This window comes from Chromobacterium amazonense (assembly GCF_001855565.1).
Classification (GTDB): domain Bacteria; phylum Pseudomonadota; class Gammaproteobacteria; order Burkholderiales; family Chromobacteriaceae; genus Chromobacterium; species Chromobacterium amazonense.
In genome coordinates, this window is the sequence record NZ_MKCR01000032.1 from 224,781 (window position 1) to 279,821 (window position 55,041).

Consider the following 55,041-nt stretch of genomic DNA (forward strand, 5'->3'; position numbering starts at 1 on the left):
TTTGCGCGCCATATCGTTTCCATTGTTTTCTTTGTGCGGAGCATTGTGCTGGAAAATAATTAATCATGCATGACTGATTAAATGATAAAATCGCGTTTTCTCATGCTTCTTGTCTGTTATGACGAACGTAAATACCCGCGATCTAGACACGTTGGCCGTCTCCAAGCTGTTCTGGCGTTACGCCATTCCATCGGTCGCCGGCATGCTGGTGACCGGACTGTACGCCGTGATCGATGGCGTGTTTGTCGGCCACTATGTCGGTAGCCATGGCTTGGCAGCGATCAACCTGGTCTATCCGATGGTGATGCTGCAGGTGGGGTTGGGGGCGATGATCAGCATGGGCGTGGCCACGCGCATCGCGATCCGCCAAGGGGCGGGAGATATGGCGGGCGCGCGCGGCGCGTTGCTGGCCGCCTTGCTGCTGCTGGCGCTGTTTGGCGCGCTGATTCCGCTATTTGGCCTGTCCAATATCGATGCGCTGTTGGGATGGCTGCGCGCGGATGGGCAGGCGGAGGTGAGAGAGCAGGCCTATCCGTATCTGTGGTGGATGCTCAGCGGAGCAGTTCTGACCATGGGGCAGATGCTCGTCACCTATCTGGTGCGCAATGACGGCCGGCCTGGCCTGGCCACGGTATTGACCACGCTGGGCGCCTTGCTGAACATTTTGCTGGATTACGTGCTGGTTGGCCTGATGGCGATGGGGCTGGAAGGCGCGGCTATCGGCACCTTGATCGCCGAAGGCGTGGTGCTGAGCCTGGGATTGGCTTATTTCTTTACGCGCCATGCCGGATTGAGTCTGCGCTTGCGCGCGTTGACCCCGGACTGGCGCGCCTTATGGCCGGTGATTGCGCTGGGCGCGCCTAGCCTGTTGATGGAGCTGAATCTGGCCGTGCTGCTGTACGCGCATAATTATCAGCTGCTGCAATGGGGCAATGATCTGAGCGTGGCGGCCTATGCGGTGGCGGGGTATACCGAGTCCCTGTTCGTGCTGGTGATCCATGGCCTGGCGGTGGGCATGCAGCCTTTGCTGGGCCATGCCACTGGGGCCGGGCAGCCGGAGCGCGTTCGTGCCGCCCTGCTGCACGGTTTGAAAGTGTGCATGGCGATTGGCCTGGCTGCGCTGGCCGCGGTGCAGGCTTTTCCGGCCGCCATCGCCGGCTGGTACAGCGATGGCAGCGCCGAGCTGATCGAAGCGGGCAGCCGCGCGCTGCAACTGCATCTGCTGGCCATGCCGCTGGATGGCTTGGTGGTGGTGGGATGCACCGCCCTGCAGGCGATGGCGATGACGCGGCTGGCCTTGGGCATCACGGTAAGCAAGACCATTTTGTTATTGCCGTCGCTGGGCCTGCTGCCCTTGCTGATGGGTCTGGACGGCGTCTGGCTGGCGATGCCCTTGGTCAATCTGCTGCTGGGCATGCTGGTGATGGCAATCATGTGGCGCGAGTTGCGCCGGCTGCTGCCCGCGGGCCAGCGGATGCAGGCCGGCGCGTAAGCCGGCGCGCTTGTCCTGCGCGGCACGATTCACCTGCCGCATTCGGCGGCAAACCAAAGGCCCCATCCAAATAGATGGGGCCTTTTCGATTGGCGTGTCGGATTCAGGCGGTTTTGGCGCCGATTGGAATCTCAATCAGCGTTTTTCGGCTCTCGTGCGGCGGATAATCAACATGCACCACCTGCATCATCGCCATGTCCTTCAGGCGCTTGCGCATGGGGTGGGTTTCCGCTGCATCCTCATCGCCATCAAATGCCTCATTGCTGGACATTTGCTGCTTGGCTTTGAGTTGTTGTTTCTCAAAGCCGGTCAAGGGACGTTGCAGAATGCATTCCAGTGGTTCATCCAGTTCCAGTTTGCTGTCAAGCATGGCACTCACCTTTACGAAAAGGGGTCTCCGCCTGTCCTGGTAGGCATGGGCGGGCTGAACTTCGCCATTGCATGATATCCGTCCTCGGGGCGCTTGTTTATAAGTAAGAACCGCTAATCCTGTGCAAAAGTGCTGATTTAACAGCAGCTTATCCGGGAGTTTTGATTCGTGTTAGATCGAAGGAGGCGGAACGGGTATCTGGCGTTTATGCTGATAAAAACCCGTATAAGGATGAGCGTTTCATGTTGATTCGTCTCTTGTCAGGCCTGGCCCTGCTCTGGGCGATGGCGCCCGCCCGCGCCTTGGAGCCTTTGTCCATTTATACCGATGAGTGGCCACCCATCAGTTTTGAAGACGGCGGCGAAGTGAAGGGGATGGCGGTGGATCTGGTCAACCAGATTCAGCATCGCCTGCATCAGGAGCAGCCGGTGAAATTGCTGCCATGGGCGCGCGCCTATAACTTCTTGCTGACGCGGCCCAATGTGCTGCTGTTTGTGCTGGGCCGTACGGCCGAGCGCGAAAAACTGATGACCATGATCGGCCCGGTGGCGGCGTCGGAGATCAACCTCTATTGCCGCAAGGGCGAGGCGGAGGCGCTGCGGCGCCTGGGCGACAAGCTGCAGGTGCAGCCGGTGACGGCATTTCGCAGCAGCATTTTCCTGGCGGTGGCCAAGCAGCATGGATTCAAGAACATCGTGGAGAGCGCCGATCCGGTGCAATCCGCGTTGCTGTTGCATGCCAACCGCGTGTCGATGTGGTCGGAGGGCGACAGCGTGGTTGATAACGTGATGCGCAAAGCCGGGCTGCCGGCGGAGGAAATCGAGCTGTTGCAGCCTTTGGAGAAAATTGATCTCTACCTGGCTTTTTCCCGAGGCACCGACCGCGCCACCATTCTGGCTTGGGAGCAGGCGCTGCGCGATCTCAAGCGCGACGGCAACTTTCGCAAGCTGTATCAGCGCTGGCTGCCAGGCGCGACCGCGCCCATGCAGGTGGAGCGCGTTGGCGTGGAGCCCTGAGCGCGGCATGGAGCGGGACGACGCGCTGTGGTATATTTGACGGTTTTGGCGCGCGCCGCGGTGGAAAAACCGCAAATCGCCCCTATCTGTGAGCGGATGGGGCCCAATGGCCCGCAACAAGAGCAAGGTAAGCCGCATGACAACCATCGTGGCCGTACGCAAGGGCAATCAGATCGCTATTGCCGCAGAGAGCCAGACGACTTTCGGCGACGACCAGAAACTGCTGGCGCCGTACGATTGTTTCCATGACAAGATCTTCCAGCATGGCGACAGCTATCTGGCGGTGTCCGGCTCCGCCGCGCACGACCTGGTGCTGAAGCGGGCGCTGGCCGATCTGAAAAAGAAGGACCTGAGCAGCCGCCAGGGCATCTTCGAAACCTTCCGCAAGCTGCATCCCAAATTGAAGGACGCCTTCTACCTGCGGCCGGAAGAGGACGAGGAAGATCCGTACGAGTCCAGCCAGATGATGGTGGTGATCGCAAATCGGCACGGCATTTTCGGCGTTTATCCGATGCGCGAGATCTATGAATTCTCCCGCGTCTGGGCCATAGGCTCCGGCCGCAAGTTCGCCATGGGGGCGATGTATGCGGTGTACGACCAGGACCTGACGGCCAAGGAAATCGCCGAGATCGGCGTGCGCGCCGGCTGCGAATTCGACGTCAGCTCCTCGCTGCCGATGACCGTCTATACCGTTGAGCTGGCCGCCGCCGCGGCCAAGGAAGCATGAGCATGAACCAACACGACAAACTGCAACGATTCCTGTTTGACGGCGCGCCGGTCCGCGGCGCGCTGGTGAGGCTGGACGGCGCCTGGCAACAGGTGCTGAGCCGCCGTTCCTATCCGCCGGTTTTGAAAACCGTGCTGGGCGAGATGATGGCTGCCTCGGTGCTGATGGCCGCCAATCTGAAATTCGATGGCACGCTGATCCTGCAAATCCACGGCAGCGGCGCATTGAAGCTGGCGGTGGTGGAGTGCAACAACGACCGCACCGTGCGCGCCACGGCCAAGTGGGACGGCGAGCTGGCCGACAAGCCGCTGAGCGAACTCTTGGGCGAGGGCGGCAAATTTGTGCTGACTCTGGAGCCGCGCCTGGACAAAAACCAGACCTGGCAAGGCATTGTGGCGCTTGAGGGAGACTCCGTCGGCCAGATGCTGGAAAACTACATGCTGCGTTCGGAGCAGCTGGACACCGCCCTGGTGTTGGCCAGCGACGACAGCACCGCCGCCGGCATGCTGCTGCAGCGCCTGCCGGAAGGCCATGGTGAAGCCGAGGGCTGGAACCGCATCCAGACGCTGGGACGGACGCTGAAGGCGGATGAATTGCTAGGCTTGGGCGCCGAGGACATCCTGCACCGCCTGTTCCATGAGGAAGAGGTGCGCGTGTTCGAGCAGGAAGGCGTCAGCTTCAGCTGCAATTGCTCGCGCGAGCGCGTCAGCAATATGCTGACCATGCTGGGCGGCCAGGAAGTGGGCGAAGTGGTGGTGGAGCAGGGCAGCGTGGAAATCGTCTGCGATTACTGCAACCAGCATTACGTGTTCGACGAAGAAGACGTCAACCAGCTGTTTGATTACGACGTGGTGGCGGCAGTGCGCGAAGCGCGTCACTGATCTCAGCCGTCCTCCGCAAAAAAGCCGCGTAAAGCGGCTTTTTTCATTCTTTGTCCGCATCAGGCTTTGCGGACCAGCACCTTGAGCGCCGGCGTGCGGGACAGCGTCCACATGCTGACCGCCACCAGGATCAATAGCAGCGGCAGCTTGGCGGCTTCCCAGACGATGAAAACCACGCTCGGAGTGCCGATCACCGCCGCTAAGTACATGAGCAGGCAGTAGATGCCCAGCGCATTGGGTGCTTGTTTCCCCGGGCAAGCAACGGTCTCGTGAAAATTAACGCTTTCATTTCTTTGTTTAAGATTAAAACCTGACCTTAAACACAATATTCAATATTCATTCAATCCATTATGATTTTAGTTGCGAATAGCATTAGCTATCGTCATTTTGTCAAAATGGATGAGTCAATGAAAATCAATCAATCTCCCCGCCGGTATCGGGCCTTGGGGCTTTCCGTGATCGCAGTCGCCTTGTCCGCTTGCGTCGCTACTGATGGCGGCCAGCAGCGTTCGTCCAGCCAGCCGGCGCCGCAGGCCAATCAGCCTGCAGCGCGCTATTCCTCCCACTCCCCCGCCTTGTCGGAAAAGCCTGACTATCCGCACGGCCTGCCGCCGGCGGCTCCGGCGGAGGGCAGCGCCCAGCCGCCCGCTCGGGTTCAAGGTCCGCAAGGCCAGTCGGCGCGGGCGGCAGCCCGCGGCAAGCTGCTTGCGCCGCAGTATGCCAACTGCGATGAAGCCAAGTTCGGCCAGCTTGCCGGCCTGGACTTGGTGCGCTACGTGGCCAGCGTGGATGGCACTTGCGTGAACCGTCTGTTCCAGGCGGACGCGCTGAGCTACCGCGCGGTATCGCCGGCTAATATGAAGCTGGCGGCGGCCGAAGCGCGAACGCGCGCGGCCAATTGGGATGGCCAAAACGCCAATGGCTTGTGGCCGCTGGCGGTGTTCCTCAAGGCCGGCTATTTCCTGCAATACAGCCATGCCCAGGAGGTCGGCGATTACGGTCCGGCGGTGGATAGGCCGGTAATGCAGGTGGTGGAGGCGATGGCGGCCAATGCCGCGCTGTGGAATGTCAAGGCGCTGGATGGCAGCGGCGATGCCGATGACTGGTATCGCGAGCGCGACGCGCGGCAGAGCGTGGCGGAAACCATGATCCTGGCCGACTCGGTGCGCAAGGCCGATTACGCGCTGCCGCTGCTGGGCCGTTTCTTCGGCCGTTACAACGCGGCAGTTAAGGACAATTGGGCCCGTTTCGCGTTGCACCCGATGCAGACACTGCTGTTCAATATGAACTACCAGCCGGACTTTGCGCAGAAGGTTGAGCAGGGGCAGCTGGATGGCCTGGCGGCGAGCCTGGCAGGGCTGACGCGCGCCGGGCAAGCGGCCTTTGCCGACGAGCAGATGTTCCTGAACACCCTGCGCGAAACCGGCCGTTTCATGCAGTATCCCCGCACTGCGCCGCAGGCCGAGACGGCGGTGGCGCAGCATCTGAAGGGGGAGAAGTTCGGCGCGGCCTGGGCCGAGGCGGTGTATGCCCTGAAGAAGATGGGCAAGACGCCCTGCGAGCGCTACGGCATCTGCCAGGCCGAGCAAGAGCTGCGCGCGCATCTGTTCCCCAATCGTTGGAGCTTCGATAACGGCAATCTGGTATTTGAAACGCCGCTGAGCCTGGCTGATGTCGAGCCGCTGTATTACGCCATGAAACAGGTGCAGACCCAGCTATTCCGCGTGGCTGGCACGCGCAATCCGGTACCGGGCGACAGCAATGCCAAACTGCGCATGGTGATCTACGGCACCAAGACCGACTACCAACGCTTCCAGGGCCTGTTGAATGAGCTGTCCACCGATAATGGCGGCATCTACATCGAAAATGACGGTACCTTCTACACCTTCCAGCGCGAAGTGCCGAAGGAAAGCTATCTGACGCTGGAAGAGCTGGTGCGCCACGAGTATGTGCACTATCTGTCCGGACGTTTCATCCAGCCTGGCATGTGGGGCACGTCAGAGTTCTACCGCGACGATCGCCGCATGCCGTGGTATGACGAAGGCTTTGCCGAGTTCATGGCCTGGAGCACCTCGCGCGACGGCATCAAGGTGCGCGGCCATGTGGTGGACGTGGTGGCCGGCGGCTGGCCGAACAGCTTCCTGGAGCCGTCCCGCATCATGCGCTCCAGTTACAGCGATGGCTGGGACTTCTACAGCCATTCCGCGCTGTGGTTCTATTACCTGAATCAGCAGCAGCCCGGCAAGATCGCCGATATCTTGGCCGCGCTGCGCGCAGACGATGTCAAGCGCTTCGACGCGCTGGTGCGCGACATGGGCGGCGATGCCGCCTTGGTGTCCGGTTTCCGCAGCTATGTCGACCAGCAAGTGAAGTTGGCTCAGGCCGGGCAACTGGGCAATACCTCCACCACGGAAGGCGTGGACTGGCTCGCTGCCGATAAATGGCAAACCGGCGACGCCGCCGCCGTAGAGGCGGCGATGCGGCGCTCGCTGCCGGTGGCATGCCAAGTGTGGGCGGACGGCAAAGATAGCGCGTTGCGCCGTTTCGAGTGCACGGGGTCGCTGCCGCTGAGCGCGGTCAATACCACCCAGGCGCGGCAGGAGCTGGACCGCGTGCTGGACGGCGCCTTGCAGAGCCTGGTGAAAACCGGCGGCCTGAATAATCTGCTTGCCGCCAATTGCGCCGCCACCGACTACGACTTCAAGCGCAAGACCGCCGCCTTGCGTTGCGAAGGTCCGCTGGGTCCGGCGGGTGACGCCAAGCCGCAGCCGCCGCAACCGGGGGAGCTGGGATTGGCCAAAACCGTTTATGGCAGCCCGGTGCGCTGCCTGCGCGGCCAGCTGCAGGGCGTGGGCGGGGTAGAGCGCTATCAGATGGTGCAAGGCCCGCAATTGGGCCGCGCCCAGGTAGCGGACTGGGGCGCCTTCAACTACCGCCGAGATGCCGATCAACCCGGAGTGGGCGACAAGATGACGGTGCGCGTCAGCAAGGGCGCGCAGTCCCGCGATGTGGTGGTGGAGCTGAATGCCACGCCGCGCAATGTGCCGGAGGATCAGTGCTGGGCGCAAGCGGGCTGACGCCGGCTCGTTCCTGAGATCAGCCAAAGCCGGGTTCGCCCGGCTTTTTTGCCGCCTGCCATAATCTTTTGTCATTCCTCGCGCGCGCATAAGCGTTATGCGGAGATAAGAACAGCAAGGAGAAATGGGAATGAAATCTTGGAGCCGCCTGCGCGGGGTTGATATTGTGGTGCTGGTCTTGTGGATATATGCACTGAGCTGAGAGGTGCAGACCGAGCATGATAGACATTTGTGCGCGCGCGCCATTGGCGTGGGCGCTATCTTGGCTTATACGCTGCAATGGCTAAGCTGCATGGTTGGCCATCTGTGGCGCGACTGGCGTCAAACGAGGCCGAAATGAAGGACGTAGGCGGTTTGGTCAGAGCAGCCGGGCATGCCCGGCTGCTACTTGTTTACAAAGGTTGAACCGTAATGGTGGCCGGCTTCTCCAGCCACTCCAGAAACGCGTCGCCCAGGCGTTGGCTCTCCGCGGTGGCGGCGCGCCAGTGTTGGCGGCGCAACTCGTCCCGGCCCAAATAGCGGCGAAAATCCTTGCGATCCGGCAGCCTGCGGCCGGGCAGGGCAGCCAGGTATTTCCGCGATGGCGCCAGCAGCACGGTGTTGGCGTGGTTGGCCGCGCTGGGTTTGCGCCAAGGCATGGTCTTGTCGAACCAGCCCGGCACGATGCGGTCGGTGAAGTGCGGATACAGCGCGATCTCGTCGCCGTGGGCGAAGGGGAAATCGATGTGGTAATCGGTCAGCCCGCCGTCGCGGTAAATGGCTGGCGGCGCGTCCGGCAGCTGAACGCCTTGCAGCACGCCCGGGATGGCCACGGTGCCCATCAGCGCGGCTTCCAGATTGTCTGCATGCAAGGCATGCAGGCGGGTGGGGATGGCGTCCTGCGGCTGGAAACGCAGGCTGCTGCGCGCGTCATGACAGATCACCCGGTGGAAGCTGTGACGGATCAATGGGCGGGACAGCGCGTTCAACGCCGCCGCCATGGCCAGCCCGGCGAACAGCGCGGCCTTGTCCTCGCGATTGGCCAGTCCGTGCGATTGCACCAGCAGCAGGCTGAGCCGGTAGCGGGGATGGTTCAGGATATTCTCCATTCCACCCTCGCCCAGGATATCCCGCAGCATCTTCCGGGTTTGCGCGGTGATCTGGGCGGTGGTGACGCCTGGATGGTAGCTTTCCTCGGTGTAGCGCTGCGCCAGCCGGGCCAGCGCGGCTGCCGGGTCTGGCTGCATGGCGCAGGCAAAGCGCCAGCCGCCGATCGACGCGCCCACCAGATCGCGCTCGCGCGGCGCCTGTTCCAGCCAGCGGAACACCGCCTGATCCAGCCCGGTCATGCCCACCGCTTTGGGGCCGCCGGCTGCGCCGGGCAGGATGGCAACTTGATCCGGCCGCAGGCCGTCTTGCAGTAATTGCCGGGCGCGGCGGCCGGCTTTGATGATGAGCGCGGGTTGGCGGATATGAATGGCGGTCATTACGATATAAAGTGGCGAAATGGCGAAGCGTGGTCGGGTTTGTTATCCTGTTGCGTTTCGCAATTCAAGCGCGTTGCACGACGCGCCGCAGCACAGGAGCGCCCTTGATGATACCCGCAAGCCAGTTGACCGACTATCTGCGCGAACAAGCCCTGAAACTCGATGTCACGGAACTGCAGATCGCGGTGATGACGTTGCAGGCGGTGATTGCCGTCAACAAGCCGGCACCGCGCCGCGATCTGTATCGCTATCAGGTGCCCAAGCTGGGCGAGGGCGGCAGCTGCTCGCTGATCGACGAGCTGGATGAAACGCCATACGACCTGCGCGTGATTTTGGGCGCGGAAACCGCCGACACGACCGCCGCGCTGGTCAATCTGCATGCGCTGCTGGATTCGGTCAACAACAAGATAGGCGCCGACTGGCTGGGCATCTACCGCAAGATTGGTGCCGGCAACAACGCCGTGCTGGTCAAGCTGGCTTATCAAGGCCTGGAAAGCCGGGCGGAATTTCCGCTGACCGAGGCATTTGCCGAGCACAGCAACAACAGCCGCGTCGGCCTGACCGGCTGGGCTGTATTGGTGGACGATGTGGCGCAGTGGCGCGCCGAAGGTGGCGGCTACTACGAGTGCGACCCCAAGGTGAAGAGCGAAGTCTGCCTGCCGGTGCTGGGCAGCGACGACAATGTGCTGGGCATCATCGACGCCGAATCCTTCCAGACCGGCCACTTCACGCCGGAGCGCTTGGTATGGCTGGCCGCGTTGGCCGTGGTGCTGCCGCAGCTGCTGGTCAAGCTGCCGCCGCTTGAAAATGAGGAATCGCTCCCCAACTAAAGTCCATTCAGGCCGCCTAGCCGGCCTTTTTCCGTTGCGCCCCTCAGTGTTGGAGAAGTCATGTCGTCGCATCCGCAGTCCGTTCCTGAGCCAGTCATCCGTTATATCGCCAGCTGCCAGCTGCCCACGCCGTGGGGCGAGTTCGCCATGCATGGCTTCGAGGAAGAAAGCGGCCAGGAGCATGTGGCGTTGACCTTGGGCGAGGTGGCCGATGGCCGGCCGGTGCTGGCGCGGCTGCATTCGGAATGCCTGACCGGCGACGCGCTGTTCTCTCTGCGTTGCGATTGCGGCTTCCAGCTCGAAGCGGCGATGGAGGCCATCAGCAAGGCCGGGCGCGGCGCGTTGCTGTACCTGCGCCAGGAAGGCCGCGGCATCGGTCTGATCAACAAGATCCGCGCTTACAAGCTGCAGGATGGCGGCGCCGATACCGTGGAGGCCAACGAACAGCTGGGTTTCCCGGCCGACATGCGCGATTTCCGTATCACCCGCCACATGCTGGAGCATCTGGGCATAGGCAGCGTCCGGGTGATGACCAACAATCCGCGCAAACTGGCAACGCTGCAGGCGGCCGGCATCAGCGTGGTGGAGCATGTGCCCTTGCAGGTGGGGCGCAATCCGTACAACGACCGTTACCTGGACACCAAGGCCGCCAAGCTGGGGCATATGCTGTTCAAATAAGGTGAGTGGGCGAGCCATGCAAAGGCTCGCCAAGCGATGATAGTTGTAATATAATAAGCATTCCTATCTGGGGGCGACCTGGTTTCGACGGGGGTTGCGAAGCAGATGAGGGCATACCGGGATTTCAGTCACCCCGTAAAACGCTGAATTTATATAGTCGCAAACGACGAAACTTACGCTCTGGCAGCCTAACGGCCGGCCAGACACTACAACGGTTCGCAGATGGGCCGGGGGCGTCAAAACCCTGTAGTGTCACTCTACATCTGCTAGTGCTGTGCCGGGTTACTTGGCTCAGTGCGAAACAATAGGTAACTCGCCAAAGTCCAGCCTGTCCGTCGGCGTGGCAGCGGTTAAATCCCAAAAGACACGACTAAGTATGTAGAACTCACTGTAGAGGATTTCCGGACGCGGGTTCGATTCCCGCCGCCTCCACCAGAATATCTAGCAAAATCAATTGCTTACGAAAAATAGCCCTGCTCCTGCAGGGCTTTTTTTTGGGCTTTTGAGGGTGGTTTGGTCAGCATTTTGGTCAGCTTTTTTTGGGGGGCCTTTTCTTGTTTTCGTAGGGCTTGTTTTATACCCGTAGCTAACCTCCTGCCGTGTATCACATGTAGGTTGTAAGTGCTGGCCTACTGTTTTATCTTGAAAATGTACAATTTCAAGAAGGGCAATGTCATGACACGACTATATGGTATCGAGAATCTGGCGGATGAGCTGAACCATGCATTGAATATGATCAGGAGAGGTCGGTTAACAGTGTCGGAGGCTCAGCAGTTGACGCGTAGCATGCATGAGGTATCGATCACGGAAGATCTGTTTCCCAACGAGACCCCGATTGCCGATAAAGTGGCCGCCCAGTTGCTCATCATCCAGCAGTTGGAGAGGGAGTTCGATCTTGCTTGCGAGCGGGGAGCCTTGCCGGAAGACAAGCTTGGCGAAATCCCGTGCCTAGATGTGGCGCTGCAGCGCGCCTTGGACGAGAGCGTGGCGCCATTGCATGGGTCTTCCAGGTAAGTTTTGCCCTGCTGTACCTGTACTTAAGTGTAGGTTTGTCAGATTTTTGACGAGACCAGCTTGTTGACGCTTACATAGCATCATAAAATTCTTATCCCCTTTTAGTTCAATGACATGCCCTCGCTATGAGGGTATTTTTATTTGGGAATCGGATGGATTTGAACGCACTGCTGGCCAGTTTCGCCTCCGCCTTTGGCCAAGATCGACGGGTATTGACTTTGCGGCTGGGCACCGGGCAGATCGCCGCCGAGCAGTTGCTGCCGCTGAGCCTGCAGGCCGAAGAGGGTCTGTCCCAACCGTACCGCTACACACTGACCTGCCTGTCGCCGGACACCCATATCGAACTGAAGTCGCTGCTGGGCCAGCCGGCGCGCATCGGCATCGAGGATGCTGCGGGCGGCGAGTCCATCCGCTGCGGTGTGGTGAGCGAGGCCAGGCTGGCCGGCGCCGATGGCGGCTTCGCCAAGTACGAGCTGACGATCGAACCGCCGTTCGCGCTGCTGCGTCACCGCCGGACTTCTCGCGTGTTCCAGGACCTGTCGGTGCCGGACATCATCCAGCAGATCCTGTCCGAACATCAGCAGAGCAACCCGGCCTTCGCCCGGGTGCAGACGCTGTCCATCCAGGTACAGCCGACCCAGCCGCGCAGCTACTGCCTGCAATACCGCGAGAGCGATTACGAATTCATCGTGCGCCTGATGCATGAGGAAGGCTTCAGCTGGCGCTTCCTGCATCAAGACGATGATGGCCCGCAGGTGCAACTGGCGGTGTTTGACGATCCGCACAGCCTGCCGGCCGCCACCTTGAGCCGCGTGCGCTTCCACCGCGCTGACGCCACCGAAGACGAAGACGGCCTGACCGAATGGCAGGCCACCCGCCAGATCGTGCCCAGCAGTGTGGCGCTGGCCAGCTACGACTACAAGCCGGTCTCCACTCAGCACAGCGAAGACGGCAGCCGCATCGAACAAGGCCAGGCCGGCCAGTCGCTGCAGAGCAGCCTGACCCACTACGACGCGCCGGGCCTGTACTACGCCGGCGACGATGAACAGCTGGGCCGCTATGCCCAGCTGCGCCAGCAGGCGCATGACCTGCAGGCCAAATCCTTCACTGCCAGCGGCACCGTGCGCGGCCTGCAGCCGGGCGAATGGTTCCGCCTGGACGACCATCCGGCGCATGAGGCCGACAGCCCGCAACACCGCGAATTCGTGGTCACCGGCCAAACCTTCCAGGTTCGCAACAACCTGCCCAAGGATCTGGCCCAGCACGTCGGCGCCCCCAGCGACGCCGCGCCGTTCACCACCACGCTGCAGACCCAGCGCCGCGGCATCCCGCTGACCCCGGCCTATGCCGACACACCGCTGGCCAAGCCCAAATTGCGCGGCGTGCAAACGGCCACCGTGGTCGGCCCGGCCGAGCCGACAGACCAAGTGGCTGACGAGATCTACACCGACGGCCAAGGCCGCATCAAGGTGCAGTTCCACTGGCAACGGCCAGAGGAACACACCCAATTCGGCGCCAATCTCGACGACAAATCCAGCTGCTGGCTGCGCGTGGCCATGCCCAGCGCCGGCGCCGGTTTCGGCCACCAGTTCATCCCGCGCATCGGCCAGGAAGTGCTGGTCAGCTTCATCGAAGGCGACATCGACCGCCCCGTCATAACAGGGGTCCTGTACAACGGCAGCCACCCGACGCCCGACTTCAGCGGCGCCGGCGCGCTGCCCGCCAACAAGACGCTGTCCGGCATCAAGAGCAAAGAACACTAGGGCGGTGGCTACAACGAACTGCTGTTCGACGACACCCCCGGCGAAGTGCGCGCCAAGCTCAGCTCCGAATCCGGCAAGACCCAGCTCAACCAGGGCTTCCTCACCCACCCGCGCAGCAACGGCAAAGCCCAGCCGCGTGGCGAAGGCTTCGAGCTGCGCACCGACCAGCACGGCGCCATCCGCGCCGCGCACGGCCTGCTGCTGTCCACCGAAGCGCAAAATGGCGCTGGCGGCAAACAGCTGGCGCGCGAACACGCTCAATCCCAGCTCGACGCGGCGCTATCGCTCAGCCAAGCCCTGGCTGAAACCGCCACCGGCCAACTCGCCGACACCATGGAAACCGGGCCCGAGGAAATCGGCCCGGACAACGCCAAAGCCGGCAAAAAGCCGGACGGCCACCTGCAGCACCACGTCGACGCGCTCAAGGCCTGGGAAGCCGGCAGCAATACCGACAAAGACGGCAAAACCGCGAAAGAGCAAGCTGGCCAACAACCGCTGCTGGTGCTGTCCGGCCCGTCCGGCATCGCCAGCCTGACCGAACAAAGCCAGACCCTCAGCGCCGGCACCAACCTCAACCTCGTCGCCCAGCGCGACGCCAACCACACGACAGGTAGGCGCTGGCTGCACAACGTGGGCCAGCACATCAGCCTGTTTGTGGCGGGAGTGAAAGACAAGGTGGCGGTGAAGCTGATCGCAGCTAAGGGCAAGGTACAAGTTCAGGCTCAGAGCGACGCGATGGAAATCACGGCGGACAAGGATGTGACCATTACATCCTGCAAGGACAGCATCACCATTGCGGCCAAGGAAGAAATTCTGCTCAACGTGGGCGGCGGCGCTTATATCCGCATCGCCGGCGGCAATATCGAGTTGCACTGCCCCGGCACCGTCAGCGTGAAGGGTGCGAGCCACAACCTGAGCGGTCCAGATCAAATGAAGTACAAATTTCCTACGCCGGAAACCTTTGGCGAACGAATGGATTACAGCCAGCAACTTGATATAAAGGGATTTTTAAAAGATCAGCCAGATTTAAAGATCAAGAAATATTCCATTGTTAATTCTGAAAATAAGCAACTTGCATCGGGATCTTTGGAGGATGGTCTATCTGAGCGGTTCTTTTCAAAAGAGAAAGATATTGCATCAATCATCCTGTCTGTAAATCCAAAATGGATAGTTGACCAAAAAGAAGTTAAATAAAGAGCGATAAAATGGAAGATGGATACATAGTAATTTCTGTAGTTGATCCAATAAATTATCTTCCCGCAAAGGGAATTAAATACACTTTCACATGTGGGCCTGCCTCTGGAGCAGGGGTTTCCTCTGGTCAAGGCAAAATTACTATTGATCATGGATGCAAAGGTCAAAGCCTTGAGATGTCGCTTCAAAATATAATTTCAGGAGAATTGGAAAAGCTACCAAGCATTCCAATTAAGTTTGACAAAGCAAGCATTCAGATCGTTGCCCCATATAAAAAATATGATTTTCCTACCAAGAAGCACAATGGAGAACCTGCAAAAGAAGATTCGGCGAACTCTCTTCCGGAACAGAGAAAAGAAGGTACTTTAACCTTGCAAGAATTTCTTGATAACTATTGTCCTTGTGTTTTGGGTGAAGAAGTAATTCATACTAGGGACAAAAGTGGAAAGCCCATTGTAAAAGTATGCTCGATAGGTGATAGAGTTATTAACTATCCCCAAAAAGGGATTGCTGATAGCGACTTTGATAATGCTGCAAAAGAGTTAGATCTAGAAGTGGAAATTGTAAAAACATTTTACAATGTGGAGGCTTCTGGGAAAGGATTCTTGCCTTCAGGCATACCTAAAATTCTCTATGAAAGACATGTGGTTTTCAAAAGATCAGGTGGGAAAGATAACAAAATCAACACAGAAGAAAATCATGAACTGTCATGTTCAAAGGGATATTTTCAACCCAAGGACTATACAAAGTCAGAATGGAAAAGCATACCGAAAACAGATAAATATCAAGATGGAATTGGCTCATGGGTTAGATTCTGCAAGGCATCTCGCAAGGGGTACTCAGTAGAAACGATTGCCCAAAGTGTTTCTTGGGGTGGATTCCAAGTCATGGGATTCAACTACAAAAGCTGTGGATTTGATAGTGCTATAGAGCTTGCGGATGAGTGCTTCAAAAGTGAATCCGCCCACCTTAAGCTATTCGTTGCTTATTGTAAAGGAAATACGGAACTCAAGAAAGCATTAAAAGGGAAGGAGTGGGCAAAAGCAGCAAGAATATATAACGGTCCGCGCTATGAACTTAATAAGTATGATAAAAAACTTGAAAAGCAGTACAATGAATTGAAGAAGTTAACTTCATCAAAAACTAGCCTGTCGGACAAAAAATGAAAAGAACTGCCGCTTTGATTATGGTTGTTGCGTTATTGTCTATGAGTTTAAAGTCTTGGGCAATTGACTGCTCAAGAAAAGTGTCAAATATAGAAGCTATGATATGCAAGTCGCCAGAAGTTGCACTGAAAGACGTAATATTAAATGAAAAATATAACCTTGCACGCTCAATATCCTTGAATAGAGCGTTGTTAAAAAGTGAGCAGGGTGAATGGCTCGTAAAAAGCAGAAATAAATGCGCGGAAATTAGCTGCCTGATGCAAGCTTACTCTAAAAGAATTTCTGAACTAGAAGAGTCTATCAATAACACTGCAAAGGCTTGTACAACTCAAGAGTCAACGATTATAGGTACTTGGATTGGAGTGCGTGATGCTGAGTTTGAGTCATTTGAACTAAACAAAGATCACTCCTTCAATAGTTGGAGAAATGACCGGCCGGAGTATACAGGGAAGGTGTGGAACTTCAATCCGAAAACATGTGATTTGGATATTGCCTCCGGAGAGGATAATTCAGTTTTTAAATACAAGATCATATTGACTCCTGATAAGAAACTTATCACAATCAATCCAAAGCCATTGGAAAGTAGTGTTTACAAGAAGTATCCGAAATAAGATAAATTGGGCAAGCTGTTGTCGGTTATTAAAATCGAAAGGCTTTGCTGCATAACTAATTTTTGTGCCACTGCACAGCAAGAAATTTAGAGAAAATTGCCGACAAGCGTGTGAAATTTTCCACCAAAAATCTGCTACATCTTGGCATGATTTTGAGTTATGCAACAAAGACATGAAGAAGAATATAACCAGCCCATCCGACAAGTTGAAACTTACAGCTGTATCCATTCCTTTTTTTATTATTCTCTTCTTCGTATTGCCTTTATGGTTGATGTTTTCAAGTTCAGATTCAATGGTGTTTTTTTATAAGTGCGTAGCATTTGTAAGCGTATTAATTGGTATTTTTTATTATGTCGTTGGCTTGGTTATTAAGCCGCCGAGCCGTATGTTTTCGATTGCTGTAGTTAATGCTTTTTCTGTCTGGCTTTATGCAATATTTCCATTTGGGTTCCTTAGTTTGGGATGCCTGATATTTGTGCCTCACAATATAGTATTTTTAATATTGACAAGTGCTTTTATTTCAATCATTGCTATGCTTTGGATTGCAGTTAAAGTCGCTGCGTTTAAGCGGGTTCTCCTGGGTGATGGATTAATTGAGAAGAACTTAATTGTGAGTGAAAGCTACATAATGCTCAAGCGAGGCTTCTCTATTGACTTGACACCATCGGTAGTGCCTACTAACAGCCTAATGTCTAAATGTCTTGAAAAGGGAAAAGGCAAGATACTAGCTGTAATATCAATTCTGGTTCCGGCAGGATATGCAATTTCACAAATTTTCAATAAGCTTGGTACAGTTGATATGACGGTTTTGTTTCTTTCTTTATTAAGCTATGGCTTAACTCTTCATATATGGGGAAAGATGGCTTGCAGTACGTATTTTCATTATTTTGTTATTAGGGAAGGTCTGAACAACCTGCCACGCAAACAGAAATGCAATTTCTCGCGGGGCTTCGGTTGCATTTCACCCACCAATTCCAGATCGCCCGCCATGAGGATGACCGGGTGCTTCCGGTCATCCGGCCTTTTAACTCGCCGCCAGCAAGGCCTTTCGCGCCAGCCAGATGTTGGCCAGCCCAAACAGCGTCATCAGTTGCGCGGTGTTCTTCTTCAAACCGCGGTAGCGTGTTTTCAGGTAGCCAAACTGCTGCTTGATGACCCGAAACGGATGCTCCACTTTGGCCCGAATCTTGGCTTTGACCATTTCGCCCAGCTGGATCTGCCGGTCGTCGGCTGAATCGGTCAGCGCTTTGCGCTGGCCGGGCCTCATCGCAATCCACCAACGCACCGCTCGCGATTGGTGTTCGGCTCGCTTGTGCACGCCAGCAAAGCCGGCGTCGCCAAACACATCGATTTCCTCGCCGTGCAACAACTGATCGACCATCGTGACATCCGCCACATTGGCGGGGGTGCCGGCCACGTGATGCACCAAGCCGGACTGGGCGTCGACGCCGATATGGGCCTTCATGCCGAAGTACCACTGATTGCCCTTCTTGGTTTGATGCATGTCCGGATCGCGCTCGCCCTGAGCGTTTTTGGTGGAGCTGGGCGCGTGGATCAGGGTGGCATCGACGATGGTGCCTTGCTTCAACATCAGCCCTTTGTCGCAGAGATGCTGGTGGATGGCGGTAAACAGAGCGTGGGTCAGCTGGTGCTTTTCCAGCAGATGGCGGAAGTTCAGCAGGGTGGTTTCGTCCGGGACGGCGTCCAGGGAGAGGCCGGCGAACTGGCGCATGGAGGCGATCTCGTACAGGCTTTCTTCCATGGCGGGATCGGACAGGCTGTACCAGTGCTGCAGGCAGTAGACGCGCAGCATGGCGGACAACGGGTAGGGGCGGCGACCGTTGCCAGGCTTGGGATACACTGGATCGATGACGGCTTCGAGCTGCGCCCAAGGCATGACCTGATCCATCTCTGTCAGAAAGATTTCGCGGCGGGTGCGCTTCTTCTTAGCGGCGAGTTCGAGATCGGTGAAGGTCATCTGCTGTCGCATGCTGGCGTCCTGGATCTGACTGAGGGGGAGTCAGTTTACGGGAAGATTGGAGACTTGTTCAGACCTTCCTTAGGGGCTTGGAAAGGAAATACAATAAGGCATTAATTGTAAATTTTTAAACATTTTAATTTTAGTGGTGCTCTTCTTAAAGTCGAATAGACGTTATTGGAATGCATAAATCTGTAGACTTTCCTGTCAAGGAAGCCATGCCGGTTGCTTTTGTATCAGGTGTTTTAGGGTCGATACTAAATGCAGCCGCTGCTTATCATTTGTTTTATGAAAGTACTCCCGGCATCTATCTTGTTATAATGTCTAGCATTTTTGTTACTCCCATTTTTGCAGTGACAATGGTTGTGACTTATTATAAGTCAAATTTCGCAGATACATTGCCTTGTTATGTATTCGGTTTTTTTCTCACCTTGTTTCCGTTTTTGGTTTTTTTTATAGGGATTGGTCTGATTTCCTCACTCATTAGCCCTCCTGTTCCCACCAGTGCAGCTGTTGTTATATTTGTTTTCTTGATGCTTTACATTGTGCTTTCTGCTAGGAAATCGTCCAGAAATATTCTATTGGCGGTCGAGAAAATAGACTTTCTTGATAAGGCTTATGTCTTTGAAGACAATAGGCCATTATTAAAGTATAAGGCAATGAGGTTGCTTGATGAAACAGTCGATAAAAATATTTTTTATGTTGAAAAAAAAGAAGGGGGTAAGTTTAGTGTCATTAAAGTCATGATGTTTGTCATGGCTGCAATGCTTGGTGGTTTATATAAGATTTTTCCAGATCCCAGTCTGGTTGTGAGAATGGTTCTTGCATTTGCATGTTTCTTCATAACTCCTTTGATGATATTTCACGTGGTATATGTTTATTATGTGCAATACAGTTTTCCGAAAAGGATTTTTGGAAAAATTTGGTATAAAGCCTGTCGGGAGACCAGTTAGTTACACTTGGGGAGGGCTTTGTTGCAGCGGCTAGGTGAGTTTGAGGCCAAGTGGGATGAGGAGTATTTGCCGATTGGTCAGTCTTGGCGGCGCAACTGGGCTCGGTTGACGCCATTCTTCGACTACCCGCCGGAGATCAGGAAAGTGATCTACACCACCAATGCCATCGAGTCGGTGAATATGAGTCTGCGAAAGCTGACCAAGAATCGGGGCTCATTCCCGAGTGATGAGGCGTTGCTAAAACTGTTCTACCTGGCCTTGAGGAACATCAGTCAGAAGTGGACCATGCCGATTCGGGATTGGAAGGCAGCGCTGACTCGCTTTACCATACAGTTCGAGGAACGCATTCCACAGGCGTAACCCAAACCCCGTTTACACAAAAATTTGGACAGGCCCATATGAGCCGATTCCCGCCGCCTCCACCAGTTTTCAAAACCCAACCGCTCGGTTGGGTTTTTTGTTATCTAGCGGGCTGGACAGCTCTGGCCTGGCAGCCAATCAGGATTGAAACATGTTGACCGGTGAAATTCGCAGTCAAATCGACAGCGCTTGTCCTTGTGCGGACCGAGCCAATTAAGCGGTTGACTGGTTTCTCAAGGCATCTTCTTCGACCGCCACGGCCAGCCAGATTGAGTTCATCCAACTGATAGTGCGCGAGCTGACCGAAAACAGCGTGATGGAGCCCAGCCGTTTGTTCGAATCGCCGTTTACCAACGTGAGCGCGACCGGGGCAATGGCGATTTTCCCGGCAGCGACGGTCCAGCGCGTCATCGCCGTGCTGGGCGACATCAAGCAGAAGGCAGCGGGGTAGGCGTGGCAGTCGATCCGCCGGAATCTATACACACACAAGCAAGATTGCAGAGAACATTTTTGTGTGTAGTTAATTGGATGATGGCGTGTTTGCCGTGGCGGGGGGGGAATGGCAAAGGCCCGGACGATATATCCGGGCCTTTTGTATTGGCGGAGGCTGTGGGATTCGAACCCACGGACGGTTGCCCGTCGGCAGTTTTCAAGACTGCTGGTTTAAACCACTCACCCAAACCTCCAAAATCTCTAATTTTCCGGCTTATCCAAAACCATGGCATGAAAACAGCTTTGCCTGGTTGCGGAATCGGTAAGAGGCGGCAATTCTAACCGGAATCGCCGCGCTTGGCTAGAGGGTGGCCGCGTTGGCTGCCAGCATTTCCGCGGCGTGCTCGCGCGTGGTTTGGGTCAGTTCGGCGCCGCCCAGCATGCGGGCGATTTCCAGCACGCGCTGCTCGGCGTCCAGCGGGGCGATGCGGCTGAGCACCTGGCCTTTATGCTCGCGCTTGCTGACCTGCCAATGGTTTTTGCCGCAGGAGGCCACCTGGGGCAGGTGGGTGATGCACAGCACCTGATAGCGCTGGCCCAGGTCGCGCAGCATGTGGCCGATGACTTCCGCCACGCGGCCGCCTATGCCGACGTCCACTTCGTCGAAGATCAGCGTGGGCACGCTGGCCACCTGGCTGATCACCACCTGCATCGCCAGGCTGATGCGCGACAGTTCGCCGCCGGAAGCCACCTTGGCCAGCGGCCGCAGACTGGTGCCGGCATTGGCCGCCACCAGGTATTCGATGGACTCCATGCCGTGCGCGCCGGGTTCGGCGAGCGCGGACAGTTCGATGGCGAAGCGGGCGCCGCCCATCGCCAGCTTTTGCATTTCGCCGGATATGCGTTCGGACAGTTCGCTGGCGGCTTGGCGGCGCTTGCCGGACAGCGCCTCGGCCAGCGTGCGGTAGCGCGCCAGGCTGGCGGATTCGGCCACGCTCAGCGCTTCCACGTCCACGCTCGCTTCCAGCGCGGCCAGTTGCTGCTGCCAGTCCGCCAGTTTGTCGGCCAGGTCGGCTGGTTGCACGCGGTACTTGCGGGCGGTGCTCATCAACAGGTCCAGCCGGCGTTCCATTTCCACCAGCTGGCTTGGGTCCTGGTCGATGTCGCTGGCGTAGTCGCGCAGGCTGTACACCACTTCGCGCAGCTCGGCGTCTACCGAATCCAGCAGGGAAAGCGTGTCGGCTAGCCTGGGGTCCAGATTGGACAGCTTGGACAGGCGGTTCTGCACATGCGCCAGTTGGCTCAGGCAGCTATCGTCGTTTTCTGACAGCACGTCTACCGCCTGCAGGGCGCTTTGCACCAGTTCGGCCGAGTTGGCGAGCCGGGTGTGGCTTTGGCTCAGCGCCACCCACTCGTCCGGTTGCAGGTTCAGCTCGGTCAGCTCGCCGATCTGCCAGGTCAGGCGTTCGCGCTCCACTTCCGATTCGCGCGACAGCCGTTCGGCGTCCTGCCGGGCCTGGCGCGCGGCCTGCCATTCTTGCCAGGCCTTGTGCACATCGCGCGCCAGGGCGGCGGAGCCGGCGTAGGCGTCCAGCAGCTGGCGCTGAGTCTCGCTCTTCATCAGCGACTGATGCGCGTGTTGGCCGTGGATGTCCACCAGGAATTCGCCCAGCTGTTTCAACTGGGCCAGGGTAGCGGCCTGGCCGTTGACGAAGCTCTTGGAGCGGCCGTTGCGGTCGATCAGCCGGCGCAGCAGCAGCACGCCTTCGTCGCCGGCCAGCTCGTTTCCCGCCAGCCAGGCATCCACTTCCGGCCGTTGCTCGATGGAGAATTCCGCGGTGATTTCCGCGCGCTCGGCGCCTTCGCGCACTTGGGCGCCTTCGGCGCGGTCGCCCAGCAGCAGGCCCAGCGCATCCAGCATGATGGATTTGCCGGCCCCGGTTTCGCCGGTGAGCACGGTGAAGCCGGGTGTGAAGTCCAGCGCGATGCTGTCGACGATGACGAAGTCTTTTACGGTCAGCGAGAGAAGCATGGTGTGTGGTGTGCCGGTTAGATAAGCCGTTCGCCCCAGTGCAGCTTGTGGCGCAGCATGTCGTAGTAGTTGTAGCCCTCGGGGTGCAGGATGCGCAGCGGATTGCGATAGCGGCGGATCAGCACCCGGTCCATTTCCATCAGGTCGCAGTGCAGCTGGCCGTCAAAGTGCACGCGCGCGTCCAGCCCGCGGGTGAGCATGAATTCCACCTCGCAGGAGTCGTTGACGGCAATCGGCCGATTGGACAGCGATTGCGGGCAGATCGGCACCAGGGCGATGGCCTGCAGCGTGGGGTGCAGAATGGGGCCGCCAGAGGCCAGCGAGTAGGCGGTGGAGCCGGTGGGGGTGGACACGATCAGGCCGTCCGAACGCTGGCTGTAGACGAACTGGTTGTCGATGAACACTTCGAATTCGATCATCGACCCCACCGCGCCGCGGCTGAACACCACGTCGTTGAAGGCCAGGGCGCTAGCGACTTCGGCATCTTCGCGGATGACGGCGGCCTGCAGCAGGATGCGGTCTTCCGGCACGAATTTGCCGAGCAGGATGGCGTCTATCGAATCCAGCATCTCGTGCAGCGGGATGTCGGTCATGAAGCCCAGACGGCCCTGGTTGATGCCGACCAGCGGCACGCGGTAGGGCGCCAGCAGGCGGGCGATGGACAGCATGGTGCCGTCGCCGCCCAGCACGATGCACAGATCGGCCAGCTTGCCCATGTCGTTGCGGTCGATCAGCGCGTGGCCGCCGGCCTCGTCCGCGGCGATGCTGTCCTTGTCGATCAGCACCGTGGCGCCGCCGTCTGCCAGATGGTCAGCCAGCTGCAGCAAGGCGGGGGTGATGCCGGGCTTGCTGTGGCGCGCTACTAGACAAATATGTTTGAACAGTCTTTGCATGCGACGATTTTACTGGTTTGACGGCGGTTCGTTGAAAAAAACGTCTTCGCTGCGTTTTTTGCCGGTGGCCTCCAGCGCTTTGAGGTAGAAACGCACCAGGTCGGCCAGGGAATCGACGCCGAGTTTGCTGAACAGATTGGCGCGGTGCACCTCGATGGTGCGCGGCGACAGGTCCAGTTCGCGCGCGATTTCCTTGCTGGACAGGCCATCCGCCACCAGCTCCAGCACTTCGCGCTCGCGGCCGCTGATGCGGGCCAGCTGGCTCATGACCTCCTGGGTTTCCTCTTCCTGCTGGTGCTGCTGGATGCTGATGCGGATGCCGCGGCGCAGGCTGGAGATCAGCCGGTTCTGGTCTATCGGCTTGGTCAGGAAGTCGATGGCGCCAGTCTGGAAGGCGCGCCGGCATTGTTCGATGTCGCCATGGCCGGTGATGAAGACGATGGGGATGTTGATGTCGCGCTCGATCAACTGTTCCTGCAGCGCCAGGCCGGTGATCTGCGGCATGCGGATGTCCAGCACCAGGCAGCAGATCTGGTTGCCTTGGTAGGCATCGAGGAATTCCATCGCGTTGGGATAGCTGACGGTGCGCATGCCCTGCGCGGTGATCAGCATGGCGAGCGAATCCAGCACGGCGGGATCGTCGTCGACGATGAAAACGGTAGGGGTGGTATTTTGCATCAGGCTTCTACTCCGGATGGTGCCGCCGCGCAGCTTGCGGCGCATGGCAGGTCGATGATGAACTCCGCTCCCGAGCCGGGCTTGTTGCCGGCGATCAGCTTGCCGCCAAAGGCTTCGATCGCTGTCTGGCAGATGGCCAGACCCAGGCCCATGCCGTTTGGCTTGGTGCTGAAAAACGGGTCGAAGATCCGGTCCAGCGTGTCCGGGGGAATGCCGCAGCCATTGTCGCCTATGATCAGCTGCACCCGGTTGCCCTGTTTTCGGGTGGTGATGCTCAATCGTCCCCAGGGGCGGGTTTGTTCCATGGCTTCTACTGCATTGCGGGCCAAATTCAGCACCACTTGTTCAAGCTGGATAGTGTCAGCGTATACCAACGGCAACTCATGTGCGAAGTTTTGCTCGATATGGATGTCGTGATCATGCAGTTCGTAATCCAGCAGCGATAGCGCATTGTGCACGGCCTGATTGAGCTGCAACGGCACCAGCTGCTGGTTTTTGCGGGTGACGAATTCGCGCAGGCGGTGGATGATGCGGCCGGCGCGGTCGGCCTGGTTCACCGACGAGGTGAGGGCGCGGCGCAGCATGGCCATATCGATTTCGTCGTCGTCCAGCAGGCTGAGCGCGGCCTGGCAATAACTCATGATGGCCGACAGCGGTTGGTTGATCTCGTGGGCGATGCCCGAGGCCATTTCGCCCATGGTGTTGATGCGCGCCACGCGGGCGAGTTCCATCTCATGCTGGCGCAGGCGGGTTTCGCTGGCCTCCAGCGCGGCCAGCATGCGGCGCCGGATCGGCGCCGTGTCGCGGAAGGTCAGCACGGTGCCGATCAACTGGCCGTTGCGGCCCAGCAGCGGCGACACCGAACCTTCTACCAGCAGCTTTTCGCCGCCGCGCCGCTTCAGGTAGCAGTTTTGCGCCAAGTATACCACTTGCAGCGTGGCTACGGCTTGTTCCACCGGGTCGCGCACCGGTTGGCGGGAAAACTCGTAATGCAGCGGGGCCACCTGCTGCAGGCGGCGCTGCAGCGCTTGGGCGGCGGGTAGGTCCAGCAGCATTTCGGCGGCCGGGTTCAGGTACTGGATGATTTGCTGGGTGTCGATGCTGATGACGGCGTCGCCGATGCTGCGCAAGGCGACGCTGGCGTATTCGCGTTCGCGGTAGATGTCGTCCTGGCTGCGTTCGCGGGCGCGGCGTTGCTGCTCCAGCAGCGCCAGCGCCAGCCACAGCAGGTAGGCCGGCAGCAGGGCGAACAAGCCGCATAGCGCGGCTTCGCCCCATGTGGCGCGCTCAAAGCACAGCTGCCGGCTCAGCAGCAGGTCATAGGGCAGGCCCGGCAAGCTGTCCTGGCGTTGCAGCGTGGGCAGCCATTCGGCCAGGCCGCTTGCCAGGCGTTCCCGCGCCAAGGGCAGCGCGGCGGGCGTTTCGCCATCGCGCCGCAGCAATTGCACGGTGTAGCGTTGGGCGGCGGCGTCCGGCAAGGCCAGCAGCGGTTTCAAATAAATAATCTGCATGACCACGCCGGCCGATTGCTCTATCCGCACCATGGGCACCGGCGAGGGCGGCTCGACGCGGTATACGGTTTGAAATAAGGCGACGCCGGGTTCGCCATTGTAGAGCCGCAGCGTGGGGGAGATGGCTTGCATATGGCCCAGCGCCTGGTGGATCGAGGCGCCCAGCACGCTGTCGTCTAGCAGGTCCAAGCCCATTTCGCGCCAGTCCGGGGACGCCAGTCCCGGCTCCGCCATGCTCAGAGGCAGATAGCGCGAGCGGGCGGGGGCCTCGCGCCACGCGGCTGGATTGCGCCAGCTGTTGTTCTGGTCGTGCAGGTAGTCCTGTATTCGATAAGGCTTGCCCAGCGCGCGTGTCTGTTGTTGTTCGAAGCGCTTGCGCTCCGGCTGGCTGATCAGCGGCTGATAACCGATAAAGTAAAGTTGCGGCTGGCTGGGCGCGGCCGCCTGGGCCAGTTCGCGGATTTGGAGCTGGTTGTTTTGCGGCGCGGCGGCGGCGATTTCCTGGACTTGTTTCTGCAGGCGCAGGCTGTCGCGCAAGGCGCGGTCGGCGCTTTGCCGCAACAGGCTGGCGGTTTCGTGGAATGCCTGGCGCTGTTGCCGGATATCCTGCAGCAGGGTGTGGCCAAACAGCATGCCGAAGGCCAGCAGCCAGCATAGGGCGCTCAGCCATTTGCTGCGCCTTGAGGCGTCTCGCAGCAGTTGCAAATGAGTAGACAGCGCGCAGAGGGCAGTGGGGCGGGGCACTTCAACGTCTGGCATGCTTCTGGCTTCGGTGGGAGCAAGTATGTGGGCGGAATGTCAATGCGTTTCAGCGCACGCCATTATACCGGCCCCGCCCGGCATTGCGCCTAGCTGTTTTGCAATAAATGCGCGAATTTTTGCCGAATCTTGCTCAGTTTTGGCGAAATCACCAGTTGGCAATAGTTTTGCTGCTGGTTTTGCGCATAGTAATTCTGATGATAGTCTTCTGCGGGGTAGAATGTGGCCGAGCCTTCCAGCCGGGTGACGATGGGCGCGTCGAATACGCCGTCCTGCTCCAGCTGGCGCATGATTTCCACTGCGACGGCGCGCTGCGCGTCGTTCTGGCAGAAAATCACCGAGGCGTACTGGCTGCCGACGTCGTGCCCCTGGCGGTTCAGCGTGGTCGGGTCGTGCACGGCGAAGAAGACTTGCAACAGGGTGGCGTAATCGATGACGGCCGGGTCGAAGGCGACGCTCACCACTTCCACATGACCGGTATCGCCGCCGCAAACCTGTTTGTAGCTGGGGTTGGCGCCCTGGCCGCCGCAATAGCCGGATACCACGCTGGCGACGCCGCGCAGCGGCGCGAAAGCCGCTTCCAGGCACCAGAAGCATCCGCCGCCCAAAACCGCTTTTTCCATGTTTCCTCCTTCAGCTTTCAATGATTCGAGACGCCGCGGCGCGCAGTTCTGCGTCGCCAAAGGCGGCGCAAGCCAGTTTGACGGTTTCCGCCTGGATTGTCACGGTGTCTTCTATCGGCACGGCGTAGCCGCCGGCCATGGTCAGCGCCAGCGCGGCATCGTGGCGGCGGCAGGCATCCAGCACCATGCGGTCGCGTTCCGCCAAACCCTGCTTTGATAAGCCCAGTCGGCCTAATCGGTCGCCATGATAGGGGTCGGCGCCGGCCAGATAGAACACCAGATCGGGCCGCGAGGCCTCGAACACCTGCGGCAGGGCCTGCGCCAGCGCGGCCAGATAGCCGTCGTCGTCCGTATTGTCCGGAAGGTCGATGTCCAGCGTGCTGGCCTCGCGGCGGAAGGGGAAGTTGCGCGCGCCGTGCATGGAAAAAGTGTAGATGCGTGGCTCGCCCGCGGCCATGGACGCGGTGCCGTTGCCCTGATGCACATCGAGATCCACCACCAGCACGCGGCGCGCGCGCGCCTCGTTCAGCATCAACATGGCAGCGACGGCGACGTCGTTGAACACGCAGAAGCCGCTGCCCTTGGCGCGCGAGGCGTGGTGGGTGCCGCCCGCCAAGTTGACGCCGCAACCCTCAAGCAGGGCGCAGCGGCTGGCAGCGATGGTGGCGCCGACCGAGCGCAGGCTGCGCTCGACCAGCTCCGGCGACCACGGTAGGCCGATCTCGCGTTGCAGCCTGGGATCGAGCGTGCCGCTCAGCACGGCCTCTATGTAGTGCGGATCATGGGCGGTGGTCAGTTCCTGCCGCGTGGCGGCCGGCGCCGGCTCCATCCATGGCGCGGCGAAAGCCGCCACCTTGTCGGCCAGTAGCCGGTATTTTTCCGCGGGGAAACGGTGGCCTGCCGGCAGCGGCAGCGGAAACTGGTCGGTGCGGTAGAGGCGCATCGCGCATTCAGAGAGGCTGGATCAGGGCAAAGCGAGGCACGAGGCGGCCTTCGTGCTCCACCGTTTCTGTGAACATCACCGCCGGCCGCGCCCACAGGCCGTATTCGCCGTAGAGCGCGCGGTACATCACGATAGGTTCGTTGGTTTCCGTGTGCATGGCGACGTCCAGTACCTGATAGAGCTGGCGATTGCGGAAATGTTGATAGATGCCGGGAGCGGGCATGCTGGCCTCCTGCTTGGGTAGAACGGGGGGCGAGGATGCCGCAAGCCGGGCGGCAGCGTCAAGGATGCTCGCTGTTCCAGTAGTAGACCCGGAAATCCCGGTCCAGGGTAAAGCCGGCGCGTTCGTACAGTTGTTGCGCCGTTTGATTGTCGTGCGCGGTCTGCAGCATGATCTCGCCGCCGCCCAGGTCGCGGGCGTATTGTTGACAGCGCTGGATCAGCAGCTCGCCGATCCCTTTGCCGCGGGCTTCCGGCGCGACGTAAAGGTCGTGCAGCACCCAGCAAGGTTTCAGCGTCAGCGAGGAAAAACCGGTATACAACAGGGCAAAGCCCCGCGGTTGTTCGTCTTCCCTGGCGATGAAGGCCACGGCCTGGCGGCGGCGCAATCTTTCGCTTAGATACTCTTGGCAGGCTTCAGCCGGGTGGCTGACGCGGTAAAAGCCTAGATAGGCGGTGAACAGCGGCAGCCAGTCGGCGACGGATTCAGGTGTGGCAATGGCGATGGAGGCGGGCATCGGTCAATCTCCCTGATGTTTATCTTGGTGTTGGGTTACAATAACTCCCTTTTTCTCAGCAGGTTAGACAATGAAGCTGGTCCTCGCCCCCATGGAGGGTCTGGTCGACGATGTGATGCGCGATGTGCTGACCCGCATTGGCGGCATCGATTTGTGCGTCACAGAATTCGTCCGCGTCACTTCCGTGCTGCTGCCCACCCGCACCTTCATGCGGTTGGCGCCGGAGCTGGCCCATGGCGGCAAGACCCGTGCCGGCGCGCCGGTTCGCGTGCAACTGCTGGGGTCCGATCCTGCCTGTCTGGCTGAAAACGGCGCCAAAGCCGCCGCGCTGGGCGCGCCGGGAGTTGATTTGAATTTCGGCTGTCCCGCGCCGACTGTCAACCGTCACCGTGGCGGCGCGATATTGCTGAATGAGCCGGAACTGCTGCATCAGATCGTCGCGGCCACCCGGCGCGCGGTGCCGGCCGACATCCCCGTCACCGCCAAGATGCGGCTGGGCTACGAGGACAAGAGCCGGGCGTTGGAGTGCGCGCAGGCCATCGCCAGCGCCGGCGCCGACGAATTGACGGTGCATGGCCGCACCAAGGTGGAGGGCTACAAGCCGCCGGCGCATTGGGACTGGATTGCCCGCATCCGCGAGGCGCTGACGATTCCGGTGATCGCCAATGGCGAGGTCTGGACCTTGGACGACTATCGGGCGATCCGCGCGGAAAGCGGCTGCGACACGGTGATGATAGGCCGTGGGCTGGTGGCCTGTCCGGATCTGGCGGCGCGCATCATTGCCGGCGGGCCGGCGCAGCCTATGGCCTGGGCGGACATGCTGCCATGGGTGGAGGACTTTTTCCGCCAATGCTGGCGGAAGTCCGCGGAGAACCGTTATCCGGCGGCGCGGCTGAAGCAGTGGCTCGGTTTGCTCAAGCGCAGCTGGCCGGAGGCGGCGGAGCTGTTTGAGCAAGTGCGGCGCGAGCAAGAGGCTGAAAAGATTGAGGATATTCTAAAGGCAAAATTGGGTAAGTAGATATACTCATATCGCCAGAGGGATGTTGTTGATAACATCAAATGGCGTTGTGCTTTGGTATAGGCGCAGCGTTGTAAATTCTGCCGGCCGCCTGGCTGCGGAACTTACACTTCCCCGATACCTTGCACCCTCCCTTAAAACGGGAGGGATTTTTTTTGTGCTCTGTCATGAACTATTAATAAAACAAAAGTCGTGACGGAAAATTCATGGAATCCCTCCCCGCGGTCGGCTGGCTGGAAAGCCTGATGTCCATTGCCTGGCATGGATCGCTGGCCTTGTTTGTCGGCGTGACGGCCTTGTTCGCCGCGCTGCTCTATGCCTTGCGCCGCGATAGCCGCACACCCGTCGCGCGCTCCTTGGGGATCGCGCTGTTTTGCCTGTTGCTGATCAACTTCAACCTGACTGGCGTTGTCGGTCAAGTGCTGCGTCAGGCGGCGGTGGTGGTGGTGGGCCTGGCGCTGATCCGCGTATGGGCCATGCTGATGTTCCGCTTGCTGATTCCTATCCTCAGGCTGCATCCGTCTCGGATTCTGGAAGACATCGTCGTGGCTATAGGCTATGTAGGCTGGGGCCTGGTGTTATTGCGCCTGGCCGGGCTGGATCTAAGCCACATCGTCACCACGTCGGCCGTCATCACCGCGGTGCTGGCCTTTTCCATGCAGGATACGCTGGGCAACCTCCTGGCTGGACTGACTCTGCAGTTTGACAACTCCGTCGATATCGGCGACTGGGTCAAGGCTGGCGATCTGATCGGCCGGGTGGTCGAAATCAATTGGCGCGCCACTGTTTTGGAAACGCGAAACTGGGAAACCGTGGTGATTCCCAACAGCGTGCTGGTGAAGAACCACTTTTCCATCCTCGGCAAGCGCCATGGCGCCGATAGGCAATGGCGGCGCTGGATCTGGTTCAATATCAATTGGGAGACGCTGCCGACGCAGATCATCAGCGTGGTGGAGCATTCCTTGCGGGAGGCTCAGCTGCCGGGCGTGGCGCAGTCGCCGGAGCCGAGCTGCATCCTGATGGCCTTTGAAAACGGCTTCAGCCGCTATGCGGTGCGCTATTGGCTGACCGATCTGTCGGCGGACGATTATACCGACTCCGTCGTGCGCACCCACATCGACGCGGCTCTGCGCCGGCATAATCTGCGCATGGCCTCGCCATTCTTCAATGTGCTGACGATCAAGGAAAACGAGAAATACATCGAAGCGCGGATGAAGCGCCATCTGGAGGAGCGCGTGCTGGCGCTGCGCAAGGTGGAGCTGCTGTCCGGCCTGAACGATGAAGAAATGGTGATTCTGGCTGACCGTCTGAAATTCACGCCGTTTGTCACCGGCGACATCATCATGCATCAGGGGGCGGTGGCGCACTGGCTGTATATCATGCTGTCCGGCGAGGTGGAAGTGTGGGTGACGCTGCCCGACGGCCGGCGCAAGCTGGTGGATGTGTTGAAAGCCGGCAGCTTCTTTGGCGAGATGGGTTTAATGACTGGGGAGTCGCGCAGCGGCACGGTGATCGCCCGGTCCAATGTGGAATGCCTGAGGCTGGACAAGGAGGCGTTTCAGGCCATCTTGGTCTCGCGCAAGGAATTGGCGGAGACCATTTCGTCAATCCTGGCGGAACGGCTGGAGGAGCGTCGCAGGAAAATGCCGGAAGCCCTGTTGGACGAGACCGATGGGGTGCCGCATGGCGGCGAACTGGTGGAGCGCATTCGCAATTTCTTTGGGCTGAACAAGCATTGACCCATCCTCCAGCCTGCCATTCCTGAGCCGCGTCTTGCCATTCGCAGGGCTTCCGGCCTGCCGAGGTTCAGACAAACTGCACCGGCACAAACACATGGCGGCCGGTGCGGCTGGTCAGCACCTGGGGTTGGCCTTCTATCATGGCGCGATAAGGGCGCGGCAGGCGCTTCCAGTCGTTGAACTTCATCTTGATGTGATCGCTGTGCTTTCCCATGTAAGATCTCCTGTTTTTGCTTGTGCTGACAAAACAACGAGCCGTGCATTTGCTTGCCGATAGGCGTCGCTAAGCACGCCGTGATCCTGGGTTGCGCATTCCTGCTTGGCATGCGCTGCGAGGCGTGATTGGCGTCGCCTAGTCGACTTTGTGGATGACATTGGTCACTACGCCCCAGATATGAAACGAAGCGTCTTCCGGCACGGTTATCGGCTGATAGGCCGGATTCTCCGGCAGCAGCCGCAGGCCATCCGGGCCGCGCTCCAGCCGCTTTACGGTGAGTTCGCCATTGAGCGCGGCCACCACCACTTTGCCGTTGCGCGGTTCGCTGACGCGCTCCACCAGCAGCAGGTCGCCGTCATGGATGCCGGCGCCCTGCATCGAATCGCCCTTGACCCGCACCATGAAGGTGTCGCCGGGGCGATTCACCAGGTGCGTGTTCAGGTCGATGTCGGCTTCCTTCATGTCGTCCGCCGCCACCGGAGAGCCGGCGGGCACGCTGCCGGCGAACAGCGGCAGCGACAGTTCGCTCAACTGAGCGCCCAGGGTGCGGAAGTCGAAGGCTTGCTCGCTGTTGACGGTGCGCCAGCTGCGATAATCTTCCAGCCATTGCTGCAGAATGCCGCGCAGCGGCTCCGGCACGCGGACGGCGACGGTTTTGTCGCCGCCGAAGGCGGATTTGCGACCAGCGCCTGAGCGTTTGCCGCCGTGCTGATTGGGTTTGTCGATTTCCATGATTTGATTTTGTACAATTTCAAATGGAATTGCAAGAATTACGTCAGAGCATGGGGCTGTGGGCGGGGGAGGCTTGGAAAATCAAGGATGCGGCTGTGGGATTCAAACCACAGTCCGCACCGGGAGGGCGTGGCGGGGGCTTACTTGGCGAAGCGTCGGCGCAGCCAATAGTCGGCGCTGACGAAGCGCCCGCCGCCGTAGAAGAACAGCACCAGCAGCATGATGAAGTAGGTGGCGGCGAACTCGATGCCGTTGTTCAAGATCACCGGGTCTCCCAGTTCGGTGATGTAGTTGTATCGGCCTGGGAAGTTCTCGGCCAGCCAGGACAGAAATCCGGCCAGGCGCTGGCTGGATTCCATGCTTTTGTCGGCGATGGCCAGCCAGCCGCGCGGCAAGTGCACCATGGCGCTGGCGGCGCTCATCAGCACCATCATCGGGATGGCCATGACGCGGGTGAACAAGCCTAGCGCGATGCACAGCAGGCCCAATGCCTCGGTGGCCGCCGCCAGGAAGGCGAACGCTGCCGGAAAAGGCAGCCCAAGACCACCCTCGCTCGCCGGCGCGCCGAACCAGGCGACCGCTGCGCTGAAGCCGACAACCTTCGAATGGGCGCCGACATAGATCACCGGCAGCAGGTAGAGCCGGATGCTCAGCAGGGCGATGAAGTCGTATTGTTTGCAGGCGGCAACCGCTCGGTCGAATCCATTCATTATTTTGGCAATCATTTTCATACTCCTTGTGTGGCGGCTGGGCGGCGCGCGCTTCTGTTCATGGACTCCAGGCCCGGTTGGCTTGTCTGGAGCAGCCCCGTCGCGATGGCGTCCAGCAGCCACTGGCGCAGCGGCGCCGCATCCGCCATCGCGCAGGCGGTCTCCAGCGACGCGTAGCCGCGCGGCGTCTCCAGCCCGGCTAGCACGTGGCGGTCGAAGCGGTTCAAAGGTTTTTGCCGCACTTGGTGGCGGGCGTCGCGGAAAATGGCGAATGCGCCTGACAGGCTCGCCGCTTTCAGATCCAGCTCGATGCAGGTCAGCGTGGGATTGAGCGAGAGGATGGCCTCTTCCAGCGGCGCGCCGCTTGCCGGCTCGACCACGGCTGGGTCAATCTCCGCTTTCAGCAGCACCCACTCGTACTCCAGGCACTGCCGCAGCGCGGCAGGCGCGCTGGGTTGCATGAAAACCAGAAACTCGGTGGCGATGTGGTGGAATTCCGGCGCGCTGGCCGAGTGGTGCGCCAGAAAGCCATCTATCTGCCGGCGCAAGGTGGCGGCGTCGACCTGGCTGACGTACAGTGGAAATACGTGCTTCACCACCTCCTCGATATTGCTGCGCAGGAAATCCCGGTACAGCTTGATGGCCGGCGTGAGCTCGCCGGCATCGGTTTGGGGCGCGCGCAGCAGTCGGTTGAAGCGCCGGCCCGCCTCCAGCGTTGAATGGGCGTTCATGACATATCCTTTCTGCTCAGGCGGCCTGAGGCGCCGGCTGGCCTATCCATTTGCGCAGCCCTGTCGCTTCGTCTCGCAGCTCAGGCCAGCCTGGAATGTGGTTGTCCCGTTCCAGCACCAGTGGCCGCGGGCCGTGCAGGGCTACGGTCTGCCGCGCCAGTTCAAGCACCTCGCCGCATACCGCGGCGCCGTGGGTATCGATCAGCACGCCATCGTCGCTGCGCCAGTGGCCGGCGATATGGAAGTAGCGGATGGCCGGAGAGGGCAGGCTGGCGATAAAGCCTTGCGGGTCGTAGCCATGATTGGCGGCGTTGACGTAGACATTGTTGATGTCCAGCAGCATCTGGCAGCCGCTTTGCTCGAGGACGCGGCGGATGAAAACGGCCTCGTCCATTTGCCCGGCATGGCAGTGGTAGTGGCTGATGTTTTCCAGCACCAGCGGCCGCTGCAGAATGTCCTGCGCCTGTTTGATCTTGGCCGCGATCCGGTCCGCCATGTCCTCGCAGCGCGGTATGGGCAGCAGATCGTACAAATAGCCCTGCCGGTCGCGGGAGTAGCTCAGGTGGTCGCTGTAAATGTCTATCCGGTAGCGATCGAGGAAGCGTTTCACCCGGACGAGGAAGTCCGTATCCAGCGGCAGCGCGTCGCCTATCGACAGGCTGAGGCCATGAGCGACCAGCGGGTACTTCCCCGATAGCCGCTCAAGCTGCTCGCGTTTGCGGCCGCCGACGTCCAGCCAGTTTTCCACCGTCAGTTCCAGAAAGTCTATGCCGGGTTGCGGCTCTTGGTCGGCCAGCCATTGCGCGTGCTCGGCGCGCAGCCCGACGCCGATGGCTGTGGGGTTTATTGACCGCATACCCCCTCCACCATCTTGCAGCGCGACTGATCAGGCTTGAGGCCTTGCCCGGTCTTGCCGCATTTGCCATCGCGGGCGCGTACCAGCTGGTCTTGCGGGTCGTGTTGGATGTCGGCCTTCTCGTACATTTTCACCGTGCCGCATTTGCCGCTGGCGCATTTGCCGCCGTTGCCGCTTTCGCTTTGCACCGTTTTTGCGGGCTGAGAAGGTTCGGCCTGCACGGGCTCGGCGTTCAGGCCGATCAGCGATGTCATGGCAATGGAGAGAATGATCTGGTTTTTCATATTGAGCCTCATGGGATTCAGGTTTTTGGAAGTCAGCGCACTGGGAAGCACGACAGGTCGCGGCTGGCGTATATCGGGCCGGCGTAGAGTTTCCGAATGATCCGGATGGATTGATCCTTCACCCGCAGGCTCTTGCCCATGAGGTGGTTCAGCACCAGCTGTTTGGGTTTTGCCGCTGCGGCGATGCGGCCGATGGCGGACGGTTTGGCGTGCAGGAAAGCCGAGGCCGGGTCGGCTTGTTCGTCGATGGCCAGCGGCATCACCAGAATGTCAGCGTTTTTGGCGAATTCGAGGAAGTTGGGATTGCTGCCGTTCTGATCGGCGGAGATCACGATGCGTCCATCGGGCGTATCGATGCGATACGCGAGCGCCGGCACCTTGCCGTGCGGAATGCCAAGCGCGCTGATGGTGATGCCGTCTTTGTCGTATACCTTGGTGGGCATTGCCTTGCGGAAATCCACATCGGAGAGTTTCACTTTCAGCGGAATGTCTCCGCTGCCGGAATAGATTCCGGACAGGTAGGCGTAGGCGCCGTTTTTGGCATTGAACTGGGCATGCATGAAGCCGCTCAGGCTGGGGAAGCCCGCGCCGCCGGCCGGGCCCGCGATGTCGATCTGATGCGGCGCGAGGAAAAAATAACTGCCCTTCAGCAAGGCCGGCAGGTCGGTGACATGGTCGGTATGGAAATGGGTCAGGCCGATGAAGCTGACATCCTCAAGCCGGGCACCGGACTGGCCAAAGCGGAGGTAGGCTCCGCCGCCTGCATCGATCAGCGCCACTGGTTTGTTCTTCCACCAGATCAGCGAGGCGGATGAAGCTCTGCCATCGTCGGAAATGGGGCCGCCAGACCCCAGCAGCTGTAGGGTGTAGCGCTTGTTTTCACATTGGGTTGGGCTGGCGGCCGCCGCGGCGGCCGCGCAGGTCAGGCTGAGCGACGCAACGAGCATGCGAATTTTCATTTTGTACTCCTTGGCTGGGTGCGACGTCAGAATGGGGTGTGAGGCGGAAAATGCGCTTCAAAGTGAATTTTTCCTTGATTTAAGCTGAATTTGCCGACTTTTTGCCGATGATGCTGACGATTTCACCTTGATGATGGTCAAAGCTTATCATTGAACATGTATTGATATAATTTATATATTTAATATGAATAAGTAGTATTTCTAATATTTTCCCTCATAGCCATCTGTATCTGCTTGTCAGGGCGTCATGCGATTATTAATATACGTTTCATATATTGTTTGCTTGCTGGAGGCGAGCCATGGGCATCGTCAAGATTTCCGAGCAGATGCATGACAATCTGCGCACCGCCAGCGAGGCGCTGAGCCGCTCCATCAATTCCCAGGCCGAGCACTGGCTGCGCATCGGCATGCTGGCGGAGCTGCACCCCGACTTGCGCTACAGCGAGATCTGCCAGCTGCTGCTGCGCGCGAGCCAAGACGGCGCCGGGCTGGATCTGCCGCGGCAGGGCGAGGGGGTGGCGCGATGAGCCGTGTGGTGATCAAGTCCCCGGCCGAGGTGGCCAAGGCGCGCGAGGCGGGCAAGCTGGTGGCGGAACTGCTGGCCATGATAGGCGAGCATGTGAAGCCCGGCGTCAGCACCGAAGAACTGGATGCGCGCTGCCATGAGCACATCGTCAAGGTGCAGCGCGCCAAACCGGCCAATGTAGGCTATTACGGCTATCCCAAGACCATCTGCGCCTCGGTCAATCAGGTGGTGTGCCATGGCATTCCGTCGCCCAAGCAGATTTTGCGCGACGGCGACATCATCAATATCGACGTGGCGGTGATCAAGAACGGTTGGCATGGCGACAGCAGCCGCATGTTCTATGTCGGCACGCCCAGTCCGGAAGCCAAGCGTCTGGTGGAGACCTGCTATGAGGCGATGCGCGCCGGCATACGCGCGGTGCGACCGGGCGCTTCGCTCGGCGACATCGGCCACGCCATCCAGACCCTGACCGAGGGCGCGGGCTTCAGCGTGGTGCGCGAATATTGCGGCCACGGCATCGGTAAGGTGTACCACGAAGAGCCGGAGGTGCTGCATTACGGCCGTCCGGGCATCGGCATGAAACTGAAACCCGGCATGGTGTTCACCATCGAGCCGATGATCAACGCCGGCCAGGCATCCACCCGCCAGCTGGGCGACGGCTGGACGGTGGTGACGCAGGATGGCTCGTGGTCCGCCCAATGGGAGCATATGGTGGCGGTGACCGATCATGGCTATGAGGTGTTGACGCCATGGCCGGACGGGACTGACGGTTATCCTGCGATAAGCTGAGCCATGGCGCGTTCCGAACGACTGTTGGACTTGCTGCAGCTGCTGCGGCGCTATCGCCTGCCGGTGACGGCGCAGGCGCTGGCCGACCAGCTCGGCGTCAGCGTGCGCACCGTCTATCGCGACATCGCCAGCCTGCAGCTGCAGGGGGCGGATATCGCCGGCGAGCCGGGCATGGGCTACCAGTTGCGGCCGGGCTTTCTGCTGCCGCCCTTGATGTTCGCCGAAGAAGAGATCGAGGCGCTGGTGCTGGGCATGCGCTGGGTGGAAAAGCGGGGCGATCCGCGTCTGGCCAACGCCGCCGGCAATGCGCTGGCAAAGGTGGCGGCGGTGCTGCCGGACGATCTGCGGCGGCGTCTGGAAGATGAGACCTTGCTGGTCGGGCCGGCGGAGGGGCCGCTGATGGCTGTGGACATGGCCGCGTTGCGCGACGCCATTCGCCAGCAGCGCAAACTGACTTTGTGTTATCGAGACATCAAGGGAGACGATAGCCAACGGATCGTGTGGCCATTCGCCGTCGGCTTCTTTGAAAAAGTGCAGGTGCTGGCGGCATGGTGCGAGCTGCGGCAGGACTTTCGCCATTTCCGCTGCGACCGGATTCAACAGTGCGAAAGCCTGAATGAACGCTATCCGCGCCGCCGCCAGGCTTTGTTAAGAGAATGGCGGCAGCGCTTGGGAAGGTCTGAACAAGTCTCCAATCTTCCCGTAAACTGACTCCCCCTCAGTCAGATCCAGGACGCCAGCATGCGACAGCAGATGACCTTCACCGATCTCGAACTCGCCGCTAAGAAGAAGCGCACCCGCCGCGAAATCTTTCTGACAGAGATGGATCAGGTCATGCCTTGGGCGCAGCTCGAAGCCGTCATCGATCCAGTGTATCCCAAGCCTGGCAACGGTCGCCGCCCCTACCCGTTGTCCGCCATGCTGCGCGTCTACTGCCTGCAGCACTGGTACAGCCTGTCCGATCCCGCCATGGAAGAAAGCCTGTACGAGATCGCCTCCATGCGCCAGTTCGCCGGCCTCTCCCTGGACGCCGTCCCGGACGAAACCACCCTGCTGAACTTCCGCCATCTGCTGGAAAAGCACCAGCTGACCCACGCTCTGTTTACCGCCATCCACCAGCATCTCTGCGACAAAGGGCTGATGTTGAAGCAAGGCACCATCGTCGATGCCACCCTGATCCACGCGCCCAGCTCCACCAAAAACGCTCAGGGCGAGCGCGATCCGGACATGCATCAAACCAAGAAGGGCAATCAGTGGTACTTCGGCATGAAGGCCCATATCGGCGTCGACGCCCAGTCCGGCTTGGTGCATCACGTGGCCGGCACCCCCGCCAATGTGGCGGATGTCACGATGGTCGATCAGTTGTTGCACGGCGAGGAAATCGATGTGTTTGGCGACGCCGGCTTTGCTGGCGTGCACAAGCGAGCCGAACACCAATCGCGAGCGGTGCGTTGGTGGATTGCGATGAGGCCCGGCCAGCGCAAAGCGCTGACCGATTCAGCCGACGACCGGCAGATCCAGCTGGGCGAAATGGTCAAAGCCAAGATTCGGGCCAAAGTGGAGCATCCGTTTCGGGTCATCAAGCAGCAGTTTGGCTACCTGAAAACACGCTACCGCGGTTTGAAGAAGAACACCGCGCAACTGATGACGCTGTTTGGGCTGGCCAACATCTGGCTGGCGCGAAAGGCCTTGCTGGCGGCGAGTTAAAAGGCCGGATGACCGGAAGCACCCGGTCATCCTCATGGCGGGCGATCTGGAATTGGTGGGTGAAATGCAACCGAAGCCCCGCGAGAAATTGCATTTCTGTTTGCGTGGCAGGTTGTTCAGACCATCCCTTGGGAATCGCCGCCGATGCGCTTTGACGACATGTCAACGTAGCGCGGCCCACGCAGAGACCCTGAGCCAAGGCGCGCGACAAGGAGGCAAGCTTTTTAAGCCCGCTTGCGATGCTCGGCGGCGTGCATGGCCAGGTAGGCATCCAGGTCGGCGCCGCCTAAGCCCAGCGTATTGAGAATTTCAGCCATGAAGCTCACCGGCGCGGTGCCGGGAGCGGTGACCACGCCTTGGTCGGCAACTGCGTAAGGCACATCCTGATAGTAAGCGGCGCCCGCGTAAGCAGGCGCAGACAAGTTGTCCGCGGAGTTCGAAGTGTGGCGGACCTTGTCCAGCACGCCGGCTTGCGCAAGCACTCGGGTGCCGTCGCAAATGCCGGCAACCACAATGTTTTGGGCATGGGCGGCGGCAAGCAAGGCGGTCAGGTCCGGCGCTTGATCGGTTTGCCAGATGGTGCCGCCGCATATGATGAGCAGGTCTAGCTCATCGAGTTGAATGGACTCAATGGCCAGATGCGGGGTTACCATCAGCCCGCCGGATGAGGTGACGGGCGTGCCGCCGGGTGTGGCAAAGCGTACCTCGCAACCATAATAAAAACGCAGCGAGGAGTTGATCAGGGCCGTTTCCCAGTCGGAAAAGTGCTCGGTGAGGATGGTGATGGCGCGCGTCACAGAATTGTCCTTGTCAAGTTTTGGATGGCCCGGGGCTGTGCCGGGTGTCCGGAATGTAATCCATGGCGCGGTCAGTTTCTGTCAGTAGCCGTGTTAGCCCTGCCGCCAGCCGCTTCGCTCTGCCCATTGCTCCGCCGCCAGGTAGATCAAGTCCACCGCGGGATCCTTGACGTCGGGATAGGTTTCCCAGTCCGGCAGGCTGTTTGCCAGCCTGCGCTTCAGTTCCCCGTAGGCGGCCGCCATGGCCGGCTGCGCGCGCAGGTAGTCGCGAAACAGCATTGCGTAGCGCTGGTTGGCGCTGCCGGCGCGGCGCACATGGATATGGGCGCGGCGTTGGCCCGCGGGTTCGCGGAAAAAGAATTTCGACCATTGCTCCGGCGCGTCGTCGCTGCCTGGCGGCAGATGGTCGCGGTTGAACGGCTTGCGCTCAAAGCCGGCTGCGCTCAGGCGGTTGGCCATGTTTTCGTCCAATTCCGCCACCGTGATCTGCGCGTCGATCACGTCTTTTGCCGCCAGGCCGGGCACGGCGGTGGAGCCGATATGGTCGATGCGAAGCGCCAGATCGCCCAGCGCGGCGCGAAGTTGGCTTACGATGGTTTGGAACTCCGCGGCCCAGCGGGGTTGATGCGGCACGATCTCAATCATGTCGCAGGCTTTCCGAGAAGTGGAAGGCCACTATGTCCATCTTGCGGTTCAGATAGAAACGATGGGCGCGGTGGCGCTGCACGCCGGAGTCCAGATGGATTTCGCTGCAGCCCTGATCCTTGGCCAGCTGGCGCAGCCAAGACATCATCGCCGCGCCGTGGCCATGGGAGCGCGCGCCGTCGTCGGTGGCCAGGTCGTCAACGTACAGGCTTTTGCCGGCCACCAGCGTACGCTGGATGCGGAAACCCGCCACGCAGGCTACGGCATCGCCGCTCAGTAGATAGGCCAGTTGGTAGCCCTCCGCCATCTGCGCGCGCACGACAGCGACAAAGTCTTCCGCCTGCAGATGCGGCCGCAGTTGGCGCATCACGGCGAAGCAGCGTTCTATTTCCTGGTCTTTCGCGGCCAGTTGAATCATCTATTTCTCCTGTATATGGCTGTACATCCAGAAGTCGCGCGACGGGCCGCGCACCTTGCGATAGCTGCGCAGCAGCCCCTCGCGCGCGAAGCCATTGCGTTCCAGCACCTGGATGGAGCGATGGTTGGCCGGCAATACCGTGGCCTGGATGCGGACGAGGCCGACGTGGCGGTGTCCCCATCGAAGCAAGCTGGCGCAGGCCGCAGCGGCCAGGCCCCGTCCCCAGACGACGGGGGAGAGATCATACGCCAATTCTGCGCTGGCATTGACGGGCGTGATGGTATGGAAGCCGGCGGTGCCGAGCAGGCGGTCGCTGTCGCGGTCGGCGATGGCGAAGCGCAGGGCGCTGCTATCGGTGAAATGCTCCATTTGCCAGGCGTAGTGCTCCAGCTCGGCAGGGGACTGCACATTCCAGCTGGTGTGCTGGTAGACAGCTTCCTGCGTCAGATAATCGAACCAGGGTTCGATATCGTCCTGACGCAGCGGTCGGAGGATGGCTTGCGGGTGGTCTAGAACCGGCATTTCTGTGAATAGCATGGCGTTTTTCCAGATGATTTATGGCGTACGAGCGATGCATTTGTAAGGAGTTTGTCATTTCCCAGATATGCACACTACTGACAAAATTTGACAGTGCCATGGCTTAGCATGAACGCATGCCGGGACGTGACCGGTGTTCAGTCAAGGAGAATCGCCATGCAACACCCCAATTTTGTGATCCTGTATGTGGACCAGCCGGCGCGCAGCGCCCGTTTCTATTCTCAGTTGTTTGATCTGCAGCCGATTGAGGAGTCGCCCACCTTTGCGATGTTCAAGTTTGCATCCGGCATGCGTTTGGGTTTGTGGTCGCGCCATACGGTGGAGCCGGGCGCCGAGGTCTTGGGCGGCGGCGGGGAGTTGATTGTTCAGTTCGAGGATGTCGCCGCGCTGGATGCGGGGCTGGCGCGTTGGCAAGCCTTGGGTTTGCCCATTTTGCAGCCTATGACCGATATGGACTTCGGCCGCACTTTTGTGGCCTTGGACCCGGATGGGCATCGGCTGCGGGCTTACGTTGTGGCGGAGTGAAAACGGGCCGGCATGGCCGGCCCGAGGCGAGGCTGCCGCGCGGGCGGGTCAATCGCGATGGAAGCATTGGCCGCATACGGCGCGGTAGCGCGCCTCATCGCCGATTTCCACTTGCGGGCCTTCTTTTACCCGATGGCCCTGGCCATCGATACGGATGTGCATCGTCGCCTTGCGGCCGCATTGGCAGATGGTCTTGATCTCTTCCACGTCTTCCGCCAGCGACAACAGCCAAGCGGAGCCGGGGAAGGGGTGGCCGCGGAAGTCGGTGCGCAGTCCAAAGCAGATCACCGGAATGTGGCGGGTGTGGGCCAAGCGGTGCAGTTGCTGCGCCTGCTCAGGCGTCATGAACTGCGCTTCGTCCACCAGGATGCAGGCCGTGTCGCCGTAGTCCTGCGCCAGGAAGTCGAATCCGGCGTCGAAGGTGTTGGCCTCGCGCTGGATATTCAGTCGCGAGGTAACCATGCCCACGCCGTAGCGGTCATCGATGGCGCTGGTGTACAGCGTCACCGCTTTGCCCATGGTTTCGTAGTTGTTGGCGATCTGCAGCAGCTGCGTGCTTTTGCCGCTATTCATCGCGGCGTATCGAAAAAACAGTTTGGCCATGCTGATGGTCGGGAGTGCGAGTGCCGGGGCGCGCAGCATACCATGACGCGCCGTGCTTGTGAGGTCCGAGACGACGCTGGCGTTCTGAGCGGGCATGTTCATGCCGATATTGGGCGCGGTATTGGAGTGCGGGGCTGGCGAATGATGAAACGATTCGCAGGGGTGAGAGAGGCGAAGTGGGCTGGCGCTGGCAGATAGTGTCATGACTAGGTCATGAGTCGACCGATTTGACATAATTTTGCGAATAGGGCGGTAGGGATTTCCATTGCAATGCAAACGGCATTATGCATATGCGTAGCTTTTTGTCATGTAGTTTTGTTTCATTTAAAGAAACTCCAACTGAAGATTTTGCCCATGAAAAAAACGCGCCCTTGGCGCGTTTGGGGTTGGCTAGCGGTTTTTATAGATCGCCGCCGGTTTCCAGCACGAAGCTGGCCTTGGCGTCCTGGCCCAAATGCTTCACCAGATAAGGCAGAACTGCGCTCAAGGTTTGCGGCAGCGTCCACGGCGCGTTGAGGATGAATATGCCGCTGCCGTGCATGCCGAAGCCATCTGCCGACGGGGCTTGCACATGCAATTCGGCGCGCAGCCAGTTCTTGGCCGGCAGCTTTTTCAGCGCCGGCAACATCTCCTTCATTTCCACGCGCTGCAAACACGGATACCACACGGCGTAAACGCCGGTGGCGAAGCGCTTCAGCCCTTCCTTGAGCGCGGTTTCCACGTTCTGGTAGTCGCGCTTGTCCTCGTACGGCGGGTCGATCAGCACCAGCGCGCGGCGCGGCGGCGGCGGCAGGACGGCCTTGATGCCGTCAAAGCCGTTGGCTTGCTGGATTTGCACGCGGCGGCCGCTGCCGGCGAAGTTCTGCTGCAGGATTTGCGCGTCGCTGGGGTGCAGCTCGAACAGCCGCAGCTTGTCGCTTTCCGGCATCACGTCCGCCGCGCACCAAGGCGAGCCGGGGTAGAACTTCAGCTCGCCGTCCGGATTCATGCGCTTGACTACGTCCACGTAGTTGCGCACGGCTTCGGGCAGATCGTCGCGCTGCCATAGGCGGGCGATGCCGCTTTCGAACTCGGCGTTCTTGGTGGCGTAACCCTCGGTCAGAGAGTAGGCACCGGCGCCGGCGTGGGTGTCGATATACCAGTAGGGCTTGTCTTTCTGGCCCAGGTAATTCAGCAGTTCGATCTCGATCAGATGCTTGAGCACGTCGGCGTGGTTGCCGGCGTGGAAGGCGTGGCGGTAGCTGAGCATTTTTCTTGTCTTTCAGATGGTTAATTCGATTCCGGCATCGCGCGCGGCGTCGGTCCAGCCCAGGCGCTCGATCAGCGCGGAGAAGCCGGCTTCCAGCGGGCAGGCGATGCGCAGCGGCGCGCCGCTGACGGGATGGGTCAGCTCCATTTCCAGGCAGGCCAGCAGCATGCGGCGGCAATCCAGCTGGTCGGCGAACATGCGGTTGTGGCGGCCTTTGCCGTAGGTGGAGTCGCCGATGATGGGGTGGGCGATATGCTTCAGATGGCGGCGCAGCTGGTGGCGGCGGCCGGTCAGCGGCTCCAGCTCCAGCAAGGCGTAGCGGCTGCTGGGGTAGCGCTCCACCGTGATGGGCAGCTCCACTGTGGCTAGCGTGCGGTAGCGGGTTTGCGCTGCTTGCGGCGCGGTTTCCACCTTTTCGCCTATCCATTCCAGGTCGTCCGGCCTGCGGCTCAGCGGATGGTCGATCAGCCCTTCGGCGTCGGGGTGGCCGCGCACCACGGCGAGATAGCGCTTCTGCACTTGCTGGCGCTCGAACTGCCACGACAGTTCGCGGCCGGCGTCCTTGTCCAGCGCGAACAGCAGGGCGCCGGAAGTGCCCTTGTCCAGCCGGTGCACCGGATAGACGCGCTGGCCTATCTGGTCGCGCAGCAATTGAACGGCGAAGCGGGTTTCGTGGCGGTCCAGCACGGTGCGGTGCACCAGCAGATTGGCCGGCTTGTGGATGGCGATCAGCAGATCGTCCCGATACAGTATTGGCAGCATGGAAATGATGGTTTTGTCCAGGCGGCGATTTTAGGGCTTGCACGGTGCTTTGGATATAGACGAATTGCTTTGCTTAGAATCAATTTGGGCATGAAAAATCAATATGCAAAGCTATGCTTTGGGCATAAGTCCTGATTTGACGGGGCTTTTTCCCAATCAGGATTCTTTAGGTAGAGAAATGTTTGCGACACGGTATTTCAAAGTCGAGAGGAAAATGTTTACAGCCCGGTTAACGGTCATTACAATTCGCCGCGCTCAGAAGAACGACAAAGTGGTGTCTGCAGCCGGTTTTTGCATTGCGCAGGGAGCGGTTCAGGCCGCTTCGGCACAGCTAAGGTTGTAGTTGGCAGGTTACATGCTGTCTGCAATTTCAGCTGTCACCATTCAAGTCCAGTCACTGTTGCACTCGCCGCGCCTGCATGGGGCCATGCGCGCGTTGACCAACTCAAGCCAAGAGTTATAGAGATGACCATCCAACTGAAACGAATCAGCTTCGCAGTGGCTGCCGCGGTTCTGTCCGCCACCGCTTGCGCCAAGGACTTCACTCCCGCCGTGATCTACGATCAGGCCGGCAAGTTTGACAAGAGCTTCAGCGAAGCCGCCTACAACGGCGCCGAGCGTTTCAAGAAGGACTTCAAGGTCAACTACCGCGACGGTCAGATTTCCTCCGACGCGCAGAAGGAACAGCTGCTGCGCAAGATGGCCAGCCGCGACACCGACATCGTGGTCGCCGTCGGCTTCAACTTCGCCCAGGCCGTGGAAACCGTGGCCAAGGAATTCCCCAAGGTCAAGTTCACCCTGATCGACGCCGTGGCCAAGGGCCCGAACGTACAGAGCATCGTGTTCAAGGAACAGGAAGGCTCCTTCCTGGTGGGCATGGCCGCCGCGCTGAAGTCCAAGACCGGCAAGGTGGGTTATATCGGCGGCATGGACATCCCGATGATCCGCGCATTCGGTTGCGGTTACGCTCAGGGCGCCAAGTACGCCAACAAGAACGTCACCGTGCTGCAGAACATGACCGGCACCACGCCGCAAGCCTTCAACGATCCGGCGCGTGGCACCGAGCTGGCCAAGAGCCAGTTTGACCGCGGCGCCGACGTGATCTTCGTCGCCGCCGGCGGCACCGGCATGGGCGTGCTGCAGGCCGCCAAGAACGCCGGCAAGTACTCCATCGGCGTGGATAGCAACCAGAACTATCTGTTCCCGGGCTCGGTCCTGACTTCGATGGTGAAAAAAGTGGACGTGGCCGTCTACAACACTTTCAAGGAAGCCAAGGATGGTTCCTGGAAGTCCGGCGTGAAGGTGCTGGGCCTGAAGGACCAGGCCGTGGACTGGGCGCTGGACAAGTACAACCGCCCGCAAGTCACGCCTGAGATGGAAAAGAAGATCGCAGAGGCCAAGGCTGAAATCATCAGCGGCAAGATCAAGGTAGTGGATTACCGCGCCAACAATAGCTGCCCGGTGCAATAAGCGGAGCAGCCCTCTCCCCGGCCGGTCGGGGGCGCAGCCGCGGTGACTCGTTCATCGCGGCTGTTTGCTGTTGGCGCCGGCGATGGGGATATAAACGAAGATCGGGAACAGACAAAGCATGACCGAGTTTGCCATTGAGCTGACAGGCATCAACAAGAGCTTTGGCGCGGTGCAGGCCAACCGTGATGTGACGATGAGCGTGCCCAAGGGCAGCATTCACGGCATCATCGGCGAGAACGGCGCCGGCAAGTCCACCTTGATGAGCATCCTGTACGGCTATTATCAGGCCGATAGCGGCTCCATCCGCGTCAATGGCCAGGATGCGCGCATCCGCAACAGCCAGGAAGCGATCCGTCTGGGGATAGGCATGGTGCATCAGCACTTCATGCTGGTGGATACCTTCACTGTGCTGGAAAACATCGTGCTGGGCGCCGAAGGCGGCCGCTTGCTCAAGGGCGGCATGGACCAAGCCCGCGAGCATTTGAAGGAACTGAACAAGAACTACTCGCTGGAAGTGGATCCGGACGCGCTGGTTGGGGAGCTGGGCGTCGGTCTGCAGCAGCGGGTGGAAATCCTCAAGGCGCTGTATCGCGGTGCCGACGTGCTGATCCTGGACGAGCCGACTGCCGTGCTGACGCCGCAGGAGGCCGACCATTTGTTCCACATCCTGCGTTCGCTGAAAGCGCAGGGCAAGACGGTGATCCTGATCACCCACAAGCTGCGCGAAGTGATGGACATCACCGACAACGTCAGCGTGATGCGCGCCGGCACAGTGGTCGGCAATGTGCGCACCTGCGATGTGGACAAGGAAAAGCTGGCCGACCTGATGGTGGGCCGCAAGGTGTCGCTGAAGGTGGACAAGGCCGAGCGCGCGCCCGGCGCCGTGGTGCTGGACGTCAAGGGCCTGTGCCTGACCGACGAGCGCCAGATCAAGCTGCTGGACAACCTGAATTTCCAGGTCAAGGCCGGAGAGATCGTCGGCATTGCCGGCGTGTCCGGCAACGGCCAGTCCGAGCTGCTGGAAGTGCTGGCCGGCATGCTGGCGCCGACTGCCGGCAGCATCGCCTACAAGGGCGAGGATTTGCTGAAGCTGCCTTGCAAGCGCAAGCCGCGCGCCGCCGTCTACCGCGAGCGCGGCATAGGCCACATTCCGGAAGACCGTTCGCGCGAGGGTCTGGTCAAGGCGTTCTCCACGTTTGAAAACGCCATTCTGGGCTACCAGGACGATAAATCGCTGCGCAGCGGTTTCCTGTATTCGCGCAAGAAACTGGTGGAGCGCACCCGCGACTTCATCTCCCAGTTCGACATCCGTCCGGGCAACCCGCTGTTGCGGGTGGGCCTGTTGTCCGGCGGCAATCAGCAAAAAGTGGTGCTGGCGCGCGAGATCCACGCCAATCCGGACTTGCTGCTGATCGGCCAGCCGACGCGCGGCGTCGATATCGGCGCGATCGAATTCATCCACAAGCGGCTGGTTGAGCTGCGCGACGAAGGCAAGGCCATCTTGCTGGTGTCGGTGGAACTGGAAGAAATCCTGGCGCTGGCAGACCGCATCCTGGTGATGGCCGGCGGCCAGATCACCGGCGAAGTGGCGGCCAAGGACGCCGACACCATTTCCCTCGGCCTGCTGATGGGAGGGCACAAACATTGAAATTCGGACAACCTTCCACTTTGCCGCGCTGGGCGCAGCTCACCGTGCTGCCGGTGCTGAACTTGCTGGCGGCCCTGCTGGTGACGGGCTTCGTCACCTGGATGATCGGCGAGAATCCGTGGGAATGCCTGAAGCTGCTCGTTAGCGGCGCTTTCGGCTACGGCGAGGGCGTAGGCTATACGCTGTTCTATACCACCAGCTACATCTTCGCCGGCCTGGCGGTGGCCACGGCCTTCCATGCCGGGCTGTTCAATATCGGCGGCGAGGGCCAGGCTTATCTGGCCGGCCTGGGCGTGACGCTGGTGATGCTGGGCTTCGACCACACCCTGCCGTCCTATGTGCTGATCCCGCTGGCGGTATTGGCGGCCATGGGCTTCGGCGCGGCCTGGGCTTATGTCCCGGCTTACCTGCAGGCCAAGCGCGGCAGCCATATCGTGGTGACCACGATCATGTTCAACTTCATTGCCTACTCCTTGATGTTGTACTTGATCAGCCACCAATTGATCGAAGCCGGCTCGCAAAATCCGACCACCCGCATGTTCTCGGAAACCGGCTGGATTCCGCAGATGCATCTGCTGATTCCGGGCATGCCTAGCTCGCCGCTGAACCTGAGCTTCGTCTTCGCCTTGCTGGCCTGCGTGCTGTTCTACCTGATCGTATGGCACAGCCGCTGGGGCTTCACGCTGCGCACGGTCGGCACCAACGACCACGCCGCGCGTTACGCCGGCATCAGCGTCAGCGCCGTCATCATCATCGCCATGTGCGTGTCCGGCGCCTTGTCAGGCTTGGCCTCGGTCAATGATCTGCTGGGCTCCTCGCACCGCATGAACGTGCTGTTCACCAACGGCGTCGGCTTTGTCGGCATCGCCGTGGCGCTGATGGGACGCAACCACCCGGTGGGCATCGTGCTGTCCGCTTTGTTGTTCGGCGCGCTGACCCAGGGCGGCTCCGATCTGTCGTTCGAGAAGCCGCTGATCACACGCGAGATGATCCTGTTCATCCAGGGCCTGATCATCCTGTTCTGCGGCGCGCTGGAAAACCTGTTCGAGCCGTTCATCGCCGGCCTGTTCAAGCGCAAGGACAAGTAATATGGAAATGTTCTTCAGTCTTCTCGATTCCACCGTGCGCGTCGCCACGCCGCTGGTGCTGGCGGCGCTGGCCGGCATGTTCTCCGAGCGCTCCGGCGTGGTGGACATCAGCCTGGAAGGCAAGATGCTGGTGGCGGCCTTCGCTTCGGCGGCCGCCGCCTATGTCACGCATAATCCGTGGCTGGGCCTGCTGGCCGGCATCATGGCCGCGGTGTCGATGGCCATGGTGCATGCTTTCGTCTCCGTCACCTATAACGGCAACCAGCTGATCTCCGGCATGGCCATCAATACCGTGGCTTCCGGCATCACGCCGGTGCTGGGCTTGGCCTGGTTCCAGCAGGGCGGCAATTCGCCGCAGCTGCCGGAGGACGCCCGCTTCCACGAGATCGTGCTGCCGTTCGCCGACGCCCTGCGCGACGTGCCGGTGCTGGGCCTGGTCTACAGCAAGCTGCTGTCCGGCCATTCCATCCTGGTCTACATCACCGTGTTCATGGTGATTCCGCTGGTGGCTTGGGTGCTGTACAAGACTCGCTTCGGCCTGCGTCTGCGCGCGGTGGGCGAGAACCCGCATGCCGCCGATACCGCCGGCATTTCCGTGGCCAAGGTGCGCTACACCGCCTTGTTATGGGGCGGCGTGCTGTGCGGCATGGCCGGCACCTATCTGTCGGTATACCAGACCGGCAGCTTCATCAAGGAAATGACCGCCGGCAAAGGCTTCCTGGCGCTGGCGGCGCTGATCTTCGGCAAGTGGCGTCCGGTGCCCGCGGTGATCGGCTGCCTGCTGTTCGCCTTCGCCGACGCGATCCAGATCCGTCTGGAGGGCGTGGCGCTGCCGGTGATCGGGCAGATCCCGTCGCAGGCCATCGCGGTCATTCCGTATGTGCTGACCGTGCTGCTGCTGGCCGGCTTCGTCGGCCGCGCTGTGGCGCCCAAGGCCATCGGCGTGCCCTTCGTCAAATCGCGCTGATCCCGTCTTCGCGCGGGCATCGCCAAGCCCGTCGGCCTGAGCCGGCGGGCTTTTTGCGTCTTGGCGCATGCTATGATGCCAACTGCGAGCGGCGGGAAGGGGTCCGCCGCCGGACAGAACAGGAAATACGATGCTGAGCTATCAAGAGGCGCTGGCCTGGCTGTTGGAACGCGCCAGGCCGTTGAACACCCACCAGAATCTATCCCTGCTGCAGGCTGCCGGCCGGGTGTTGGCGCAGCCGGTGACCGCCACCATCGACGTGCCGCCGCATGACAACAGCGCGATGGACGGCTACGCCGTGCGCTGCGCCGAGAGCGGCGGCCCCTTGCCGGTGTCGCAGCGGATTCCCGCCGGCAGCGCGCCGCAGGCGCTGGCGGCCGGCAGCGTCGCCCGCATCTTCACCGGCGCGCCGATCCCGGACGGCGCCGACGCCGTCATCATGCAGGAACAGGCCGTGGTGGGCGAGGATGGCCAGGTGGCCTTCAGCGCCGCGCCGCAGGCCGGGCAGAATATCCGCCGCCGCGGCGAGGATATCGCCGCCGGGCAAACCATCCTGGCGCCGGGCCGTCGGCTGACGCCGGCCGATCTGGGCCTGGCCGCCTCTATCGGCCTGGCGCGGCTGCCGGTGCGTCCGCAGCTGCGCGTCGCGGTATTTTTCACCGGCGACGAGCTGGTGGAGCCGGGCCAGCCGCTGGCTGTCGGCCAGATCTACAATTCGAACCGTTTTTGGCTGATCCCGGCCTTGCACAAGCTCGGTTGCGAAGTGATAGACCTCGGCCATGTCGGCGACGCTTTGGAGCCGACGCGGCAATTGCTGCGCGACGCGGCGGCGGTGGCCGACGTCATCGTCACCTGCGGCGGGGTGTCGGTGGGCGAAGAGGACCACGTCAAGGCGGCGGTGGAGGCCGAGGGCGAGCTGACGCTGTGGAAGCTGGCGATCAAACCCGGCAAGCCGCTGGCTTTCGGCAAAGTCGGCGATGCCGATTTCGTCGGTTTGCCGGGCAATCCGGTGTCCGGCTATGTGACGCTGCAGACCTTGCTGCGGCCATTCCTGCTGCGGCGAATGGGATTGATGGAGGGCGCGCCGTTCGCGCCGCGCTTCCAGGCGGCTTTTGTCTGGGACCGGCCCGATTCCAAGCGCAGCGAATTCCTGCGCGTGCGCAAGGTGGCGGGCGCGAGCGGCTGGGAGCTGCAACTGTATCCGCAGCAGGGTTCCGGCGTGCTGATGTCTTGCGCTTGGGCCGACGGCCTGGCTTGGGTGCAGCCGGCGCAGCGCATCCAGCCCGGCGATGAGCTGCCGTACTTGGAACTGGCATGACGCGCATCCGCTTCGTCAGCGACGGCGGCATGCTGCTGAATGAGAGCGAGGCGATGGTGGGCGATAACCTACTGGACGTCGCCCGCCTGGCCGATGTGCCGCTGCACTGGCGCTGCGGCCAGGGCACCTGCGGCACCTGCAAGGTGCGCGTGGCCGGCATGGCCACGCCGCAGCGCCCTGGCCGCAAGGAGCGCAACGTGCTGCTGCGTGCCGGCGCGATAGACGCCGCGCTGGCGGCGCAGGACGAGTGGAACGAGACCGCCCCATGGCGGCTGGCGTGCCATTTGGCCGTGGAGGAAGGTCAGGACTGGACAGTATCTTGCCCGGATTATTGATGCCCTAGGGCGGAAGCCCGGCTATGCCGGGCGTTCCGCCTTGCGCGCGCAGGTCAGCCTTGTTCTCCTTCGCCGGCCATTTCCTCCACTTCCTCCCGCTCCAGCCAGTGCCGCAGCATGGTCAGGCCCACAGCCAGCAGGGTGGGGCCGATGAACAGGCCGATCACGCCCCAGGCGATCAGTCCGCCGATGACGCCAAGGAAGATCACCGACAAGGGCATCTGCGCGCCCTGGCTGATCAGCAGCGGCTTCAGGATGTTGTCTATGGTGTTGATCAGCAGGAAGCCCCAAACCATCAGGAAGGTGCCCAGCGCCGTATGGCCGGTGTAGAACACCCATGCCGCGGCCGGCAGCCAGACGATCAGCGTCGGCAACTGCGCCACCGCGATGATGAAGCACAGGAAGCCCAGCACTAGCGAGCCGGGCACGCCGGCGATCAGCAGGCCGATCACGCACAGCACGGTTTGCGCCAACGCGGTGCCCACCACGCCCGTGGTGACGCTGCGTATGGTGCGGGCGATCACTTCCGGCAGCTCCCCCGCGGTTTCTCCGCCCAGTTTCAGCACGATGCGCTCCACCAGCTCCCACAGCTTGTCGCCGTTGATCAGCAGCAGGCCGGCCACCACGATGGCCAGCACAATCTCGAGCAGGCTCAAGCCGAGGTTGGCACCGCCGGACAGCAGGAACAGCACCACGTTTTGCAGCGCAGGGCGAATCTTGTCGAAGAATCCCGGCAGATCGGCCTGCGTGCTTTGCCACAGCCGGGTCAGGCCTTCACCGGCGAGCGGCAGCGTGGACAACCAGGATGGGGCATCCGGCAGCCGGAAATTGCTCAGCCCTTGGGTCAGATTGGCGAGGTGCGGCAGCGTATCGGCCAGCGTCAGAGCCATCAGGCCGATGGGGATGGCCAGCGCGCAGGACAGACCGAGCACGATCAGCAACGCCGCCAGCTTGTGCCGGCCGCGCAGCCTGAGCTTGAGCCGGCAATACAGAGGCCAGGCGGAAATGGCGATGATAGCGGCCCAGGTGAGGGCGCCGAGGAAGGGTTGCAGTATCCTGATGCAGGCAAGGACCAGCATGGCCAGGATGGCGATCTGGAAAACGTTAAGGATGCTGAGGCTGGATCGGCCGGGAATGGGCAGCATGGTGGTATCCGCAAGGTGAAACGGGGTAGGCCGGCGGCATGCCGGCCCAGATTCGCGCTAGTGTGCCACCTGAGCCAGCTGGCTGGCAAACGTCTCGGCTGGAGTGAAGCCGACGATGCGCTGCGCCTCCTTGCCATCGGCGCCGAACAGAATGATCCCGGGCGGGCCGAACAGGCCGAAACGCTTCAGCAGCGCCTGGTGTTCTGCGTTATTGGCCGTGACGTCGGCGCGCAGCAGCACGAATTGCCCCATCTTGGCTGCCACCTGCGGCTGCGGAAAGACCTCCGCTTCCATCTCCTTGCAGGCGACGCACCAGTCGGCGTAGAAGTCCAGCAGCAGCGGCTTGCCCGCGGCCTTGGCCTCGGCCAGCTTGGCATCGAGCTCCGAGGCGGAACCGATGGCCTGGAAGGCATGGCTGGCGGCGCCCTCGGCGCTGCTGGCGGCGATGAGCTTCAGCGGGTAGCGCGGATTGTCCGCGCCGGACAGCAGGCCCACCAGCTGGGCGCCGCCCAGCAGGAACAGCAGCAAGCCCAGGGCCTTGCCCAGGCGGACGCTGGCCTTGGCGCCGGCCGCCAGGCTATCGAACGCGCCAAGGAACACGGCGGAGCCTATCAGCAGCGCCGCCCACAGCAACATCACCAGCGCGGCCGGCAGGAAGGGAGCGGCCAGCCAGATGGCGAGGCCCAGCATGACCACGCCAAAGGCCGATTTCACCGCCTTCATCCAGTTGCCGGCGCGCGGCAGCACATGGCCGCCGAAGGTGCCGATGACGATCAGCGGCAAGCCCAGGCCCAGCGCCATGGCGTACAGCGCCGCGCCGCCCAGCACGGCGTCGCCGGTGCTGCCGATATAGCCTAGCGCCAGCGCCAGCGGCGGCGCGACGCAGGGGCCCACCAGCAGGGCCGACAGCGCGCCCATCAGGAACACGGTGACGGCCTTGCCGCCTGACAGCTGGTTGGAGGTGTCGGCCAACTTGGATTGCAGGGCGCTGGGCAGCTGGATGGTGAACAAATCAAACATGGACAGCGCGAACACCACCATCAGCGCGCTGGCGGCCAGCACTACGGCGGGCTGCTGCAGCCACACGGTCAGCAGCGAGCCGGTCAGACCGGCCACCACGCCGACGGCGGTGTAGGTGAGCGCCAGTCCTTGCACATACAACAGGGACAGCAGGAATCCGCGGCCGCGGGTGAGGGTTGCGCCCTGGCCGGCAATCAGCGATGAAACGATGGGCAGCAGCGGGTACATGCAGGCGGTGAACGCCATGCCCAGACCCGCCAGCAAGAAAGTGCCCAGTGTGGTCAGCCAACCCTTGGCCGCCAACTCGCTGTTACCGGCCGGCGATTTTCCCGCGGCGGCGGCGCCTCCGAGCCAGGCATTCGCTTTGCCGCCGGCCTCGCCGCTGACGGCGCCGACCTTCAGCTTGTGGGTATACGGCGGGTAGCAGACGCCGGCCTCGGCGCAGCCCTGCAGCCGGACGTTCAGCTGGAAGTCGGCCGGCGCGCCGGGGTTCAGCGGGATGACGATCTGTTGTTTGCCGTGGTAAATCACTTGCTTGCCGAAGTAAGGATCGTTCTTTTCCTGGCCGGTCGGCAGCGTCGGCTTGCCGGTCAGGTCGGCCGGCGTGGTGCTGATGGCGATGCGGTCGCGGTACAGGTAGTAGCCGGGCGCCACATCCAGCGTCAGTTGCAGCTTGTCGCCGCTGCGGCTGATTTCGGCCGCGAAGGCCTTCTCCGGCGGAAGCAGGTCGTCTTGGTTGACCGCATGGGCAGGCAGCGCAATGCTGAGGCAGGCGACGAACGCCATCAGCCATTGCCATGCCAGGCGGTGAATGGAGTTGAGGTATGCTTGCACTTGCAGACTCTGATTGGGGTTGCGATGAAATTAAGACGCGGCGGGCGTGATGCGGTTCCGTTTTGTCTCAGTGTGATGCAATATGCATCAAATTGCCGGGCGCGGCAAATGCGAAACTCGCCCTCCGCCAGCCGGCGGCGGCTGCCAGTATATCCGGCCGAACCGCGCGCCGACAGCGCGGCGGATATGAAAAATAAGAATGACGTTATGCATGAGGGGTTATGCGAGAAACCATACATTTTGCCCATGCCAATAGTTTTCCGGCTTCGGTCTATCGCAAGATGCTGAACAAGCTGGCAGAGCGGCATGAAGTGGGCTATCTGGACACCATAGGCCATGATCCGGCCTTCCCGATTACCGATTGCTGGCCGCATCTGGTGGACGAAAGCATACGCCACATCGAGCGCAGCTATGGCGGGCCGGTGGTCGGCGTCGGCCATTCTCTGGGTGGTTTTCTGATGTTCTACGCGGCCAGGAAGCGGCCGGATTTGTTCCGCGCCATCGTGATTCTGGATTCGCCGTTGATGGGGCCGCGCCGTTCCTTTGGCATTTGGCTGGCCAAGCGCCTGGGTTTCATCCAGAAAGTCACGCCGGGCGGCAATACCCTGAAGCGGCGCGACAACTGGGCCTCGGTCGACATGGCGCATGATTATTTCGCGCGCAAGCCCATGTTCGCGCGTTTCGATCCCGAATGCCTGGCCGACTACGCTGAACACGGCACCCAGGATGACGGGCAGAGCGGACGCAGGCTGAAATTCCGGCCACGAGTGGAGCATGATATCTACGCCACGCTGCCACACAATTTCCCCTTCCACAAAGGCCGCCAGAAAGTCCCGACCGGCTTCATCGCCGGCGCGGACTCCGATGTGCTGAACGCTGCCGACATCCATTACATGCGCCGGCATTTCGGCATCGAGGTGGAGTCCCATCCCGGCGGCCACCTGTTTCCGTTGGAGCGGCCGATAGAGACCGCCGAGCATGTCTTGGCTTTGGTCGAGCGTCTGCGTCAGCGTTGAGACCAGCCGCGCGGCTTGGCTTCACTAGGCTGCGCGGCGTTTGCCGCAAGCGGCAAGGCTTGCGATGGATGGGGTTCTCGCGGAAACTATGGTTATTCCCCCATTAGCCGCATGAAAGACCCCTGCCCGTGACGATGGAACACCTGCTCAAGCAACATCGCGACGCCATCGACGCCATCGATGTCGAAATTCTCACCTTGCTCAACCAGCGC

Annotated in this window: 57 protein-coding genes, 1 tRNA gene, 1 other RNA gene and 2 pseudogenes (2 of these 61 running past the window's edge); 31 read left to right on the top strand and 30 right to left on the bottom strand. The window is 60.6% G+C overall.

Annotation, left to right across the window (positions count from 1 at the left end; genetic code table 11):
* Positions 1-12 carry the 5' portion of a TetR family transcriptional regulator gene (locus BI343_RS16485; RefSeq protein WP_071110530.1) on the bottom strand. It extends 645 nt beyond the left edge of the window, so 12 of the gene's 657 nt are visible here — the first part of the coding sequence; the start codon lies at positions 10-12; the stop codon falls past the left edge of the window.
* A gap of 106 nt (positions 13-118) precedes the next feature.
* Between BI343_RS16485 and BI343_RS16490 the strand changes: the two genes are divergently transcribed.
* Positions 119-1,492 (top strand): MATE family efflux transporter, encoded by a 1,374-nt coding sequence (locus BI343_RS16490; protein ID WP_071110531.1) that lies wholly within the window; start codon positions 119-121, stop codon positions 1,490-1,492.
* Between the two features lie 103 nt (positions 1,493-1,595).
* Here BI343_RS16490 and BI343_RS16495 read toward each other — a convergent pair whose 3' ends face one another.
* The gene (locus BI343_RS16495) at positions 1,596-1,862 is read right to left on the bottom strand and encodes a hypothetical protein (protein ID WP_043622885.1); all 267 of its coding nucleotides are present in this window, start codon (positions 1,860-1,862) and stop codon (positions 1,596-1,598) included.
* A 242-nt stretch (positions 1,863-2,104) separates the two neighbouring features.
* Between BI343_RS16495 and BI343_RS16500 the strand changes: the two genes are divergently transcribed.
* The 3 genes from BI343_RS16500 (at position 2,105) to hslO (ending at position 4,486) form a co-directional block, all read left to right on the top strand.
* Positions 2,105-2,878, top strand: a complete 774-nt coding sequence (locus tag BI343_RS16500; protein ID WP_083341026.1) for a substrate-binding periplasmic protein — start codon at positions 2,105-2,107, stop codon at positions 2,876-2,878.
* Between the two features lie 136 nt (positions 2,879-3,014).
* Positions 3,015-3,605, top strand: coding sequence for an Ntn hydrolase family protein (locus BI343_RS16505; RefSeq protein ID WP_071110597.1), 591 nt, complete (start codon positions 3,015-3,017; stop codon positions 3,603-3,605).
* Entirely contained in the window at positions 3,602-4,486 is an 885-nt protein-coding gene (gene hslO, locus BI343_RS16510) for an Hsp33 family molecular chaperone HslO (protein WP_189338926.1), read from the top strand. Before BI343_RS16505 ends, hslO begins: the two co-directional genes overlap by 4 nt.
* Positions 4,487-4,545: 59 nt before the next feature.
* Here hslO and BI343_RS20100 read toward each other — a convergent pair whose 3' ends face one another.
* Positions 4,546-4,695 (bottom strand): hypothetical protein, encoded by a 150-nt coding sequence (locus BI343_RS20100; protein WP_169829031.1) that lies wholly within the window; start codon positions 4,693-4,695, stop codon positions 4,546-4,548.
* Between the two features lie 198 nt (positions 4,696-4,893).
* On the opposite strand from BI343_RS20100, the gene BI343_RS16515 reads away from it, so the two are divergent.
* Complete coding sequence (locus tag BI343_RS16515; RefSeq protein WP_169829032.1) at positions 4,894-7,563, top strand: collagenase; 2,670 nt, start codon at positions 4,894-4,896, stop codon at positions 7,561-7,563.
* 392 nt (positions 7,564-7,955) lie between these two features.
* Here BI343_RS16515 and BI343_RS16520 read toward each other — a convergent pair whose 3' ends face one another.
* A complete protein-coding gene (locus BI343_RS16520) occupies positions 7,956-9,029 on the bottom strand; it encodes a hypothetical protein (RefSeq protein WP_071110534.1) in 1,074 nt (357 codons plus the stop codon).
* A gap of 107 nt (positions 9,030-9,136) precedes the next feature.
* On the opposite strand from BI343_RS16520, the gene BI343_RS16525 reads away from it, so the two are divergent.
* The 7 genes and pseudogenes from BI343_RS16525 (at position 9,137) to BI343_RS19840 (ending at position 16,285) form a co-directional block, all read left to right on the top strand.
* Positions 9,137-9,859, top strand: coding sequence for a GAF domain-containing protein (locus BI343_RS16525; protein ID WP_071110535.1), 723 nt, complete (start codon positions 9,137-9,139; stop codon positions 9,857-9,859).
* A 60-nt stretch (positions 9,860-9,919) separates the two neighbouring features.
* Positions 9,920-10,537 carry a GTP cyclohydrolase II gene (ribA, locus tag BI343_RS16530; protein WP_071110536.1) on the top strand — a complete coding sequence of 206 codons (618 nt, stop codon included), beginning with the start codon at positions 9,920-9,922 and terminating at the stop codon, positions 10,535-10,537.
* Positions 10,538-10,606: 69 nt separating this feature from the next.
* Positions 10,607-10,972, top strand: a transfer-messenger RNA (tmRNA) gene (gene ssrA / locus BI343_RS16535).
* Between the two features lie 339 nt (positions 10,973-11,311).
* Positions 11,312-11,551: a hypothetical protein gene (locus BI343_RS16540; protein ID WP_139165768.1), complete on the top strand. Its 240-nt coding sequence runs from the start codon at positions 11,312-11,314 to the stop codon at positions 11,549-11,551.
* Positions 11,552-11,703: 152 nt separating this feature from the next.
* Positions 11,704-14,508: pseudogene (locus BI343_RS16545) on the top strand (type VI secretion system Vgr family protein).
* 11 nt (positions 14,509-14,519) lie between these two features.
* The gene (locus BI343_RS19440) at positions 14,520-15,674 is read left to right on the top strand and encodes an N-acetylmuramidase family protein (RefSeq protein WP_083341028.1); all 1,155 of its coding nucleotides are present in this window, start codon (positions 14,520-14,522) and stop codon (positions 15,672-15,674) included.
* Positions 15,671-16,285 (top strand): lysozyme inhibitor LprI family protein, encoded by a 615-nt coding sequence (locus BI343_RS19840; RefSeq protein ID WP_139165769.1) that lies wholly within the window; start codon positions 15,671-15,673, stop codon positions 16,283-16,285. The genes BI343_RS19440 and BI343_RS19840 overlap by 4 nt, the downstream gene beginning before the upstream one ends.
* A 1,024-nt stretch (positions 16,286-17,309) precedes the next feature.
* Here BI343_RS19840 and BI343_RS16550 read toward each other — a convergent pair.
* A complete protein-coding gene (locus tag BI343_RS16550) occupies positions 17,310-18,275 on the bottom strand; it encodes an IS5 family transposase (protein ID WP_083340712.1) in 966 nt (321 codons plus the stop codon).
* 170 nt (positions 18,276-18,445) lie between these two features.
* Here BI343_RS16550 and BI343_RS19845 point away from each other — a divergent pair, with 170 nt between their 5' ends.
* The 3 genes and pseudogenes from BI343_RS19845 to BI343_RS20775 all read left to right on the top strand — a co-directional run bounded on the left by BI343_RS19845 (position 18,446) and on the right by BI343_RS20775 (position 20,027).
* On the top strand, positions 18,446-19,216 hold the full coding sequence (locus BI343_RS19845; protein WP_139165770.1) for a hypothetical protein: 771 nt from the start codon (positions 18,446-18,448) through the stop codon (positions 19,214-19,216).
* Positions 19,217-19,243: 27 nt separating this feature from the next.
* A pseudogene (locus BI343_RS16560) lies at positions 19,244-19,576 on the top strand (transposase); the annotation flags it as partial.
* 289 nt (positions 19,577-19,865) lie between these two features.
* Positions 19,866-20,027, top strand: coding sequence for a hypothetical protein (locus BI343_RS20775; RefSeq protein WP_422614119.1), 162 nt, complete (start codon positions 19,866-19,868; stop codon positions 20,025-20,027).
* A 147-nt stretch (positions 20,028-20,174) separates the two neighbouring features.
* Here BI343_RS20775 and BI343_RS16565 read toward each other — a convergent pair.
* From BI343_RS16565 to BI343_RS16605, 9 genes are all read right to left on the bottom strand, one after another.
* Positions 20,175-20,262: transfer RNA gene (locus BI343_RS16565), tRNA-Ser, on the bottom strand.
* Positions 20,263-20,369: 107 nt separating this feature from the next.
* Positions 20,370-22,040 carry a DNA repair protein RecN gene (gene recN, locus BI343_RS16570; RefSeq protein WP_071110540.1) on the bottom strand — a complete coding sequence of 557 codons (1,671 nt, stop codon included), beginning with the start codon at positions 22,038-22,040 and terminating at the stop codon, positions 20,370-20,372.
* A gap of 17 nt (positions 22,041-22,057) precedes the next feature.
* Positions 22,058-22,933, bottom strand: coding sequence for an NAD kinase (locus BI343_RS16575; RefSeq protein WP_043622868.1), 876 nt, complete (start codon positions 22,931-22,933; stop codon positions 22,058-22,060).
* Positions 22,934-22,942: 9 nt separating this feature from the next.
* On the bottom strand, positions 22,943-23,611 hold the full coding sequence (locus BI343_RS16580; RefSeq protein WP_071110598.1) for a response regulator transcription factor: 669 nt from the start codon (positions 23,609-23,611) through the stop codon (positions 22,943-22,945).
* The gene (locus BI343_RS16585) at positions 23,611-25,881 is read right to left on the bottom strand and encodes an ATP-binding protein (protein WP_083341029.1); all 2,271 of its coding nucleotides are present in this window, start codon (positions 25,879-25,881) and stop codon (positions 23,611-23,613) included. Before BI343_RS16585 ends, BI343_RS16580 begins: the two co-directional genes overlap by 1 nt.
* Before the next feature lie 89 nt (positions 25,882-25,970).
* Positions 25,971-26,504 (bottom strand): peptide-methionine (S)-S-oxide reductase MsrA, encoded by a 534-nt coding sequence (gene msrA, locus BI343_RS16590; RefSeq protein ID WP_071110542.1) that lies wholly within the window; start codon positions 26,502-26,504, stop codon positions 25,971-25,973.
* Positions 26,505-26,514: 10 nt separating this feature from the next.
* The gene (locus tag BI343_RS16595; RefSeq protein WP_071110543.1) at positions 26,515-27,447 is read right to left on the bottom strand and encodes a histone deacetylase family protein; all 933 of its coding nucleotides are present in this window, start codon (positions 27,445-27,447) and stop codon (positions 26,515-26,517) included.
* A gap of 7 nt (positions 27,448-27,454) precedes the next feature.
* A complete protein-coding gene (locus tag BI343_RS16600) occupies positions 27,455-27,670 on the bottom strand; it encodes a DUF1653 domain-containing protein (RefSeq protein WP_071110544.1) in 216 nt (71 codons plus the stop codon).
* Between the two features lie 58 nt (positions 27,671-27,728).
* Entirely contained in the window at positions 27,729-28,184 is a 456-nt protein-coding gene (locus BI343_RS16605) for a GNAT family N-acetyltransferase (RefSeq protein WP_043622858.1), read from the bottom strand.
* A 70-nt stretch (positions 28,185-28,254) separates the two neighbouring features.
* Between BI343_RS16605 and BI343_RS16610 the strand changes: the two genes are divergently transcribed.
* Positions 28,255-29,202 carry a tRNA dihydrouridine synthase gene (locus BI343_RS16610; protein WP_071110545.1) on the top strand — a complete coding sequence of 316 codons (948 nt, stop codon included), beginning with the start codon at positions 28,255-28,257 and terminating at the stop codon, positions 29,200-29,202.
* 206 nt (positions 29,203-29,408) lie between these two features.
* Positions 29,409-30,941, top strand: coding sequence for a mechanosensitive ion channel family protein (locus BI343_RS16615; RefSeq protein ID WP_043622852.1), 1,533 nt, complete (start codon positions 29,409-29,411; stop codon positions 30,939-30,941).
* A gap of 67 nt (positions 30,942-31,008) precedes the next feature.
* Here BI343_RS16615 and BI343_RS20105 read toward each other — a convergent pair whose 3' ends face one another.
* From BI343_RS20105 to BI343_RS16645, 7 genes are all read right to left on the bottom strand, one after another.
* Positions 31,009-31,155, bottom strand: a complete 147-nt coding sequence (locus BI343_RS20105; RefSeq protein ID WP_169829033.1) for a hypothetical protein — start codon at positions 31,153-31,155, stop codon at positions 31,009-31,011.
* Between the two features lie 138 nt (positions 31,156-31,293).
* On the bottom strand, positions 31,294-31,890 hold the full coding sequence (locus BI343_RS16620) for a LexA family protein (protein ID WP_071110546.1): 597 nt from the start codon (positions 31,888-31,890) through the stop codon (positions 31,294-31,296).
* A gap of 140 nt (positions 31,891-32,030) precedes the next feature.
* Entirely contained in the window at positions 32,031-32,615 is a 585-nt protein-coding gene (locus BI343_RS16625) for an HvfX family Cu-binding RiPP maturation protein (protein ID WP_071110547.1), read from the bottom strand.
* Between the two features lie 2 nt (positions 32,616-32,617).
* Positions 32,618-33,331, bottom strand: coding sequence for an HvfC/BufC family peptide modification chaperone (locus BI343_RS16630; RefSeq protein ID WP_071110548.1), 714 nt, complete (start codon positions 33,329-33,331; stop codon positions 32,618-32,620).
* A gap of 16 nt (positions 33,332-33,347) precedes the next feature.
* Positions 33,348-34,187, bottom strand: coding sequence for an MbnB/TglH/ChrH family RiPP precursor modification enzyme (locus tag BI343_RS16635; protein WP_071110549.1), 840 nt, complete (start codon positions 34,185-34,187; stop codon positions 33,348-33,350).
* Positions 34,175-34,471 (bottom strand): hypothetical protein, encoded by a 297-nt coding sequence (locus BI343_RS16640; RefSeq protein ID WP_071110550.1) that lies wholly within the window; start codon positions 34,469-34,471, stop codon positions 34,175-34,177. The genes BI343_RS16635 and BI343_RS16640 overlap by 13 nt, the downstream gene beginning before the upstream one ends.
* A 32-nt stretch (positions 34,472-34,503) precedes the next feature.
* Positions 34,504-35,430, bottom strand: coding sequence for an MBL fold metallo-hydrolase (locus BI343_RS16645; protein ID WP_071110551.1), 927 nt, complete (start codon positions 35,428-35,430; stop codon positions 34,504-34,506).
* A 299-nt stretch (positions 35,431-35,729) separates the two neighbouring features.
* Here BI343_RS16645 and BI343_RS16650 point away from each other — a divergent pair, with 299 nt between their 5' ends.
* Genes BI343_RS16650 through BI343_RS16665 form a run of 4 tightly spaced genes read left to right on the top strand, consistent with a single transcriptional unit; the run spans position 35,730 to position 38,452 of the window.
* Positions 35,730-35,957 (top strand): ParD-like family protein, encoded by a 228-nt coding sequence (locus tag BI343_RS16650; protein ID WP_043622833.1) that lies wholly within the window; start codon positions 35,730-35,732, stop codon positions 35,955-35,957.
* Positions 35,954-36,745: a type I methionyl aminopeptidase gene (gene map, locus BI343_RS16655; protein ID WP_043622830.1), complete on the top strand. Its 792-nt coding sequence runs from the start codon at positions 35,954-35,956 to the stop codon at positions 36,743-36,745. Before BI343_RS16650 ends, map begins: the two co-directional genes overlap by 4 nt.
* Positions 36,746-36,748: 3 nt before the next feature.
* Entirely contained in the window at positions 36,749-37,456 is a 708-nt protein-coding gene (locus BI343_RS16660) for a helix-turn-helix transcriptional regulator (protein ID WP_071110552.1), read from the top strand.
* Positions 37,457-37,486: 30 nt separating this feature from the next.
* Complete coding sequence (locus BI343_RS16665) at positions 37,487-38,452, top strand: IS5 family transposase (RefSeq protein WP_083340712.1); 966 nt, start codon at positions 37,487-37,489, stop codon at positions 38,450-38,452.
* Between the two features lie 224 nt (positions 38,453-38,676).
* Here BI343_RS16665 and BI343_RS16670 read toward each other — a convergent pair whose 3' ends face one another.
* The 4 genes from BI343_RS16670 to BI343_RS16685 all read right to left on the bottom strand — a co-directional run bounded on the left by BI343_RS16670 (position 38,677) and on the right by BI343_RS16685 (position 40,849).
* A complete protein-coding gene (locus BI343_RS16670) occupies positions 38,677-39,249 on the bottom strand; it encodes a DJ-1/PfpI family protein (protein ID WP_071110553.1) in 573 nt (190 codons plus the stop codon).
* A gap of 93 nt (positions 39,250-39,342) precedes the next feature.
* Positions 39,343-39,894 carry a GrpB family protein gene (locus BI343_RS16675; RefSeq protein ID WP_071110554.1) on the bottom strand — a complete coding sequence of 184 codons (552 nt, stop codon included), beginning with the start codon at positions 39,892-39,894 and terminating at the stop codon, positions 39,343-39,345.
* Positions 39,887-40,312, bottom strand: coding sequence for a GNAT family N-acetyltransferase (locus BI343_RS16680; RefSeq protein WP_071110555.1), 426 nt, complete (start codon positions 40,310-40,312; stop codon positions 39,887-39,889). Before BI343_RS16680 ends, BI343_RS16675 begins: the two co-directional genes overlap by 8 nt.
* Positions 40,313-40,849: a GNAT family N-acetyltransferase gene (locus BI343_RS16685; RefSeq protein ID WP_071110556.1), complete on the bottom strand. Its 537-nt coding sequence runs from the start codon at positions 40,847-40,849 to the stop codon at positions 40,313-40,315.
* A gap of 156 nt (positions 40,850-41,005) precedes the next feature.
* Between BI343_RS16685 and BI343_RS16690 the strand changes: the two genes are divergently transcribed.
* Entirely contained in the window at positions 41,006-41,374 is a 369-nt protein-coding gene (locus tag BI343_RS16690; RefSeq protein WP_071110557.1) for a VOC family protein, read from the top strand.
* Positions 41,375-41,422: 48 nt separating this feature from the next.
* Here the strand turns inward: BI343_RS16690 and BI343_RS16695 are convergent, their stop codons facing one another.
* From BI343_RS16695 to BI343_RS16705, 3 genes are all read right to left on the bottom strand, one after another.
* Positions 41,423-42,016, bottom strand: coding sequence for a thymidine kinase (locus BI343_RS16695; RefSeq protein ID WP_339375046.1), 594 nt, complete (start codon positions 42,014-42,016; stop codon positions 41,423-41,425).
* A 361-nt stretch (positions 42,017-42,377) separates the two neighbouring features.
* Entirely contained in the window at positions 42,378-43,226 is an 849-nt protein-coding gene (locus BI343_RS16700; protein WP_071110559.1) for a 23S rRNA (adenine(2030)-N(6))-methyltransferase RlmJ, read from the bottom strand.
* A gap of 12 nt (positions 43,227-43,238) precedes the next feature.
* Positions 43,239-43,988 (bottom strand): tRNA pseudouridine(65) synthase TruC, encoded by a 750-nt coding sequence (locus BI343_RS16705; protein ID WP_071110560.1) that lies wholly within the window; start codon positions 43,986-43,988, stop codon positions 43,239-43,241.
* 103 nt (positions 43,989-44,091) lie between these two features.
* Between BI343_RS16705 and BI343_RS16710 the strand changes: the two genes are divergently transcribed.
* The 7 genes from BI343_RS16710 (at position 44,092) to BI343_RS16740 (ending at position 50,814) form a co-directional block, all read left to right on the top strand.
* Positions 44,092-44,331, top strand: a complete 240-nt coding sequence (locus tag BI343_RS16710) for a hypothetical protein (protein ID WP_071110561.1) — start codon at positions 44,092-44,094, stop codon at positions 44,329-44,331.
* Between the two features lie 122 nt (positions 44,332-44,453).
* Positions 44,454-45,458: a BMP family lipoprotein gene (locus tag BI343_RS16715; protein ID WP_043622806.1), complete on the top strand. Its 1,005-nt coding sequence runs from the start codon at positions 44,454-44,456 to the stop codon at positions 45,456-45,458.
* A gap of 118 nt (positions 45,459-45,576) precedes the next feature.
* A complete protein-coding gene (locus tag BI343_RS16720) occupies positions 45,577-47,106 on the top strand; it encodes an ABC transporter ATP-binding protein (RefSeq protein ID WP_071110562.1) in 1,530 nt (509 codons plus the stop codon).
* A complete protein-coding gene (locus tag BI343_RS16725) occupies positions 47,103-48,194 on the top strand; it encodes an ABC transporter permease (protein WP_071110563.1) in 1,092 nt (363 codons plus the stop codon). Before BI343_RS16720 ends, BI343_RS16725 begins: the two co-directional genes overlap by 4 nt.
* A 1-nt stretch (position 48,195) precedes the next feature.
* Positions 48,196-49,161 carry an ABC transporter permease gene (locus BI343_RS16730; protein ID WP_043622798.1) on the top strand — a complete coding sequence of 322 codons (966 nt, stop codon included), beginning with the start codon at positions 48,196-48,198 and terminating at the stop codon, positions 49,159-49,161.
* 130 nt (positions 49,162-49,291) lie between these two features.
* Positions 49,292-50,479, top strand: coding sequence for a molybdopterin molybdotransferase MoeA (locus BI343_RS16735; protein WP_071110564.1), 1,188 nt, complete (start codon positions 49,292-49,294; stop codon positions 50,477-50,479).
* Entirely contained in the window at positions 50,476-50,814 is a 339-nt protein-coding gene (locus BI343_RS16740; protein ID WP_043625448.1) for a 2Fe-2S iron-sulfur cluster-binding protein, read from the top strand. The genes BI343_RS16735 and BI343_RS16740 overlap by 4 nt, the downstream gene beginning before the upstream one ends.
* 53 nt (positions 50,815-50,867) lie before the next feature.
* Here BI343_RS16740 and BI343_RS16745 read toward each other — a convergent pair whose 3' ends face one another.
* Both BI343_RS16745 and BI343_RS16750 read right to left on the bottom strand, forming a co-directional pair.
* Complete coding sequence (locus BI343_RS16745) at positions 50,868-51,959, bottom strand: AI-2E family transporter (RefSeq protein WP_071110565.1); 1,092 nt, start codon at positions 51,957-51,959, stop codon at positions 50,868-50,870.
* A gap of 57 nt (positions 51,960-52,016) precedes the next feature.
* The gene (locus tag BI343_RS16750; protein ID WP_244886679.1) at positions 52,017-53,813 is read right to left on the bottom strand and encodes a protein-disulfide reductase DsbD; all 1,797 of its coding nucleotides are present in this window, start codon (positions 53,811-53,813) and stop codon (positions 52,017-52,019) included.
* Positions 53,814-54,034: 221 nt separating this feature from the next.
* Between BI343_RS16750 and BI343_RS16755 the strand changes: the two genes are divergently transcribed.
* Entirely contained in the window at positions 54,035-54,829 is a 795-nt protein-coding gene (locus BI343_RS16755) for an alpha/beta fold hydrolase (RefSeq protein WP_071110567.1), read from the top strand.
* 134 nt (positions 54,830-54,963) lie between these two features.
* A protein-coding gene (gene pheA, locus BI343_RS16760) for a prephenate dehydratase (protein ID WP_071110568.1) crosses the window boundary here: on the top strand, positions 54,964-55,041 show its 5' portion. It continues 993 nt past the right edge of the window; only the first 78 of its 1,071 coding nucleotides appear in the window; the start codon lies at positions 54,964-54,966; its stop codon lies off the right edge, out of view.

Coding starts and splice junctions, on each gene's coding strand:
- BI343_RS16490 (WP_071110531.1), top strand. CDS start 119: ATGACGAACGTAAATACCCGCGATCTAGACACGTTGGCCGTCTCCAAG.
- BI343_RS16495 (WP_043622885.1), bottom strand. CDS start 1,862: ATGCTTGACAGCAAACTGGAACTGGATGAACCACTGGAATGCATTCTG.
- BI343_RS16500 (WP_083341026.1), top strand. CDS start 2,105: ATGTTGATTCGTCTCTTGTCAGGCCTGGCCCTGCTCTGGGCGATGGCG.
- BI343_RS16505 (WP_071110597.1), top strand. CDS start 3,015: ATGACAACCATCGTGGCCGTACGCAAGGGCAATCAGATCGCTATTGCC.
- hslO (WP_189338926.1), top strand. CDS start 3,602: ATGAGCATGAACCAACACGACAAACTGCAACGATTCCTGTTTGACGGC.
- BI343_RS20100 (WP_169829031.1), bottom strand. CDS start 4,695: ATGTACTTAGCGGCGGTGATCGGCACTCCGAGCGTGGTTTTCATCGTC.
- BI343_RS16515 (WP_169829032.1), top strand. CDS start 4,894: ATGAAAATCAATCAATCTCCCCGCCGGTATCGGGCCTTGGGGCTTTCC.
- BI343_RS16520 (WP_071110534.1), bottom strand. CDS start 9,029: ATGACCGCCATTCATATCCGCCAACCCGCGCTCATCATCAAAGCCGGC.
- BI343_RS16525 (WP_071110535.1), top strand. CDS start 9,137: ATGATACCCGCAAGCCAGTTGACCGACTATCTGCGCGAACAAGCCCTG.
- ribA (WP_071110536.1), top strand. CDS start 9,920: ATGTCGTCGCATCCGCAGTCCGTTCCTGAGCCAGTCATCCGTTATATC.
- BI343_RS19440 (WP_083341028.1), top strand. CDS start 14,520: ATGGAAGATGGATACATAGTAATTTCTGTAGTTGATCCAATAAATTAT.
- BI343_RS19840 (WP_139165769.1), top strand. CDS start 15,671: ATGAAAAGAACTGCCGCTTTGATTATGGTTGTTGCGTTATTGTCTATG.
- BI343_RS16550 (WP_083340712.1), bottom strand. CDS start 18,275: ATGCGACAGCAGATGACCTTCACCGATCTCGAACTCGCCGCTAAGAAG.
- BI343_RS19845 (WP_139165770.1), top strand. CDS start 18,446: ATGCATAAATCTGTAGACTTTCCTGTCAAGGAAGCCATGCCGGTTGCT.
- recN (WP_071110540.1), bottom strand. CDS start 22,040: ATGCTTCTCTCGCTGACCGTAAAAGACTTCGTCATCGTCGACAGCATC.
- BI343_RS16575 (WP_043622868.1), bottom strand. CDS start 22,933: ATGCAAAGACTGTTCAAACATATTTGTCTAGTAGCGCGCCACAGCAAG.
- BI343_RS16580 (WP_071110598.1), bottom strand. CDS start 23,611: ATGCAAAATACCACCCCTACCGTTTTCATCGTCGACGACGATCCCGCC.
- BI343_RS16585 (WP_083341029.1), bottom strand. CDS start 25,881: ATGCCAGACGTTGAAGTGCCCCGCCCCACTGCCCTCTGCGCGCTGTCT.
- msrA (WP_071110542.1), bottom strand. CDS start 26,504: ATGGAAAAAGCGGTTTTGGGCGGCGGATGCTTCTGGTGCCTGGAAGCG.
- BI343_RS16595 (WP_071110543.1), bottom strand. CDS start 27,447: ATGCGCCTCTACCGCACCGACCAGTTTCCGCTGCCGCTGCCGGCAGGC.
- BI343_RS16600 (WP_071110544.1), bottom strand. CDS start 27,670: ATGCCCGCTCCCGGCATCTATCAACATTTCCGCAATCGCCAGCTCTAT.
- BI343_RS16605 (WP_043622858.1), bottom strand. CDS start 28,184: ATGCCCGCCTCCATCGCCATTGCCACACCTGAATCCGTCGCCGACTGG.
- BI343_RS16610 (WP_071110545.1), top strand. CDS start 28,255: ATGAAGCTGGTCCTCGCCCCCATGGAGGGTCTGGTCGACGATGTGATG.
- BI343_RS16615 (WP_043622852.1), top strand. CDS start 29,409: ATGGAATCCCTCCCCGCGGTCGGCTGGCTGGAAAGCCTGATGTCCATT.
- BI343_RS20105 (WP_169829033.1), bottom strand. CDS start 31,155: ATGGGAAAGCACAGCGATCACATCAAGATGAAGTTCAACGACTGGAAG.
- BI343_RS16620 (WP_071110546.1), bottom strand. CDS start 31,890: ATGGAAATCGACAAACCCAATCAGCACGGCGGCAAACGCTCAGGCGCT.
- BI343_RS16625 (WP_071110547.1), bottom strand. CDS start 32,615: ATGATTGCCAAAATAATGAATGGATTCGACCGAGCGGTTGCCGCCTGC.
- BI343_RS16630 (WP_071110548.1), bottom strand. CDS start 33,331: ATGAACGCCCATTCAACGCTGGAGGCGGGCCGGCGCTTCAACCGACTG.
- BI343_RS16635 (WP_071110549.1), bottom strand. CDS start 34,187: ATGCGGTCAATAAACCCCACAGCCATCGGCGTCGGGCTGCGCGCCGAG.
- BI343_RS16640 (WP_071110550.1), bottom strand. CDS start 34,471: ATGAAAAACCAGATCATTCTCTCCATTGCCATGACATCGCTGATCGGC.
- BI343_RS16645 (WP_071110551.1), bottom strand. CDS start 35,430: ATGAAAATTCGCATGCTCGTTGCGTCGCTCAGCCTGACCTGCGCGGCC.
- BI343_RS16650 (WP_043622833.1), top strand. CDS start 35,730: ATGGGCATCGTCAAGATTTCCGAGCAGATGCATGACAATCTGCGCACC.
- map (WP_043622830.1), top strand. CDS start 35,954: ATGAGCCGTGTGGTGATCAAGTCCCCGGCCGAGGTGGCCAAGGCGCGC.
- BI343_RS16660 (WP_071110552.1), top strand. CDS start 36,749: ATGGCGCGTTCCGAACGACTGTTGGACTTGCTGCAGCTGCTGCGGCGC.
- BI343_RS16665 (WP_083340712.1), top strand. CDS start 37,487: ATGCGACAGCAGATGACCTTCACCGATCTCGAACTCGCCGCTAAGAAG.
- BI343_RS16675 (WP_071110554.1), bottom strand. CDS start 39,894: ATGATTGAGATCGTGCCGCATCAACCCCGCTGGGCCGCGGAGTTCCAA.
- BI343_RS16680 (WP_071110555.1), bottom strand. CDS start 40,312: ATGATTCAACTGGCCGCGAAAGACCAGGAAATAGAACGCTGCTTCGCC.
- BI343_RS16685 (WP_071110556.1), bottom strand. CDS start 40,849: ATGCTATTCACAGAAATGCCGGTTCTAGACCACCCGCAAGCCATCCTC.
- BI343_RS16690 (WP_071110557.1), top strand. CDS start 41,006: ATGCAACACCCCAATTTTGTGATCCTGTATGTGGACCAGCCGGCGCGC.
- BI343_RS16695 (WP_339375046.1), bottom strand. CDS start 42,016: ATGCTGCGCGCCCCGGCACTCGCACTCCCGACCATCAGCATGGCCAAA.
- BI343_RS16700 (WP_071110559.1), bottom strand. CDS start 43,226: ATGCTCAGCTACCGCCACGCCTTCCACGCCGGCAACCACGCCGACGTG.
- BI343_RS16705 (WP_071110560.1), bottom strand. CDS start 43,988: ATGCTGCCAATACTGTATCGGGACGATCTGCTGATCGCCATCCACAAG.
- BI343_RS16710 (WP_071110561.1), top strand. CDS start 44,092: ATGCAAAGCTATGCTTTGGGCATAAGTCCTGATTTGACGGGGCTTTTT.
- BI343_RS16715 (WP_043622806.1), top strand. CDS start 44,454: ATGACCATCCAACTGAAACGAATCAGCTTCGCAGTGGCTGCCGCGGTT.
- BI343_RS16720 (WP_071110562.1), top strand. CDS start 45,577: ATGACCGAGTTTGCCATTGAGCTGACAGGCATCAACAAGAGCTTTGGC.
- BI343_RS16730 (WP_043622798.1), top strand. CDS start 48,196: ATGGAAATGTTCTTCAGTCTTCTCGATTCCACCGTGCGCGTCGCCACG.
- BI343_RS16735 (WP_071110564.1), top strand. CDS start 49,292: ATGCTGAGCTATCAAGAGGCGCTGGCCTGGCTGTTGGAACGCGCCAGG.
- BI343_RS16740 (WP_043625448.1), top strand. CDS start 50,476: ATGACGCGCATCCGCTTCGTCAGCGACGGCGGCATGCTGCTGAATGAG.
- BI343_RS16745 (WP_071110565.1), bottom strand. CDS start 51,959: ATGCTGCCCATTCCCGGCCGATCCAGCCTCAGCATCCTTAACGTTTTC.
- BI343_RS16755 (WP_071110567.1), top strand. CDS start 54,035: ATGCGAGAAACCATACATTTTGCCCATGCCAATAGTTTTCCGGCTTCG.